This window comes from Pseudoalteromonas sp. MMG010 (genome assembly GCF_018100905.1).
In the GTDB taxonomy this organism is placed as follows: Bacteria; Pseudomonadota; Gammaproteobacteria; order Enterobacterales; family Alteromonadaceae; genus Pseudoalteromonas.
On record NZ_JAGJEG010000009.1, the window covers coordinates 1 to 57,671 of the forward strand.

A 57,671-nucleotide genomic window follows, 5' to 3' on the forward strand; every position below is an offset into this window, starting at 1 on the left:
AATAAAAGCCTAGTACTTAGTTTGCTAAACTACAAAATTTAGGGTGGGTGTCTGATTAACTTTTTAAAGTACATTGAACAATTAAGTTTTTGATTGCTAGAATGCCAACCTATTTTTCTATCAAGAGATACAATGGCAAATTTCAATACTCATCTTAATACTGCCGTCATCGTCACCGGTTTAGGTTCGGCCACTTTATTATCTGCAGGTCATATTGATTTAAGCGGTGCACTTTGGTTATGGTTTTTAGGTTCTATTGGCGGCTTATTACCCGACATAGATTCAGATAACTCTACATCACTCGATGCTATTTTTAACTTATTTGCACTCAGCGCTGTATTACTGGTGCTGCATTACATAACAACCGAGCTATTTATTACAATTAGCTTTGTTGAATTAATAGTAGTGCCGTTATTAGTTTACGGATTTATAAAATACATTATTAGACCCATTTTTGAATGGATCACAGTGCACAGAGGTAGTTGCCACTCTTTACTATTTTTACTGCTATGCGCATTATTAACAACGCAAGTAACATGGAAGCTTAATGACCAATCAACAGCTCAGGCAGCCACTTTTGCCTGGTTAGCGGGCGGGTTTATTTTATTTGGCGGGTTAATTCATTTATTACTGGATGAACTTTACAGTGTCGATTTAAATAATGTCACCATTAAGCGCTCTTTTGGCACGGCGCTAAAAATAGCCGACTTCGATAATAAATTAATTACGTTGGCATCAATAGTTGCCATTGCAGGTTTAATTTATATTGCGCCCCCTACCAAGCAAACAATCATTGCGTTAAGTGACTGGTCTAATTTTAGGTTTTTATCTTAACAAAGTGAGTAATAAGCCATTTCACTACATGCTCAAAATTAATACCCGTTTAGAGGCATACATGGCTTATGCAAAGCGGCTTTGAAAATTTAGAGTGGGTGTCTAGTTAATTTTCTAGTTAATTTGTAATTTTATGAGTTAATTTGGTGTAGTTAATTTATAGCTTGAGCCTGTTTGTTATTAATTAATTATTTTATAGGTTTAAGTGAAATAATTAACTCGCTTTACCTGTCTTATACCTACAACAATAAACGCTATTTAAATACAAAAACTAAGCAGTTTGATACATTTAAATCCGCAACAACTGTTGAAAGCGTCAATTATAAAATCAAAAGAGGTCATAATGGAATTTACACATAAACGCACCACCCTAATTACAGCATCATTATTGTTGCTATTAGCAATATCACAAGGTATTTATTCAGCTCTTTACAGTGCTGAAATTAGCTTTTCAAGGCAGGTTTCTTGGGGGCTAGAAGCACTAATATTTACTTTACTTGTTGCCTTTGCAGGCACCGCTATGGTGCAAGCAAAAAACGCTCAACTAGGTTGGTCGGCTATCGCGTTTAGCGCAGTCCTTAATATAGTGCAGGTAAGTATTGGTCTTACTTTATTTTCAACATTTGGAAAAGTTGCAGGCACAGTAGAAGGCGCACAACCTTTAATTGGTGGTGTGGTTTCGTTGTCATTCATGATTTACTACGCAGCTAAATTATTATTAGGATTAGCAGCCGTTGTTTTTGGCCTGTCTTTTATCGCTAAAGGCGGCAAAGCAATTGGCGGACTTACTGCTCTAGCAGGCGGAGTTGCAGTGTTAGCCACTGGTATTTTAATTACCTTTGGACGTGATGGATTTCTTCCATCAGGAGTTGCTGGCGCTTCAGGCATGATTGCAACGTTACTTTTAGCAATCTGCTTATTTAGTATTAACCGTAAAGCAGACTAATGCTTAATACCTTATTAGTAAGGTAATAAAACTAAAAATATAAACATCGGCGTGCAATACAAATGCTTATTCGCCGATGTTTTACGTTTAAAATTATAGAATTTAATGTGCCAACAACCTTAATTTTCTCAAAGCGGATATGAGGCGCTGCGCTTTTAGGATTTTTTCAAGTTAGAGGTTACATCAAAAATTTTTAACCAATTACTTCTGCTGATGTATGAACTCAAGATGTGACCCGCTTTACCGACCCCACTTACCTCTGATAAAAGCCTACTACTTAGTTTGCTAAACTACAAAATTTAGGGTGGGTGTCTAGTTAATTCCTAGTTAATTCTCTGTAGTACAACTAAAAATGAAACTATAAATTTAATCACAATTCTTCCTTGAGCATATAACGCTTGCAGCAGCGGAGAGCGAAGCGAATCCACTGACTGCGCTTGTTAGTGTTTAATTTTGTCCAATAGTTCTATTATCTCTCGAACAACCATATCTGGTTCGTCGTTCTGTGGGAAATGGTAACTCTTGTTTGTTAATACAGTCTTTCCTTTTGGAAACTCGTTTGCCCATTCAGTATGCAACTCTCCCCACATTTCCCGAGCTTCATCTGTGAAAAAGAGTAATAGAGGGTTTTCATATTTTTTTATTGATGCAATGACTGTTACAGGGATATTCGGTATCTCAGGATAATCGGGAAGTGGTTGTTTAGACCAAAAATCTAGGTATTGGTTAGACATTCCGTTTGTCATGTCGTCCAGTTTCACTTGAGCAATTTCTTTTTCTGCTTTAGCAAGATCAATTCTTCTCATAATATCAACATCATGTTCCGATGCAGGCTCAATTAGCATTAACCCAGAAACCCATTCAGGATAGGTCGCAGCAAAGCGTCTAGCGATGTAAGCGCCATATGAATGGGCCACATAAACCACTGGAGTTTTAATGTTTAAAGCCTCAAGAACTAAACGAGCCTCTTCAGCATACTCTTCAGAGCTATAGTTTTTCATAATTTGCTCTGAGCCACCGTTTCCAATTCGTGAGTAACGAATAACACGAGTCTTCTTGGTAAGACTTTCAAAAATAGGGTTCCAATCAGATAAACCTGCTGAACCTCCAGCTTCCAAGAATACAGTATGTTTGCCATTACCTGTCATCTCGTATTCGACATCATAGCCATTTACCGTAACGTAACTAGACTTGGCAAAAACAACCACTGGAACAAAAAGACTAAAAAGCAACCACGCAGATTTCATTTATTCTCCTTAAAAACTAACGCCGCATTAAGCGGCTGATAATAGTTTGCTTAAATGTGTAGCAAAGCTGAACCGAGCAAACTGTTATCAGTGATCTTCACCGAACTTCTTTTTGGTATTTTCAAAAATGATAAAACCTATCACTGTGCCTATTGGGAATAGAGGCATCATTAGAATACCTGTAATCCGAGAAACTACTCGGGCTAATTCTGACTTGATTTTACAACCATAAGCAATTGAAAAGTGTAGTAGAGGAAAAAACAAAGTTACGATCGGTAAATAGAATTTACCAGCCTCAGTTAAGCTATCCGATGCTCAAAATGTTGGAATGCCAAATAAGATGAAACTAAGAAGTCCCAAAAATATATGCATTTTCATCAAGGCTTTGAAATTTGCCACCTACTTTCCTTGTATACCTAACGCCCCTAATAAACGGCGCAAACTTGCTGGCTATAATGGCGAAGAATGAGCCCAAGCCAGCGAGTTTGCGTCCGGTTGATTGGATTGTTATGCGCCAACTTCGACATAGTGCAGGTGTCCAATCATTTTTGACTTAAGCCTTGGGTTATCTTTTAGTGCTCTTTCCATTTGTGTTTGGCTGAATAGGTTACTACTAAATACTTTTTTATAACCGCCCTGCTCAAACTCTTGGATCCATTGCTCACCTTCTTGAGAGATATGAATTGAAAAGCCACCGAAAAAGCCTTTTGTAATCTTGTGTTCTGTAACGGTGAACTTATTTGGGTCAATATCAATTTGATAACCACTGCTTACAGGAAAACATGTATTAAAAAGGGTTGCAATATTGACTAAAGAATCTTCGAAAATTTGCGAATTAAACCATATTATAAGTTCGCTAAATGAACCAGATTCATTGCTATCAGAAAAGCTAGCCTCAAATCCCAATCTCAATTCTGTATCTCCAGAAAGAGCGTAGTACTTTTCATGGCCTTTTGAATTAAGTTTATTCCTAAAAGCTTTGATGCCTACACTTTGACCTTTTGAAATACCGTATGGACCATGTATCACAAATTCTTTTGGAAGCTCGCCAAACTGATTTTTAAAATACTCTAAAACTAAATCAACTAAATTACTGCGATCGATCTCATACTGATCTTCAGCTATTGAATAGAGTTTTAGAGCCGTCAGATTGAACTTTAGTCTAGAAAACATCTTCAAATTCCATTTGGCGTATAACGCCCGGCACAACGGACAATTTGTAGCGACGAAGGAGCGAAGAATTGTTCCGACTGCTGCCGCTTGTTAGGCATTGATAAAAATTTCATACCACTAAATAGAAGAGACTAGCCATTGCTTTAGAGATGATTCTGCTTCACTGCACTCAGAAAGTTTCAATGGGCGTTTAACCCAAGGTCCTGCCTTTTGAGTCTCTGAATCTACGACCACACAAAATTTTTGATCTTTGTCGAGTCTGATTGTTTTATCTGTCTTGTTGTAAACAAATTTTTGATGAGGGTGATCACTACAATCAAGTAAAGCAAATTCCGACTTTCCTGTTGCGATTAGAACTTGCATGCACTGACCTTCAAAGGCATAAGAACTAATTTTTTTTGTTTCTGCGTTGTATTCAAAACGAACATCATGGCCAGGGTCATTTCTAGGAGTGCCTTTATCCGTTTTTGGCTTACAGGAATGAGTTTGCATTAACTCTGATTGACCCGGGCCATAAGTATCAAGACAAAAACCATACCCATTAGGCTCATCCAGATTTTCATTAAGCGCTATATAGGGAGCCTCTGTCGGTACATTTGGCTCCGCTGCTGACACAAGGCCAACAAAAAGCGTCAATATAGACAAAACTGAAATTTTGAAAGTTGAATAGATCATATATTTTCCTTTAAATAGTAAATGTGATGGTTTAAATATGCCTAACGTCGCGTTAACCGGCGTAGTAATTATGGCGGCTGTTTTGCGTGTTTTTGCAAAACAGGTGACAGCTTTACGGAGTCCGTGTTGAACGCCTTGTTACACGAGCTACATAGTGGGCCAAAATATTTCCTCACATTCCTCACCGCTCTCATTTTCCCATGTTAGCTTAGCTTGATACTTTCTGGGGCTTCCCATATGTATTGCTGCTAAAAGCTTAACTCTTGAATTTGGTTTTATCTCTTGATGAGGAAATTTATCTTGTAAGTCGTGGGACGACAATGGGCTATCTTCGCAATCGATTAGTTCAAAATTGACATTGTAGGCACTACCTTGACCTGTATTGGAAATATAAAAGCTATAATGCTTACCTAGCTTCGTGAGATTTACATTAAATTTTGGTTTTGTTTTATTCGATTTTTCTTCTGCGATGCTTTCAATTTGAAGCCTAGATAGTTCAGCCGTAACCCTTTCTAGCTCTAGTTGCTCTTTAGCTAACTTCCTTGTGCGCATTAACGACACTGTTGAAATTACCGCTGCCAAAGCAGAAATAAGTAAGCTCAAAATTTCAAACTTACTCATTTAAAGCTACCCTTAAATGCTTTTTTAAGCATTTTTTCAATTTCAGCCTTTGCTTCAGGAATGACAACTTCTTTAGCTTGCTCAATGCCTACTTCTTTCAGGTCTGCCAACATAATCTCAAAATTACAGCTATTACACTTCACAAAGTCGTCATCCTTTGGATTGTCTGGCTGCTCAAATTCAGTATGCCCACATTGAGGACACTGAATTGATATATGGTCAGTTTTAATCACGTTATCTCCTTGTATGTGTAACGCCTTGCTAAGCGGAAAATAATGGTTGGCTATAATCGCGAAGCGATGGCCAACTGTTATTTTCCGCTTAGCAACTTGTTATGAGGCTTTATAATAATTTATCTACAACTAAATCAATGGCTTCTAAAGATTGATCTCTATACTCTGGTTTAACTTGAACACGCTGACCACTAATTGTCAGCTTTCCTGTTGGCATAGTGGAAAATGCACAACCTCTTGCAAACGAAACTACGCCAGTAGTTCCGAAATCACGAACACCAACAGTTCCATCATCGGCATTATTAAAAGTAAAGTATTGTGGGTACTGCGCTAATAACCCCCTAACATCATTATCTATGCCAGTCAGTACAGCATGGTAAGCAGAAGCAGCCCCCATATACTGTGTTAACCTATTTTTCATAATAAGATGAATTTTAGGTAAATCACGACCTGCATCATTCAGTTTTTTAGCAAATGTATATTTTGAATACACCTCTGATGGCAATTTCAAACCATAAATTAAAGAAAATGCATTTTGAATTGCTCTTCTTGATGAGTCATCAGCCATAACAGGTAAAGCAACACGGTCAGATGCAGCTAATGCAATTTGTGTATACATAGAAAAACTAGGGTTAGTATCAATAAATACATAGTCGTAATCAACCTGTGATAGAAAGTTTTGCAACCAATCAATAACACCTAACCATGCATTAACGCCAGGAAGGTCAGCATTAGCAAGAGTATTCATAGCAATTGCTTGAAGTTCCAATAGAGGATCACCACAAACAAGATCTATATTTTTAGGTATTTCTGAATTATAAGTTGAAGGCTTAGTAATAAAGTCCCTTGCGTTAAAAACAGGAGGAGTAAAAGGAGAAGGTAAACGAAGATCGAAATATCCACCTATACTACATCTTGGTATTTTTGCTTGACATAACAATAAGTTATCACTGCCACCAGACTCTTGCCCACCTAAAAAGATCTCTGAAAGATTCGCTTGTGGGCACATATCAATTACCAAGACACGTTTTTCAGGGTGAACCTCCGCAAAACGATTTAAAGCCTGAAAAGATAAGCTAGTCTTACCTGTGCCACCTTTGTTATTCCAAATAGAATAAATAATCATAAGTATTTCCTCAAATATTAAAAAACCAACTATACGCGTCCATAAATGACTCGTAAAGGTCTTTTTTAGACGTGAGAATGTCGATTTAGGACTTTTGGCTTGAATGGCAAGCTTAACTCTAATTTAGAACACCAGCCTCATAACGCTTTGCTAAGCGGCTAAAAATGGCTGGCTACAATAGCGAGGAACGAGCACAGCCAGCTGTTTGTGTCCGTTTAAGCAACTTGTTATATATTCAATATCTCAATCACTGGAGGATTATCACTAACTACATTCATACAACCATTTGAAGTGGCTATGAAGTACTCTTTATTTCGGCAAGCGTCGGTAAAAACCATAACACCTTTATGTCTAGGCTCGCCATTCGACCAGCCACCGTTTAATATTCGATAAACATGGTAGCGTGAAGAAAATAATCTTGTTTCCCAGTAATATGAAAGATCAGCTTCATCAAGATATCTATAAGCCATAGACAACTCAAAACTAAGCTTAAGCCTCATATCCTTGCCTAATTCATTTTTTGATTCAATGATTATAAAAAGTCCATTAGCTGAATCGTTTATTGATTCGATATCGCTTTCAAATCTCTCATCAAAATATAGAGGACCTAACTCTTCGACTTCCACAAAACTTTCCTGAATATATAACGCCCGCATAATGGGCGGATTAGCTTGGCTATAATTAGCGAAGAATGAGCGTCAGCCAAGAATGAGCGTCAGCCAAGAATGAGCGTCAGCCAAGCGTAAGACGTCCATTATTAATGCGTTTGTTAGGCATTTTTAACTGATAGGTATTCTTGGTATTGTTCTTCCATCTCTTTTTGTATCCATTCTTCTGTTACACCAAATGTTTCCCATACTTTTAAGTAAATAGTGTCAATTAATCGGTCTGTAACTTGAAATAAATAAATCATATCTTGAAGCTCCTTAAGCATAACGACAATGCCATCACTTGTAGGGTCATAAAAGTGAGTAGCATAATCATAGAAGAAATCATGAGCTAGCCAATTACGTTTTTTCAGTGATAGGTTGAGCCTTTCTTCTATTTTAATGGGGATTTCAATTTTAGATTTAATTTGATTTAATAGCCTACCAAAGGTTTGCTTGTTTAAGTGATCATATATATCTGACCATTCTTGTTCTGTTAATGCCGATTCATCAAGTAATCGGTATGCCATAGCAAAGTTGACCATACCTTTTTCTAAGCATTGACCTGTATAGGAAGCTAAGCCATAAAATGCAAATACCTCTTTTTGATCTTTATCTTCAATGGGAGGTATTGGGTTTATATCTTCTATTTCGATATTTTCAACGAGCATAATTGACTCACTAAATGCCTAACGCCCCAATAAGGGGCTAAAAATTGTTTGCTAAAATGTGAAGCGAAGCGAAACCGAGCAAACTGTTTTTAGTCCCGCTTGATTGGCTTGTTATACGTTTATTTTGCCAATCTTTGTTCTGTTAGGTTTAATCGTTTATGAGAACTATACACGTGCTGTTTCTCAATACCGTTGATTAGGAATGCATCCATTTCAACAGACATTAGAGCTGACATAGGAAAAATTTCTAAAATACCATACTCTCCTAGATTTGCAGAGAGTAGCGCACTTTTGCCACTAGCCAAAAAAGTTGAATCTTGATCACGACATTCACCATCGATATACAATTTTGCTCCACGAGACCATGAATTAACTATTTTTACTTTATGATCTTTAACTGTGAATTCAAAATCTTTTCTCATTTTTAAACTCCATTTTAGAAAAACGTATAACATCTTATTGAACACCATTTTGGTGGTTTATAACACCCCAAAACGGCGTATATTACATTGCTCAATAATTCCACTAAATAACTTCAATGTAAACAATCAATTGCGTCTATTGTAAAATTATTGTCGTTAAAGTACACCAAAACGACTTTTAATAATGTTATTGGACAAAGTTAAAAATACTGTCTATATATACAGCATTCTTATTAAAATTGAATATCATTTATGAAATCTCTCTTTCTGAGCATGATTAAAGACTATATGTATAGTAAGCGGTATGCAAAGCGCACTATTGAAGCTTATCTCTTTTGGATAGCTGGCTATATCCGCTTTAATAATATGCAACACCCAAGCTCTATGGGCGACACTCAAGTAGAATTATATTTAAATCATTTAGTAAACTCAAAAAATGCAGCACAAGGCACACAAGCCCAGGCATTGAATGCGCTAAGTTTCCTATATAAAGAAATAATAAAGAAGCCTCTCTCTTTATCATTAAACTTTGTAAAAAGTGAACGCCCAAGAAAACTACCCGTTGTGCTTACTCAAACAGAGGTGTCAACACTATTTAAACACTGTGTAGCAAAGCATTATTTAGCGTGTGCACTGCTATATGGCAGCGGTATGCGACTAATGGAGGTACTGCGTTTACGGGTACAGGATATAGACTTTGACTACAGCTGCATTCGAATTTGGGATGGCAAAGGCGGTAAAAACCGTGTTGTGACATTAGCTGAAGAGTTGACCCCGCAATTACGAACTCAAATACAATTAGTAAATGGTTATTTACAGCTAGATCTTAAAAACCCTTTATACTGCGGTGTTTATATGCCGCATTTGTTACGTAAAAAGTACCCAAATCATAACAAACAACTCGGTTGGCAATATTTATTTCCATCTTACAAGCTCAGCATTGACCCACAGAGTAAACAGTTACGGCGTCATCATATTGATGAAAAGCAATTACAACGCGCTGTAAAAAAAGCCGCTTTTGATGCACACATTAATAAACACGTTACTCCACATACTTTGCGCCACTCTTTCGCTACGCACTTACTGCAAAGCGGTGCTGATATTCGCACAGTACAAGCACAATTAGGTCATAGCGACGTACGTACAACGCAAATAATACCCGCTGTATTGAATTAGTGAGCAATTATAGCGATAGATAAATAGCTCAATAACAAGGCAAAAACTTGGTTATATAGTTTATCTATATGAGAAGTTTTTAACGCAGTTAATGAGTTATTTAGAACGCTAAAATGTTCAACGTTTTAATTCAGTGGGTATCCTACTCATGTCTTGCAACAAGGTGCTAATGGGGTGGTTAGCCCTTTTTCAAGATTATAACTATCCTTTATTAACCCTTACACATACCTATTTTCATAGATCCCTATCGCCATTTTTTTGCTTTTAAAATACATAAAAAAAGCCCAACTCGTGTTACCACAAGCTGGGCTTTTTCATTCATTTATTTGCCGCAATACGGCACTATAAAGCTTTACTGGTTAACTACATTTTTCAGTGGGTTAACCGGTTGTGCATTATCGTCTAAAATATTCATATCAAAATCAAACTCATCTACGCGAATCGCTTTTTCACGTTTTTTGTTGTAATCAATTAACTGAATATATTCGTCTTGTGTGATCACACTTGCAGCAAGTGCATTATCAAGTGTTAACGCAAAGCGTACGCCCGGCTTAATTACTTTAGCGCGCAATGCTTTTTTAACTTTAGCCAGCTCGCTAAGTGATGCCATTTTAGCTTTATACGCTTGCTCATTAATATGATGCCCATCACCTTCAATGGGTTTAACTAAATGCGTAATTTGTGCTTTAAATGCGGTATCTAGCTGTGCTTGTTTAGCAAGTTCTCGCACTAAATTATCACTAATTTTTGGCATTTTAGTTGAGTAGTTCATTGTTACAAAACGAATAAACTTACGAGTACCGCTAGCAGGGAAGTTATCTAAAAACTTATGCAGCGCTTGTTCAGCACTTTGCAGTGCAAAACGGGTGGCATAGTGAAAATACGGTGCCGCTTGCTCGCGCTCACTACTTGCTACTTTTTGCTCATAGTATTTAATTGATGCCATGGCTGCGTATAAAAAGCTCATTACATCACCTAAACGGGCTGATAGCATTTCGGCCTGCTTAAGTTTTCCGCCCAATACTAATAACGAAAAGTCAGCATATACCGCTAATTTAGCTGATAATTTATGAACCGCTTTTTCATATTCTCGTACTTCAGGCAGCTCAGAGCTAGCACTGGCTGTAAATGGTAAAACACCTAAACGAAATGCGCGTAAGCTGTTTGCAGTGCTGTAACCGATGGTTTTACGTAAAATACCGTTAAACTCTTTATCTGCGCCTTTATCTTCACTATGAATCGATTCAACCATAGATTGTAAATACGGGTGACAACGCATAACACCTTGACCAAAGATCATCAGGTTACGTGTAAGAATATTTGCGCCTTCTACTGTAATCGCAATAGGTTGTGCAACATAACCACTGGCTAGCGTATTTTGTGGACCATTTTGAATGGCTTTACCCGCTTGAATATCCATTGCAGAATCTAGCACGTCACGACCCAGTTCAGTCATATGGTATTTAGCAATGGCTGTAACTACCGACGGTTTTAAGCCCATGCCTAAGCCTTCAGTGGTTAATACACGCATTGCTTCTTGCAAGTAGGTTTTACCCGCAATATCTGCCAGCTTTTCTTGAATACCTTCAAATTGGCCAATAGCTAAACCAAACTGCTCGCGTACTGCGGCATATTCAGACGCCGACTTTAATGCCACTTGCGAAGTACTTACACCTAAAGCAGGTAATGAAATACCGCGACCAGCACCTAAACAGCTCACTAGCATTTGCCAACCACGACCTATATTTTTCTGGCCACCAATAATAAAGTCCATTGGTACAAATACTTTTTCTCCACGTGTTGTTCCGTTGTAAAAACGAATACCCATAGGGTCATGACGATTGCCTAATTGTACACCTGGGTGCTCTTTAGGGATCAGCGCACAGGTAATACCTAAGTTTTCTTTACCACCGAGTAAACCATCAGGGTCAACCACTTTAAACGCTAAACCAAGTACTGTGGCAATAGGTGCAAGCGTAATGTAGCGTTTGTCCCAAGTGATCTCTAAACCTAGCACTTCTTCGCCGTTATACATGCCTTTTGTAACAGTACCAATATCTGGAATACCGCCTGCATCAGAACCCGCTTCAGGACTTGTTAAAGCAAAACATGGAATGTCTCTACCATTGGCTAAACGCGGTAAATAATGCGCTTGTTGTTCTTGTGTACCAAAGTGCAGTAGTAACTCTCCTGGGCCTAATGAGTTAGGTACCATTACCGTCACTGCAACAGCCGAACTCTTGGTTGCTATTGTCGCTACAATGGTTGAATTAGCGTAAGGGCTAAACTCTAAACCACCAAATGATTTAGGGATTATAAGTGAGAAAAAACGTTCTTTTTTCAAAAATTCTAATATGTCATCGGGTAGATGAATGCCGTTTTGAATAACAGAATCATCAATCATCCCTAGCAGCTGCTGTACCGGGCCATCTAAAAATGCTTGCTCATCAGCGCTTAACGTTGCAGCAGGTACATCACGCAATGCGTTAAAGTCGGGCTTACCTTGATAAATTGACCCTTCAAGCCATACATCACCGGCATCCAGTGCTTCTTGTTCAGTAATTGAAATACTCGGTAATACTTTTTTTAATTTTGTGCGTAAACTCATGTTGAACTCATCCGACCAGATAATAATAGCTCTATTACGTCATAAAAAACGCATTAGATCAATTACCCTAACCAATATATTTATACTTTTTTAAAAACTTGCCACCTTACCTGTACGTAAACTGTTGAAAACAAATAGTTTACACTTGTACGCTGAAATTATATTTTTTGTACTTTATTTGCCTTCATTTATAAAAATGTCTTATTAACCCACAAAGTTAACTAAAAAATACATTGATGCGGTTTAAAATATTTTTCGTAAATCAAAAATAAAAGCTAAAAACACACCGAAAATTCAACATAAGTTTACTTAAAATTATATTAAAACAGCTGTTTATAAAAATTGAGAGTTGAATACTGAAAATAAGAACTATTTTCATTTAAGTATTGACATCAAATTAAATCTAATTGACAATCAATATCAACAAGGCGATAAGTTTACTTGTTAAGTTATAAATTTGTTCTTGCCCTGGAGCAACGTGTAGCGCACGAAAACAGCTACAGAAATAATACATCTATATGGTGAGTATTATTTCTACCCTACTCATTTACTTGCTACATTGCTCATATCGGTGACGGTTGATATGACACAAAAAGCCCTTACGGGCTTTTTTTATGCGTAAAATTTATAAATGCCGCGCACTATAAGGCGCTTTATTTAAGGGGTTGTTTTATAAACTAAAAAATATCGGCTTATCTTTTAGTTTTTTCTACCAGTCATCCGCCTCTGTACTGAGTTTAATCGTGTTAAAATACGACTCTATAACCAGATCTAACTTACGTTTAATCTTCTTTTTTAAATAGCTAGGATCGGAAACACCGTTTAAACCGCTATGAGGCGCTAAATTACTCAGCTTTATTCTTGCTTTATCTTCTTTTACATCTATTTGAATAGTATAAGAGTAATAATCTATCCTCATCCCTAAATTACTCGAAATTTGTACAATACCTCTACCTATTATTCTACCTCTTTGGGGGTCTTTGACTTCAATTACCGATTTTGAATCATTATAATGCTTAGCGGCCCAATCTAAAGACTTGTTGAACAAAACACTTTTTGAGCCAGTTTGCACTCGTTTTACTTCGGTATTAAATATAGATGTATCAGAGGTTGATGAACAACCAAGTAAAAAAGATAACAGTACTATTGCATAAAAATTTTTCATATTTATCCCTAAATTTAAATTTCCGTACATAAGAGTAACAAGCCCTTTCGGTAATATAAAGATATCAAGTTAAAATATTTTATTAACCATAATTTACTAACCAATCATCTAAACTGGTTATAAATGTACTTTTTTAGTGTTTAATTAAAGTTTATTTAACGGTTTAAGGAGCTATTTTAACCACGTGTTTGCCGGTAATACTGCCTGTTAATTGTGCTGTTAAGGCATCAGATACGGCGCGTGCATTAAATGCAACTTCAACAATTTTAGGGTGTTTAATATCACCGGTTACCGCACCTTCAAGGAGTAAATTTCCCATAAAGCTTAGTCGTTGTTGCGCACACAAACTATTTGCAAGCCAAGCACCGCCAAGCGATACAATACAAATAGTGGGAGATTTTCTAAACATCAGTTCAGAGTCTAAATGTGGCAATGTATTTAAGCAGGCAATTCGGCCACAAAAACGCATTAGCTCTATATTTCGTGTGGTAGATTCGCCGCCCACCGTATCAATAACCGCATCAAACCCTTGCGGGCCTAGCTGGCGTTTAATTTTTTCGATTAACTGTTTATCGTTATAATCGAATACCGCGTCGGCGCCTAAGTTTTTCACTAATTTGTGATTATGTTTTGATGCTGTCGTAAATACATCTACACCACGTTGTTTAGCATATTGAATGGCAAACTGCCCTACTGCACCGCTGCCTCCATCAATAAAAATGGTATCGCCTTCGCTTACTTCAAGCTTATCTAACGATACTAATGCCGCCATGCCTGAACAAGGTAACGTCGCTGCAATCGACGAGCACAGCTCATCGGGCACTACCGATACGGCAAAATTAGGAACACAGCTGTATTCGCTTAACGTCCCTTCGCCACCTAAGTTTGCATGCCACATAACCCGCGTACCAACCCCTGGAAACACACCTTTATTGGCTTTAACAACAACGCCTACGGCATCAAGCCCTAAAATATGTGGGTATTGCCATTTACAAAAGCCTGATTGTGCAAAATGCGCATCGTTAGGATTTAAACCTACATATTCAACTTTCACCAATAGCTCATTATCATTACAAGTTGGAATGGGTAATATGCTATCGGTTGTGGCTAATTGTGTATTAGGTTCGTTTAATACAACTGCACGCATAGTGTTAGGAATATTAAAATGTGTTTTTTCAGTACTTGGCATTAAAAACTCTACTTAGTTGTTTCGCTTAGTGCGTAACTCCATTGCCCATTAAATGCTTGATATGCATTTACTTTAGCAAGCAATGACGAAATAGTGGTGTCGACTGCATTTTCTTGTGCTATTAAAACATCCTGTCGCGCATCTAACAACTCTAAGTAAGGTATTTGTCCTTCTTCGTACATTGCTTGTGCTTGTAAAAATGCTTTATTTGCAAAGTTAAAACGCTGCTCGGCAAATTGCTTTTGTTGCTGCTGATTGACTAACATTTGTAATGATAATTCACTGTCGTTTACTGCACTTAACACAACATTTTGATAATCACTATATGCCGCCTCACTCAACAACTGTTGAGCATCGCGCTGTTTTAATAACGCAGGATAGCTTAATAACGACCAAGAAATTTGGGGCGCTAACTGCCACTGCTTTTGCGTATTGTTTAATCCCGTACTGTCAATACTCACAACACCGGCAAAGGCCGATAAACTTACATCAGGTAGTAATGCTTTGCTTGCTGCAACACTTAGGCTATTTGCTTGGCTAAAGTTATATAACGCACGGCTAATATCGGGGCGAAGTGCTATGGCATTGTTCGCATTTTTTAACGCAACAGTAAACGGCTGTTTCAGTACACCTTGTTCATTTTCAATACTAATTTGTTGCGTTAGTTTGCCACTAAGTACCGCTAAAGCTGACAAATCACGGTATTTTGCATATTCAATAGCTGGCATTAATGCTTGCTGTTGCTTAAGTTGCGCCATTGTTCGATTTAAGTCGAGCTCGTTTGCGACCCCCTCGTCAACGCGCGCTTGCAGCACATCAATACTTTGCTCTAATGCTTGGATTTGCATGGCTACAATGTGTTGTTTTTCAACATTACCTTGATAGCTCACAAACCCTTTTACTACCGCAGAAACCACGTTGATTTGTAATAAACGTACCTGTTCGGCTTGGCTCATGGCTGATGCGTGCGCAGCATCAACCAAGGCCGTAATACGACCAAATAAATCAAGCTGCCAATCAAAACCAATATTAGCACTTGATTGACTGTCATAAACACTGGGCACATCACTACGTTTTGCACTAACAGCAATGTTTCCTTGCGGTAGGTACTGTGCTTTTTGCTCACCTAAACGTGCCAATGCACTTTTAAGTGTTAGCTGGCTTGTTTGCAAATCGTAGTTGTTAGCTAATGCATTATTTACTAATTCATTTAGCTGTGTAGATTGAAGTTGCTGCCACCAATTAACCTCGTCAGCTAACGCCACCTGAGCAGTAATATTGGCATTTTCAACAAACCGCTGTATTGATGCTTGTTCGTTATTAATATCTATTTTGCTAGCACAACCCGATAACACCGAGGCCACTAATACTGCGCTTAAACTTAAACGCGTTTTAATACTATAAGATATAAACTTACGCATTAGTTTGCTCCTGTGTTTTGGCTTTTTTATTTGCCACTATAATATAAAAAACGGGGGTAAATAATAAACCAAATACGGTTACGCCTATCATACCTGAGAACACGGCATTCCCCATTGCGTGGCGCATTTCTGAGCCAGCACCAGTGGCAAGAACTAACGGTATAACACCAGCAGTAAATGCTATCGAGGTCATGAGTATTGGGCGTAAACGCATTCTACAGGCAGCTAATATGGCATCGAAATGGGATAATCCGGTTTCGTTTTGATCTTTAGCAAATTCAACCATTAATATGGCGTTTTTAGACGCTAATGCCACCAGCACAATTAACGCTATTTGCGTAAATATGTTGTTATCTGACCCAACAAACCACACACCTAGTAATGCCGAAAATATAGTCATAGGTACGATTAATATTATTGCCAGTGGTAACCGTAAGCTTTCGTATTGCGCTGCAAGTACCATAAATACTAGCAATACAACTAATGGGAAAACATAAACCATGGTATTCCCTGCTAAAACTTGCTGATAGGTTACCTCGGTCCATTCGTACTCAATACCTGTTGGTAAGGTGTTAGCGAGCACTTTTTCTATTGCAGCTTGTGCCTGATCAGAGCTAAACCCAGGCGCTGGGCTGCCATTAAGTTCAGCGCTAGGGTAACCGTTATAATGCATTACTCTATCGGGGCCAATGGTAGGTGTTACTGTAAGCACAGACCCTAATGGCACCATGTTACCCATACGATTGCGTACTTTTAAATTAAGGATTTGATCAGGGTCAACGCGATAATCAGCATCGGCTTGGGCATTTACTTGGTAAGTACGACCGAACATATTAAAGTCGTTTACATATACTGACCCTAAATATATTTGTAGGGCATCAAATACTTCATTCAGCGGTATGCCTTGTACCAGTGCTTGTTCGCGGTCAATATCAATATCCATTTGCGGTACTTGAATACGAAAACTTGAGTAAAGTCCCATTAAGGCAGGATCTTTACGAGCTTCGCCTATCACCGCTTGTAAGCTATTAAACAGCGCTTCAAAGCCTTTATTTGCTCTATCTTCAATTTGTAATTTAAATCCGCCAGTTGTCCCTAACCCCTGTATTGGTGGTGGCGGGAATACGGCAACAAATGCTTCATCAATTGCAGCAAAACGTTTGTTTAGCTGTGCAGCAATGGCCATAGCCGATTGGCTTGCATCAGTACGCTCATCAAAGCTTTTTAATGGGGTAAATAAAATACCGCTATTAGGGCTATTGGTAAAACCATTTACCGACAGTCCTGGGAATGCCACGGTATGCGCAACACCCGGCACTTCTAATGCAATTTTTTGCATTTGCGTTAATACATCTTCGGTTCTTTCTAGGCTGGCAGCATCGGGTAATTGGGCAATAGAAATTAAGTATTGCTTATCTTGCGACGGAATAAACCCACCAGGTACTGAGTCAAATAATTTAATTGTGCCACCTAACAACGCGACATAAACAACCATTACAATGACACCCATACGCATTAGTTTTTGTACAAACTTTTCGTAACCTTTCGCACCACGGTCAAATACACGGTTAAATGGAGTGAATAACCAACGTCCAAATAATTTATTTAATAAACGTGTAAAGGCATCGGGTTTTGCATCGTGCGATTTAAGTAAAATTGCTGATAATGCAGGCGATAAGGTGAGTGAATTAAACGCAGAAATAACGGTAGAAATTGTAATTGTTAACGCAAACTGCTTATAAAACTGCCCCGATAAACCCGTAATAAAGGCTGTGGGTATAAATACCGCACACAATACTAAGGCAATCGCAATGATCGGGCCGGTTACTTCACTCATTGCAACGCGGGTTGCTTCAAGCGGAGATAAACCTTGCTCTATATTTCGCTCAACGTTTTCAACCACAACAATGGCATCATCTACAACAATACCGATGGCCAATACTAAACCAAATAACGAAAGTGTATTAATTGACACACCAAGCCACTGCATAACAGCAAAGGTACCAATTAACGAAATAGGTACAGCAATTAATGGGATGATAGACGCACGCCATGTTTGTAAAAATACAATAACAACAATAACAACTAACACAATGGCTTCAAGCAAGGTGGCAATTACTGCATCAATCGAACCACGTACAAACACGGTTGGGTCGTACACAATGTCGTACTCTACCCCACTTGGAAAATCTTTTGATAAACGCGCCATGGTTTCGCGTACTTGATCAGATAACTCAATCGCATTTGAGCCTGGGCGCTGAAATATAGGCATAGCCAATGCAGGTTGATTATCGAGCTCTGCACGTAAAGAGTAGCTATCTTGACCTAAATCGACCCGAGCGATATCTGATAAGCGAGTTAATTGCCCTTGCTCACCGACTTTAATAATGACTTGTTCAAATTCTTCGACACTGTTTAAGCGCCCTTTTACATTTAATAGGATTTGAAATTGGCTGTCGTTTGAAACCGGCTGCGCCCCTAAACTACCCGCAGCCACTTGTTGATTTTGTGCACGCAGTGCTGCAATTACATCAGTGGCAGTCAGCTCTCGTGCTGCAAGTGCATCGGGGTTTAACCACACACGCATAGCGTATTTACCGCCACCAAATAAGCGGATATCACCTACACCAGGTAAACGGGCAATTTCATCTTTAATATTAATATCGGCATAGTTAGATAAGTACGCCGTATCATGGGTTTTTTCTGGAGAATATATGTGTACAACCATGGTTAAATCGGGTGACGACTTTTCGGCCACAACCCCTAAACGTTGTACTTCTTCTGGTAAACGTGGCAAAGCACTGTTAACACGGTTTTGTACTTGTACTTGGGCGCGATCTAAATCGGTACCCAATGCAAATGTTACCGTTAGTGTCATACGGCCATCACTGGTTGCTTGAGAAAACATATATAACATGTTTTCTGTGCCATTAATTTCTTGCTCTAATGGCGTTGCAACGGTTTGTGCTATAACGGTTGGGTTAGCGCCTGGGTAACTTGCCGTTACCACCACCGTAGGTGGAACAACTTCAGGGTATTCACTTACCGGTAATTGAAATAGCGAAATACCACCAGCAATTAAAATAACCAATGACAGCATGGCTGCAAAAATCGGTCGCTGAATAAAAAAGTGTGAAAATTTCATCAATAAAACCTTATTGTTTAGCCATTAATTGTGTGCGGTCGTTATCTAGTGTAAAAACAACATCGGTACTATCAATCGTGACTGTATTGGGTTTTATTGGCATACCTGGGCCTACTCGTGCCGGACCATTAACAGCAATCACATCATTTTGCGATAAACCATGTGTAATAGCACGTAACGACCCATAACGCTCACCAACCTCAACTAAGGTGTATTGCAATACGTTGTTTTCGCCCACAGTTAATACAAAACGATTTTTTAAATCAGTGCCTATTGCTCTGTCTGGGATAATAATTTGTTCATTTGCAGCATTGGCAGCAAGTTTAATACGAGCAAATGAGCCCGCACGCAGTTGGTCGCTGTCTTGATCAAATATCGCACGCACACGTAACGTCCCCGTGGCCGTATTAATTTGGTTATCGATAAAGTTAATGTAGCCTGAGTAAGCAAATTCTTTTTGCCCCACTTTTTGCATCACTACGGGTTGTTTAGTGCTGGCTGTTACATCGTTAAATGCACTATTCCACGTGCGTTCATCTACATCAAAGTATGCGTACATAGCTTGGTTTGAAACAATCGACGTTAAAACACTTTGTCCTGCTAAAACATTATTACCTTTTGTAATGTTTGCACGAGAAATAACCCCATCAATGGGTGATACAATAGCAGTAAACTCTAAATCAAGCTTAGCTGACACTAATTGTGCTTGAAGCGCTGCTAACTGGGCTTCACGCTGACGTAATACCGAGGTACGAGCTTGTGCTTGTTCGGTTGAAATCGCTTTACGTTCGGTTAATCTTTTTGCTCTTTGGGCTTCACTTTGTGCTTGCTCTAATGCCGCTTGTGCACTTTCAATTTGTGCATTTAGACTGGCTACTACAGCAGCAAAGGGACGGTCATCTAATTTAAAAAGTAAATCGCCTTTTTTTACTGCGTCGCCCTCTTTAAACGCAATGCTCTCTACAACACCCGAAACACGTGGCATTAAAGATACTTCTTCAGGCGCTTCTAAACGGGTAGTATAAGTATGCCAACTTTGTACTGGCTTAACTAATACTTTAGCAACATCAATAGGTTGTAATTGTTGGGCGGGGGCTGTTTGAGCACTACTTTGCTCATCGCAACCAACTAAAGATAACGATACAGCAGCAAATGCTACCGCTATTAAATGTTTTTTCATGACGACGCTCCTAATTTATATGCGCCTTATACTACGGTGTTAACATGTTGACAAAAAGCATAGATTTTTAATTTCATTAATGCCAAAATAGCACCAATATTGTAGGTAAATTGATACACAGTGCATGCCACGTTTGTTTAAAAACATTCTCCATCACATCCTACAACCTCTTTTTAAGGTGTAATAATGGATACAACCAGCCGTCTTTTAATGTTACTTGAAGTTGTTGAGCAAGGCTCTTTTGCCAAAGCTGCTGAAATTAGAAATATTGATCGTTCTGTTATTTCTAAACAAATTAGTAGATTAGAAGATGAACTCGGCGTGAGATTACTTAATAGAACCACTCGTTCTTTTTCGCTTACCGCCGCGGGGGCTGAAATGATAAAAAAGGCAGCCGAACTAAGAACCTTATTAAACGATACTGTAAGAATGGCCGAAAATTATCATTTAGAGCCAAGAGGTGTATTAAAAATTACTTCATCGACGATTATCGGTCGTCGTTACCTGCAACCTGTGCTTAATGATTTTCAAAAACGCTTTCCTCAAGTAGAAGTCGAGCTGCGCTTAGATGATAAGCTGGTTGATATTGTCTCAGAAGGGTTTGATTTAGCATTTAGGGTGGGAGAACCTAAAGACTCCTCTTTAATCGCTCGTAAAATAGCACGTACACGCCTTTTAATACTCGCAGCCCCTGAATTTATCGCCACTTACGGTATGCCTAAAACGATGAATGATTTAGCACAGCTACCTGGGGCTAGCTATGCCAGTAGCGCATTTAGAATAGAGGGAATAAACTACCTCGATCAAAACGGTAAACAACAAGAACAAAAAATTAATAGTGTTTATCGTGCAAACGACGCCGAAGTGTTATTAATGAAAACACTCTCAGGTACCACTTATTTCTTAGCCCCTGCATTTATTATACAAAACGAAATTACAGAGGGTTTATTAGTACCCTTACTCCCAGAGGTAAAATTAGTAGAGCACAGCGCTATGTATGCCGTATACCCTCACAGAGATTTACCAGTAAGAACGCGTTTATTTTTAGATGCTGTTAGAGAATACATTGGCAAAGACAAGCCTATATGGGAACACGGCATTCCCAACTTTGACGGTATGTATATTTAACAAGCAAGTTGACTTATATCCGTATTTTGCTCTGTGCTATCGTAATACACTTGATTGCGACCGAAGTGCTTTGCTTTATATAACTGCTCGTCTGCGGCGTTCATAAATTCTTTTAAATCAAATTTACTCTGATATTGAGCAACGCCTAAACTCACCGTAATATTGATATTTTTATCATCAATACTAATAGGGGTTAATTCAATTTTTTCACGTAATTTTTCTACGGCTTTAATCGCAATGTCAAAACTGTCAAACTGAGATAATATTGCAAACTCTTCCCCACCAACTCTAAATACAAAACCTTTAGGCATCGCCACTTTAAACATGGTCGCAATTTCAATAAGTACCTGATCGCCCACATCATGGCCATACTTATCATTCACTTGTTTAAAATAATCAAGGTCGATGAGAATCATATATAAATTCGATTTTTCAGTTAATTCAACTTCAAAATGATGATTCATCGATAGTCGGTTACCTGCAGCCGTTAAGGGATCTAACATGGCAAGTTTACGAAGGCGTTTAGAGAACTGAGCACGGCTGGTTTCAAATACATGGGAGACCGCCCAAATACTAATATAAGCAAACAGTAAATTTAATCTTAAGTTCACACTTGATAATAATGAGGTATCTATTTTTTGAGACAAAACAATTAACTGAGAACAAAGTAAAAATGCTGACAATATAACGCCATAATGCTTACCTAAAATTAGATAAAAAATAACAGGCATTACGATAACCCAAACAAATAAACCATTATTGGGATGTGTAATATAAGTACCAAAAATAACAATCATTGTGAGTAAGGTACACACTATTATGGCTTGGATTGGTTTTACGCTACCCCGTTTTACACATAAATAAGTGTATAAACAATAACTACTAAAAACGGCTTCTACAAAACCTAATACATAAAATTGGTTAAAGAAAAAGTTAAGTAAAGCAAAAATAGTAGACAGCACACCAAAGCATAGGCTCATCCATTTAAGAACCCCTAACCTTAGTGATTTAGTACTACTTAATGCGGCAATATCCATTACAAACTCTTTAAAAAATACACATAAGTAGTTTAACTTGAAATACACAGATCTCAAGCACGATATAGACTAATTAATTAGTAAATGTAATAAAAGAAAAACAAAAACCATCCTTTATAACTAATTAAACACCCAAAAATATATTCCCCCTCATTTTTTAAAATAAATGATAAGAAAAAAAACGCCTCTCACATGCTAAGCATTATTGTATTAATAAGGATAAATTGTCTGATATATTCATTTTATTAAAATCCATTCATACCCATTCACTTTAACTAATTTGCACTTTAATTAATGAGTTTTTCAGGTAATTACATTAAACTGATGAAATATACGTGAAGTTTGTTTTGTTATGTGTATTTTGCACTGTATCCATCACGGTATTAATCAATAAAACTGATATATCCAACAAATCCTTGGAGGCATCTATGTCACACATCAATATAAAAACAGTTATCCTTTGTTGTTCACTATTAGCTAGCCCATTTGCTTTTGCTGGTCTTGAAGAAGGGCAAATAGCCGCAAATGAGGGGCGATTTGAAGAAGCATTAGTCGAGTTTAATTACTTAGCAGACAAAGGCTTTGCACCGGGTATTTATGAGCTAGCAAAAATGTATGAAGAAGGTCACGGTGTGACCCGCAATTATGCTAAAGCAGCACAACTTTACCAAGATGCGATTAAAAAACACCATGTAGACTCGATGTTTGCATTGGCTGTTTTATACGACGAAGGTAAAGGCGTAAAACTTGATAAGCAAAAAGCAATCACCTTATTTGAAAAAGCAGCCAAAAAGAACATGCCTGCAGCACAATTTAATTTAGGTGTAATGTATGCCAACGGCGACGGCGTAACCCAAGATTACAAACAAGCGCGCTTTTGGTATGAAAAAGCAGCTGCAAACAATTACTCTTTGGCGCAATTTAATTTGGCACTGTTATATTTTGAAGGTTTAGGTACGCCAAAGGATGTTGAAAAGTCATATATTTGGAATTCAATTGCTGAATACAACGGTAACATGAAAGCAAGCCATAGCCGTAAACTAGATGAGCGGACTATGCTGCCAGCCGAAGCTGAAGCAGCAAAAGAAAAAGCAGATGCAATTTATGCAAAAATTCTGGCGGGTACTTACGCCGGTGAAGGCCGATTATTTTAATCAAAATTAATATTTTTATTGATATAAATCGGCCAATTAAGCTGTATATAAAAAGCACTTAGGTGCTATTTTATATACAGCTTTTTTAATAATGTAATTAAAAATTTACTTTGTTTAAGTAACATATTAATACGTGGATTGAATTGGCTTGATACCAACGTATTTTTAGCATGGCTAAACGTTAAAAAACCTTCTTTACCATGGTAATGCCCCAAACCAGAGTCCCCAACTCCACCAAACGGTGCATCATCGGCTGTCACTTGGACCAATGCATCATTGATTGCCAAAGTCCCACTAATCGTTCGTTGCATTATGTTTGCCTGAGCATGTTTATCATCACCGATAATATAAAGCGCGAGTGGGTGTGGGTGTTCATTTACATAAGCGATGGTTTCATCTAGGTGCTGGTACGTTTTAATGGGTAATATTGGGCCAAATAGCTCTTCTTGCATTAATGCCATATCATCATTTACATTGGTGACTAAATGTAAACCGAGACGATGCTTTTGCTCATCTTGCTGATTTTGCTCTAATGGTTTTATTACATTTGCACCTTGTGCTTGTGCTTGCGATAAGTAATTTACTAAACGTTGATAATGTGACTGATTTACAATAGAAGTTAAATTTTTACCTTCAACGCCTAACTTGTAATGTTTTTTATAAAGCTCACATAAAGCTTTTATTAATGCACTTTCTTGCTGTTTAGCAACAAATATATAATCGGGTGCAACACATATTTGACCTGCGTTTGCCATTTTTCCAAATAGAATTATTTTTGCTGCTTTTATAATATCAGCATCTTTAGTAATAATAACCGGCGACTTACCACCTAGCTCTAACGTTACAGGGGTTAGGTTTTTACTTGCCGCAGCCATAACTAACTTACCGACACCGGTTGACCCCGTAAATAATAAGTGAGCAAAAGGTAATGACGAAAATGTGCTGGCCACCTCACTCCCCCCTTCAACCACGCAACAATGCTCGGCTAACTCTTGTGAGAATAATTGTTTAATAACCTGATTCGTATTAGGTGTAAACTCACTGAGTTTAAGCATCACTCGATTACCCGCGGCAATTGCGGTAATAACAGGCACTAACGCAAGCTGTATAGGGTAATTCCAAGGTGCAATCACACCGACAACGCCTTTAGGTTGGTATTGCACCATAACCTTAGAAGGCCATAAGCTTAAACCTACTTTACGGTGGCTTGGTTTTGCCCATTTATTTAATGAGTGGGTGATATGAGTTAAGCTTTGTATGGTTGGCAGAATATCACCTAATGTCGTATCAAATGCACTACGGTAACCAAAGTCTTTTGATACTGCATTTATAAACGCTTGCTCTAAGGGGATGAGTTGTTTACGCAACAATTTAAGTAACGCAATACGTTTATTTATAGATAAATAAGGTGTTGATGCAAACGCGATAGATAGTTGTTCAAATTGAACCGATAAAGAACTACTACTTGATTGGAGATGCTCGTTCAAGGCCACACTCATAGACTTATTAAGTTAATTTGTACCGACTATAACCTTGTTGTATTAAACGAGCAATTTTTTCTAGGCAGCTTTGCACTGCCTAATTTGTAAAACGATACGTGTTTAACCTCAATTAAGTCAATACCGTTAACTTACTGCGGGCTTTGTATTGTGCTTAAAATACTTATATAAACCAATTAATGATGCGGCGATCCAAAAAATTTCAATCACAAAGCTTGCTAAATTAAAGTTATAACAAAGGCTAATTAATAACAAAATAGCGCCTGTTAAATTCATCATGTTATATAACAAACTGGTTGGCAACGCTTTGCCTAGTTGCAGTAAAAAAAATGAACCAACAACTAAAAATGTACCCGCCATACCTATTACATCAAACAATAGTGCAATCACACAACTATCCTTTTTCCACTTAAAATACCCACACGACTGGCCCAATCCATGGGAAGGGTTACTTTCATTCATTGAAACAGCAAAACCGGGGGATTTTAACAATGTTATGGGTTAATCACAGGCCAAATGTCCTACTTTGAAAGCTAATAATAAATAAACTATTTAACCGTTAGTTTACCACCAATTATTTTATACGCCGGTGTTCCTTTTATCATCGCAAAGCGAGAAAAAACCTGTTGGCAGTGCGGGCATTCGTGGGGTGTTGTTGTGTGATCATCAACGATGCGCTCTTTAAAGCATTTTACCAGTGCGCCCGTCCCGCCTTTTCTATATTTTAAAAGTAGCGTTTTGCAACGAGAGCAAAATATATTCACGGTTTTGCTGGGGCCTTTTTTATTGGGTTTAGCCATTATCTCCTCATTTTATTAAAATTATTGTATTTATGGTGATATATCACTAAAGAAAAAACGACTTAACTGAGAGTTTAATACATTCATATTAAAAGGTTTTACAATAAAGCCCGAGACTTTTGCTTTAATAATTTTTTTTATAGCACTGGCCTGATCTTCGCAAGTAACCATAATGACCGGAGTGCTGCTAAGACGTTGATCTTTTCTAATATTATTAAGTAAATCAATCCCATTCATTTTAGGCATATAAAGATCGGTGATCACTAAATCAACATGTTGGGTACGCAATAAACTCAGCGCTTGTAAACCATCCGTCGCTTCAATGACATCTTTGTAGCCTAGTGATCGCAACATATTAATTAAAACATGCCGCATAAGAGGCATATCATCAACAACTAATATTTTCGACAATGTTGCCTACTCTCCTATGTTATGGCCAAATCCCAATGATCAAACCCATTAATGTATATTGTAAAATATAAAAACCACTATTAACTAAAAATAACTTAAGCGGGCGCTGCTCAAAAATATAGCTTACACCACACGAGGTGCTCACCCAACATAAGCCAATAATAAACCCTGCAAAACTAGATTGACCAATAGACATGTCGGGGGTAATAAATAATGACAAAACAATAGCTATAATTTGCACTAAAAAGAAACTACCACCAAATATCCATCGGGCTTTACTCGATTTAAGATCAAGCTCAGTTAAGCCACTACTTTCCATCCATACCCGACGAAATAGCCAAGGCGAATACCATATCCAACCAACAGTAAAAGAAGACAACGCGGCGATAAATGCGGCAAAAAAATCAACTTCAGCTAAATTCATATTACAGCCTAAAGTTTGAGAAGATACCCTCAGGTTAGTTAAAAATCCCCGAATCAGCAACACTCAAACAACAGTTATAGGTAACCTTTAAACAAAGTCATAATAAAAGCTGCACTTATTGATCACAGTGAATTAAAATTCACCACAGCTTGCATGTGTTAAAGTGATTAAATCGTGAGGACTTAATGCTATTTCTAACCCTCTCCTGCCGGCACTGACATAAATAGTATCAAAATTATGTGCGCTGTTGTGAATATAGGTTTTTAGTGTGCGTTTTTGCCCAAGTGGGCTCACTCCCCCTAAAATGTACCCTGTGCTGGCTTGTACTTTTTTTACATCAGCCATCATTACTTTTTTACAACCGCACAACTTGGCTAACTGTTTAACGTTAACCTGCTGGCTTACCGGCGTTAATGCAGCAATTAAAGTCTTATCATTACACTCTAAAACCAAGGTTTTAAATACCTGCGGAGCATTGAGCTTAAGCTTATCAACCGCCTCTAACCCAAACTGAGTATTATTACTGTCGTGTTCATAACTGAGTACGTTATACGTAACCTTGCTTTTGATTAATGCATTGATAGCGGGTGTCATAATTTATCCCTGGCCATTGTCTTGGTAGGCTTAATTTGATGAGTTATTATTAACAAAAAAAACGGCGCTATAAAAGCGCCGTTTTTTATTTTTAACTAATTTTATTTAGTTAAATCATCAAAAAACTTTTTAACACCATCAAAGAAGCCTTGCTCTTTTGGACGGTTTTTCGAACTGTCTTTACCCATACTTTCGTCAAGCTCTTTTAATAATTCACGTTGACGTTCGTTAAGGTTAACTGGCGTTTCAATCACGACTTTACAAATCAAGTCGCCTTGTGCACCACTGCGTACCGATTTAACACCTTTGCCACGCATACGGAACATTTTTCCAGTTTGTGTTTCTGAAGGTATTTTTAATTTGGCACGACCATCGAGTGTCGGTACTTCTATTTCGCCACCTAAACCTGCTGTGGTGAAGCTAATTGGTACCTCACAGTATAAGTTGTTCGCTTCTCGCACAAAAATATCATGCTCGCGTACAGATACTTGTACGTATAAATCACCCGCTGGTGCACCGTGTGCGCCCGCTTCACCTTCACCAGTTAAACGAATACGATCACCGGTATCAACGCCTGCTGGAATTTTAACTGATAATGTTTTCGTTTTTTCAACACGGCCTTGACCATGACACTTATTACACGGATCAGAAATAATTTGCCCTTGCCCCTGACACGTTGGACACGTTTGCTGTACAGCAAAAAAACCTTGACGCATTTGTACTTGGCCTGCGCCATGACAGGTTGTACAGGTTTTTGGTTTAGAGCCGGCTTTAGCACCCGAACCGTCACAAGGTTTACAACTTACCCATGTTGGTACTTTAATTTCAACTTCTTTACCACGTACCGCTTCTTCTAAGCTTAGGTCCATGTTGTAGCGTAAGTCAGAGCCACGTTGCTGACGAGATTGACGACGACCGCCGCCTCCGCCACCAAAAATGTCACCGAATACGTCACCAAAAATATCACCAAAATCGCCTTGACCGCCACCAAAGCCGCCATGACCACCGCCACCGCCTTGTTCAAAAGCAGCATGGCCGTATTGGTCATACATTTGACGTTTTTGATCGTCTGTTAAAATTTCGTAAGCTTCTTTTACTTCTTTAAACTTAGCTTCTAAGTCTTTATCACCTGCGGTACGATCTGGATGATATTTCATCGCTAAGCGTTTATACGCTTTTTTTATGTCTCTTTCGCTGGCATCTTTGCTTACGCCGAGAACTTCGTAATAATCGCGTTTTGACATATCTATCACACTACTCTTTATTTCTTGCAGCATTGCTGCGGGATAAACCGATAAATCGTATCGATTTACCATCTAATTTACATGCAAAAGGCGCGACAAGCTGTAGCCTGCGCGCCTCAATAGTCCATCCTAACCTAAACATTTAATTAAATCATATTGTTTTTGGTTAGTAAGAAGTAAATTCAACAATTACTTATCGTCTTTTACTTCTTCAAACTCAGCATCAACTACGTCGTCATCTTGCTTAGCTGACTGTTGTTGTGCTTGCTCGCCAGCTTCTGCGCCGCCTTGTTGAGCTTTAGCTTGTGCAATTTCCATAAGCTTTTGAGACTTTTCAGCAAGTGCTTGCGTTTTAGCTTCAATTTCAGCTTTATCATCGCTCTTAATCGCCGCTTCTAAATCAACAACTGCCGCTTCGATTGCTTCTTTGTCTTCGCTTGGTAATGCATCGCCCGCTTCTTCAACTTGCTTGCGAGTACCATGTACCATTGCATCAGCTTGGTTACGAACAGCAACTAGCTCTTCAAACTTTTTATCTTCTTCAGCATTTGCTTCTGCGTCACGTACCATTTTTTCTACTTCTTCGTCACTTAGACCTGAAGAAGCTTGGATAGTGATTTTTTGCTCTTTACCTGTATCTTTATCTTTTGCTGATACATGTAAGATACCATCAGCATCTACATCAAATGTTACTTCGATTTGTGGTGTACCACGTTGCGCTGGACGAATACCTTCTAGGTTAAATTGGCCTAGAGATTTGTTGTCGCTTGAACGCTTACGCTCACCTTGTAATACGTGAATAGTTACCGCAGATTGATTATCTTCTGCTGTTGAGAAAGTTTGCGATTTCTTAGTTGGAATCGTTGTGTTTTTCTCAATAAGTGCTGTCATTACAGAACCCATTGTCTCAATACCTAGCGATAATGGAGAAACGTCTAGTAATAATACATCTTTAACATCACCTGCTAGTACACCACCTTGAATCGCTGCGCCAACGGCAACCGCTTCATCAGGGTTTACATCTTTACGAGGCTCTTTACCAAAAAACTCTGTTACTGTTTTTTGTACTAAAGGCATACGTGTTTGGCCACCAACAAGGATAATGTCGTTGATGTCGCTTACTGATAAATCAGCATCAGCAAGTGCACGTTTTAAAGGCTCAATTGATTTAATCACTAAATCTTCAACTAATGACTCAAGCTTCGCACGAGTAAGCTTAACGTTCATGTGCTTAGGACCTGTTGCATCAGCAGTTACATACGGAAGGTTTACTTCTGTAGATTGTGCAGATGATAATTCAATCTTCGCTTTTTCAGCCGCTTCTTTAACACGCTGCATAGCAAGTGGATCGTTTTGTAGGTCAATGCCTTGGTCTTTCTTAAATTCAGCGACTAGGTAGTTGATTACACGGTTATCGAAATCTTCACCACCTAAGTGCGTGTCGCCGTTTGTAGCTAATACTTCAAATGTGTGCTCGCCTTCAACTTCATCAATTTCAATGATTGATAAATCGAAAGTACCACCACCTAAGTCGTATACTGCAACGATGTTTTCGCCTTTGTTTTTGTCCATACCGTAAGCAAGTGCTGCTGCAGTAGGCTCATTAATAATACGTTTAACTTCAAGACCTGCGATACGACCCGCATCTTTTGTTGCTTGACGTTGTGAATCGTTAAAGTAAGCCGGTACTGTAATTACAGCTTCAGTTACTTCTTCACCTAAGAAGTCTTCTGCTGTTTTTTTCATTTTTTTCAGTACTTCAGCAGAAATTTGAGGAGCTGCGCGTTTTTCACCGCCTGCTTCAACCCATGCATCGCCGTTATCAGCTTTAATGATATTAAATGGCATAATACCAATATCACGTTGTACTTCTTCGTCTTCAAAACGACGACCAATTAAACGCTTAATTGCAAATAAAGTGTTTGTTGGGTTAGTAACCGCTTGACGTTTAGCAGGCTGACCTACTAAAGTTTCACCGTCTTGCGTGTAAGCAATAATAGACGGGGTTGTGCGATCGCCTTCCGCATTTTCAATAACACGTGCTTTGTCACCATCAAGTACTGCAACACAAGAGTTTGTAGTACCTAAATCGATTCCTATAATTTTACCCATGAATCTTCTCCAACTTCTAAATTCGTTAATACGTTCGTTGACTTAGTTAATAGGGATGCAACAAACTTAATTCAACTGTAAAAACAAAAAAAATTTCACTTTTTTGCATTTTTTTTTGAAATACCCTTATAAAAAGTAAGGAAAGGCTTTTTTTTGTTCATTTTCTCTCTTTTAAACAACTGGTCTGACAAGATGGCCTGTGTTATAAATTACCAAACTATTTATAACCTCATTCAGGTTAAATAAGGATTTTAACTATGCATTTTGATCAATTGCTTCAAAAAGCGCATAACATTGCGACTTTATCAGACTCGGTATCTAACAAAAAAACCATGACCTTTCCGAATAATTGGTGCCAAGGTCGCACAGCCTTTGGTGGGCTTTCGGCCGCATTACTTTTTCAAGCAATGCGAAAATTTATTACCGATGAACGACGCTTATTATCTATTAGCACCAATTTTGTTGGTCCACTTATCGCTGAAATTGAGTTCTCGTTATCTGTAGAAATTTTAAGAGAAGGTAAAAGCGCCACTCAGCTAGTTGCAAAAGCGATACAAAATGATCAAGTGTGTGTCATTGTCCAAGCTTGTTTTGCAAAAGACAGGGAGTCATCAATATCTGTTGACGTTTCAAAGACCATGGGCTTATCGAAGATTAATGAAAATCACACACTCCCTTTTGACAAAGCAACCATGCCCGCATTCTTTCAGCATATCGATTTATGCCCTCAACAAGGGGGGTTGCCTTTTACGGGGGCATTAACTTCGCATTTAGGGGGGTGGATGCGTTTAAAAGAATCCCCAGCACATATCACTGAAGCACACATAATCGCGTTAACCGATGCGTGGCCGCCCACATTATTACAAATGTTTAAACAAAGCGCCCCTGCAAGTAGTATGTCGTGGTATGTTGAGTTTGTACAAATGCCTAAGCTAACGCCTGGAGAATGGTTGGGGTTTGAAGCGATTACCCATCAAGCAAAACAGGGATATGGCTTAGAAGATGGATGTATATGGTCACAATCGGGCGAGTTAATTGCTTTAACAAGACAAACCGTAGCGCTTTTTGCTTAATAACCCTTTTTATTAGGCTGTAACTAAATTGTATACAGTCTAATGAATCCCCTCTTCCTTAATTTTCAGCCCTGACAAATTTGTATTTACTGTCTTTTTATAGCAATATTCTTAAATCTTTTATTTGGTAGGTAATTATATTGCAAACTGTTTGCCCTAGTTGCGACTTAGTGATCGACATTCCTCGTATTGTCGCAAAGCAAATTGCAGTATGCCCTCATTGTCAGCATACGCTTTGCCATGCAAATATAAACTTTGACCGCCGTGTTATCGCATTGAGCTTAAGCGCAATTATTATGCTTTTAAGCAGTATGTTTTACCCCTTTATTTCGTTTAGTAGTAATGGCATTACTCAAACAATTACCCTACCCGATGCAGCACGTATTTTATTTAATTACGATAGCCAATTGCTTGGTCTGTTTATTGATTTAAGCATTTTAGCACTGCCCCTATATTTATTAGTGGCTTTGATACCATTACATTTAGGTATTTTAAATATATTACCCAAACCCATTGCTAGACGTTTTTTAAAAAGTACTTTAGCACTCGAACCGTGGATCATGTCTGAAATATTTTTAATCGGTGTGTTGGTCAGTATGGTTAAAATTATGTCGTTAGCCGAGATAGAGTTTGGTATTAGTTTCTTTGCTTATGTCTTTTTTGTGATTTTATATATTACTGCTTTAGCACATTTAAATCGAGAGCGGTTATGGTCGCAAATAAAGCCAAACCAACGTGTTGTAACGATTAACAAAGCGATACGCGCGATTGACGAAAATATTAGGTCGTGTCGCGTGTGTCATCAATTATGCAGTGGAGATACCTGCACGCGGTGCTTAAGTAAAACATTTGTCCGCCATCCCAATAGCGTACAAAAAGCCGCTGCGTGGTTAATTACATCGTTACTTTGTTATATTCCGGCAAATTTATTACCTATTATGCATACAACTACTTTGGGCGATGAAACTCCCTCAACCCTTATTGGTGGTGTTTTATTGCTTTATAAAGCAGGCTCGTATCCTATTGCTGGCATTATATTTTTAGCCAGTGTGGTGGTCCCTTTAGCAAAAGCCTTAGTCCTTAGCTTTTTATGTATAATGGTGGCAAAGCCTGCAAATAGACATACCAAACGCTATACAAAAATTTATCAACTCACTGAATTTATTGGTAAATGGTCTATGATAGATGTGTTTGTAGTGGCTATTTTGGTGGCTTTAGTACAGTTGGGTAATTTAATGTCGGTGACCCCCGGCCTTGGCATCGTTTTTTTTACTATTATGGTTATATGTCAAATGATGGCAGCACATGCATTCGACCCACGCCTATTGTGGGATAAACCAAAACAAAAAGAGAAAATAAATAATGACTGAAACAGCAAACGTAGCAAAGCAGCCTAAAATCTCTGCTATTTGGATTATTCCTGCCATTGCGTTGTTAGTGGGTTGCTGGATGCTCTATCAGTATCAAGCTAATAAAGGGCCTACCATTTTTATTAAAATGCCGCATGCTGATGGTATTGTCGCGGGTAAAACAGAAATTAAAGTACGTAGTGTAAAAATAGGTCAAATAGATCTAATTCGTCTTTCTGATAACCAAGACAGTGTTATAGCCCGTGCGCAAATAGATAAAAACTATGCAAACCTGTTAACTACAGATTCTAAAATTTGGGTGGTGAAGCCGCGTATTGATGAAACCGGAATTAGCGGCATGAGCACTTTGTTATCGGGTGTATATTTAGAGTTTTCACCTGGGACAGTTAATACCACTAAAACCCGTTTTGAGTTACAAAATGAGCCCGCATTAATTGGTAAAGATGTCCAAGGGGGACGTTTTAAATTAGTGAGTTATAATGCCGAAGTGCTAGAAGTGAGTACCGGAATTTATTACAAAAACTACAAAATAGGGCAAATCGAAACGGCCGCCTTTGATTGGAAAAACCAAGCCATGAAGTACGGTGTATTTATAAATGATCCCTATCAAAATTTAATCACCGAAAACGCAATTTTTTGGGTGAATGCCGGTGTTGAAATCGACTTATCTGCCGATGGTATAAATATTAATACCGGCTCTTTAAGTAAGTTATTAAAAGGCGGAATTTCTGTTGGATTACCAGATCAAGAAGCCCCGGGCACGATAGTTAAAAATGGCCATAGCTTTTCTTTAAGCCAAAGTTATAAACAGGCACTAGAAGAGCGGTTCTACGATTTTACATATTATGTCATCGAATTTGAACAATCGATAAGGGGACTACGAAAAGGGGCTCCTGTTGAATATCGAGGGATGCGCATTGGTACTGTTGATGCGGTGCCTGCAAACGTTATTATTGATGGCAAACCGTCTCAATTTAGAAACAACAACACCGCCGTACCTGTTTTAATTAAAGTCGAATACGGCCGTATGCATCATGATATAGAAGCCTCTCGTAATTTTTGGCAAGGTAGCTTAGGTGATTGGATAGATAATGGGATGCGCGCATCTTTAAAACCAGGTAACTTATTAACCGGTGCTGTGTATGTTGATTTTGATATTTACCCTGATGCCCAACCTGCAACATTGAGCAAACTAGCTAATTATGACGTTTTTCCTAGTGTTTCAAGTGGTATCGCAGTACTTGCAGATCAAGTGTCTGATGTATTAAATAAGGTAAACAACCTTAAAATAGAAGAAAGCTTAAGCGCTATACAATCTACGTTTAATGATTATCAAGCCTTGGCAAATGAAATGCGCGATTTACTGAGCCAACAAGACACCCAAAACCTACCCGGTGATATAAACCGTAACTTTGCAAAAATGACCAAAAGCATGGAACAATTTGAAGTCACCATGCGTCAATTCGATAAAACAATGGCAAGCTACCAAGCGGGCTCTGCTTTTGATCAACAATTACAAAAAACACTGCAAGAGTTTAAACGTTTAGGTGAACAATTACAGCCATTAATGCGTGGCATGAATGAGCAGCCTAATATGCTAATTTTTGATAAGAGCTTGCCTAAAGATCCAACTCCGAGGAAACAATAATGAAGTCGATGATTACCGGTATTTTTAGTATTTTTTTACTTTGTAGTTGTAGTGCAAGTTTGCAAACACAAACAGATTATTATCAGTTTGAGCAACCAATAACATCGGCATCACGACATGTTGATACGACCGTTGCTCAGCTAAGAGTACAAAATGTGGTAATGCGCGGTGCTTTAAATAATCGCGGTATTGCAATGAAAATACAAAGTAACCAAGTGCATAATGCAAATTATAATATGTGGAGTGAAGCGCCTGACGTTATGTTGGCAGCCAGTGCCCAACAAACATTATTCTCGGCACTGCCACAATGGATGGTCGTAAAAGGCTTGCCGGTGATCACCGAGCTTGATCAGCAAACTTTTTATGAAATAGAGTATGAACTCCATCACTTTAATGGCGATTTACAAGGAAATGCCGATATTGCTGGACTATGGCGACTATACTTCACTGATCCGCAAACCGGACGTCGATTAGTCAGCATTCATAATTTTACGAAATTAATTAAGATAACGGACGATGGTTACGAGGCGTTAGTGTCGGGGCTTGAAAAAGCATGGGTTGAGGTAAACAATGATGTGGCGGCCGTGATTAAAAAACAAAATATACACATTAAAAATTAAACATGAGTACGATACAGTCTTCTTAGAAATAAAAAACCCGGTAATGTATACCGGGTTTTTTATTACTTACACTATGTCTTAGTTTTGTACTTTAATGCCTTGATAGTAAGCCTCTAATGTATTTACTTTCGTTTGGTTCGGTAAGTCTGCAAACTCAGTCTCTACAAACTTTGTACCTCTCAACTGCACATTTAAACGTGCTGCCTGTGGGTTTAATAATGTTTGTTTATAATAGCCTTTAATATCAGCTAACGTGACTTTTTCAACTTCTGCGATCAATTTATCCTTAGAGTCAAAGCTGAAATTTTCACGATACCAATCTGTTAATAATGGGCTCATTTCATCATTTAAGTTTTTCGGCTGCTCTTTAAGCGATACAAGCGTTGCATTTTTCAATTGATTAAACGTGTCTTCATTCATGTTTTCAAGTTCAATTGCATATTGCGCTTTAAATTTATCAAAGCGAGTTTGTATTTCTTTCGGTCCTTTTACTGGTGTTTGAATATACAAACCAAAAGCTGAATACGCTTCTATTGAAGTAGCAAATCCACCGACAGCATATGCAAGTTGCTCTTCTGTTCTTAATTTATCAAACGCAACGGTTCTAAAGTGACTTTGAAGTATTGCCCCTTGTGCTCTTTGCTTATAGCCGGCAATGGGATGCACAGCAATATCAACAACGGCAACATCGGCAACATCGATATCTTTTTGTAGTACGATGTTTTCACCTGGCTGTGGCAACCATGCTTTACTGCGATAAAATTCAGTTTGTTTATGATTACTAGGCAAAATAGCCGTGATCTCATTCGCTAAAGAATTAATGTCTTGCTCAGAGTAGTTACCAAAACTAAAAACTCGCAAATTATTATTAGCAAACGTCGCTGTTTGTAATTTTGCTAGGTCAGTCAGCGTTAACTTTTGCGCAACCGAAATTAAAGCATCGGTATCGAAGCTGCCGTTTCGCGTTAATTTTGAAAATTGAGAAAATGCTTGGGCATAAGGGAATTGCTTTTGCTGATTACGTAAATCACGGACATATCTATCTATCGCTTGATCAAACGCTTGCTCGCTAGCAGTTAACTTAAGTGCAGCCAATCCCTGTTTTAACAATACATCTTGCTTATCGGTAAAGCCATTCATTGATAAAATTAAGCCATTACTTGGCGTAAGATTAATACCCATACCGGCTATAGCAGCTTCGGTGCTTAATTGACTTTGTTGAATGTTATATAAATCAGCCCATATCGTATAAAGTACGTGTGCCTTTATGTCGGTTAAACCCGCCTGTGTATTGATGTAAACTTCGGTTGAACCTTTTGGTTGCTGAGCAAATTGCTGACTTGCTTGATGCCAAATTTTAATGCCGTTTTTATCATAAGCAAGTTTAGGGTAAGATTGTTTTTCGAGCGATAACGTTTTGATCTCAAAGCTCTCTGGCAATAAATTATTAACACTCGGTAATGCTAATTCAAATTGACTCGGTTGTTTCCAAGAGGCAATTTCTTGCTCACTAATATCTTCAATTTTGTATTTACCATCGTAAAAGTGAAGTGTTGAATCGGTTTCTTCTTGCTTAGAGACATACCACACACGCAGTGTTTTTTCGTTTAATTGCTCAAGTACATTATTGATAGCATCTGCATCAAATTTTGCATAATAATAAGGTGCATTAATAGCATGATTAACGGGATAGTTTTGCATACTTTCAGTTAACGCACTGACGTAACTAAACTCATCACCCTTTTCTAAAAATTGAAATTGGTTATTTAACGATGTTCTAATTTCGTTAAAGTATTTACTATCAACACCCTTCTCTTTAATTAAATCAATATATTGCATAATAACTGCAACAATTTGTTCGCGATTTTTCATCCCTTCATCGGTAAGCTCTATGCTTACATTTAGTTCGCCGTAATTACCATATTGATTGGGCGACGCGTTTGCCGTTAATTGTGCTACCCAGCCTTTATCACGTAAAATTTGTGCTGGGCTACCTGGCATTTCATTACTAAGCAAGTAAGCGACAAAACGATTTGGTTTTACAGCAAAGTCTTCAATATTATTTTTAATAGAAAAATCAAGTTGTAATTGTTTTACATCTTCGTTTGGTGCGTAATGAACTCGCTTCCCACCAACCTGTGAAAGGTCTAACTCGGCTGTTACTTGTGGTTTTTCGATATGTTTATTTTCTATATCGGCAAAGTACGTTTTAGCTTTTTTCTCCATTTCGGCCAAGGGTAAGTTAGAAATTAATGCGACTTTCATTATATTTGCAGAGTAATATTTATTATAAAAATCAACTGTTTCTTTGTGTAGCGAGCTACCTTCTTTATCACCAAGGGTTTCTAGGTTACCAATTAAAAAACGATTAGCAGGATGTTCACCCATCATTTGACGTGCTAACTTAAACTGACCGAAAAAGTCCATTTCGCGTCGCATTGACCATTCGGCATTAACGGCATTTTTTTCTTTATCTGTATATTCTGGGTACAATTTTGGCGATTTAAAGAAATCCGAAAAACGGTCTAACCCTTCGTCAAATGCATCATTGTTTATCTTAAACATGTATTTGGTTATACCTAACCATGTAGAAGCATTGTGAGCCCCCCCATTTTTAGTCATAAAATCAGAGTAACCTTTTGTATCAGGGTAACGCTCTGTGCCTAAAAACAACATGTGTTCTAAATAATGTGCCATACCTTGTTGCGACATTGGGTCGTTTAATAAACCAACACCGACACTGAGCGCTGCCGCAGACTTTTCTACACTGGGGTCCGAAACCAAAATCACGTCAATGTCGTTGGCCAACTTTAAAGTTTTGTATTCACGCGTATCGTTTGGGCTAACGACTAATGAATCAGCCAATAAAGGAGTGTGTGAGGTCATTTGAGATGTGGTTGAACAACCACTTAAAACGGCTAACGCAACAGCGCTAATACTAATTATTTTTTTCATATGTATATCCATTGATATGATAATTAAACTAAATAAGCTTAAAGCTAAACTAACATTTTTAAATCATTGCTAGCCAGTAGTAATCATATTTTATGTAACACATTGTAAACTTGATAATTAGTAATCGAGTGCTGATGTACTAACACTTTATCGTTTGGTTAAAGTAATAAATCAATAGAGAGGTACATTATTAAGTGATAATAACGTGGCAGTCGCACTTGGTAATTAAAGTGTATAAGCTCTATTTTTTCTATAAACACCGTTTATGCCATTTATAAAAGATAAATAAGAGCTTAACAATTAAAGCAATAAATTAAGCACGTTTACGTCGTAAATGCACAAGTATAAAAGCTGGTAGCAACCATATAAAAGCACCACCTGAACTCTCGCTAGTAGATGGTGTTAATGTTGTTACTGTTTCTTGTTCAATTAATGTATTAGAGACTGGAGATAAATTTACCGATGAATTTGGGTCATCATCTAGCACACTCACATTATATATAGTCACTAAGTTGGCGCTGGTTACCACCGATGAAAACTCACTACACTGATCTTCATTAATATTTACCACAGGTATTGAGTCGCAATGTACTAATGATTCAATACTATCAAGGGTTGCTTGGCTACTTTGCTCAATTTGACCAAACACCGTAAAACCGCCATTTTGTAAGTCTAAGTTAGCGCTGTTATCGGCTAAATTAAAAAACCATTGATTGGTTGCACTATTTTCATCTCCCGATAACTTTGCCATTGCAATAGTCCCAGCGACATTTGATAAAACCGGCTCGTTTTGAATCGGAGCATTACTCATAACAGCATCAAAATCATCAGAGTAGGTAAAACCACCGCCTTGGATAATAAAACCATTTACAGAGCGGTGAATAACAGTGTCATTATAAGTGTCTGATTCAATATAATTTAAAAAGTTAGCAACGGTGATAGGCGTTTGCTCATCAAATAAATTAACTTTTATTATTCCGTGACTGGTATTCATCTCAACAACTGTTGCTAGCGAACTAAAACTTAATAAGAATAACACTGCACATACCAATATTTTTTTCATTTTTTTACTCTTTGTTATATTTCTTATTATTATTTAGGATAACAGACAAATGTACAATCACTAAAACCACTCCTTTAAACATAGAAACACATACACCTAGTTTACATTGCATTTACAATGTATTTTTATTCCTCAAAAAATGTGTATTAAATGACTTAAAATAGGTAAAAAGCTATTTTTTAAGTTTGAAAGTGGTTTAATATAACTCCCTTATAGGTTTTGTTAACGTTTAATTTAGGTAACTGTATGCGAATAATTTTTTTAGTCTTCATTTTAGTCAATGTATTGGGCTGTACTTCTCCTACATCAACCACAGCCAAGGTTCAATATTTAACGGTATTACATACAAACGATAATCATGGTCGATTTTGGCATAATGACGAAGGTGAGTATGGTATGGCGGCTCGAAAAACGCTTATTGATCGATTAAGAGCACAAGCAAAAGAGCAAGGTCATAGTGTTTTACTTCTTTCTGGTGGCGATATAAACACGGGGATTCCTGAGTCTGATTTACAACAAGCAGAACCCGACTTTAAAGGTATGTCATTAATAGGATACGATGCAATGGCATTAGGAAACCATGAATTTGACAACCCTATCAGTGTTTTAAAAAAGCAGCAGCAATGGGCTAATTTCCCGCTGTTATCGGCAAATATTTTTGATAAAGAAACCGGTGAACATGCTTTTGAAAGTTACAAAATTTTCAATAAAAACGGGTTAAAAATAGCCGTTATCGGTTTAACCACAACAGACACCGCAAAAATTGGTAACCCACAATACATCGGGCATTTAGAGTTTAGAGATCCGGTTACAGTAACAGCTAAATTAGCAAATGAAATAAAAACGAAATACAACCCTGATATCACAATTGCGGTTACTCACATGGGGCATTATGTAGACGCAAAACCAGGTATTAATGCGCCGGGTGATGTCACGCTTGCTCGTTCTCTTAAAGCAAATACACTTGATATGATTATTGGTGGACATTCTCAAGAGCCAGTATGTATGGCAGGAAAGAATATCAATGATGATAATTTCAAACCAGGCCTTGCATGTAAACCAGATCAACAAAATGGTACCTGGATCATGCAAGCGCATGAGTGGGGAAAATATGTTGGTAAAGCCGAATTTAAATTAGAAAATGGCACACTGACATTACTTGATTATAAATTAATGCCTGTAAACTTATATGTAGATAAACTACAAGCTGATGGCTCTACAAAGCGAGAACTTGCTAACGAGTACATAACACCAGATGAAAAAGTACAAACCTTCTTAAAAGTGTACCAAGATAAAGGCGCTAAACAAATCGCAGGATCTATTGGTATCCTCAAAGGAGATTTGCAAGGTGACAGAAATAAAGTTAGGTACCAGCAAACAAACTTAGCACGCGTTATTATCCAAGCACAAATGGATGCAGTAAATGCCGATTTTGGTATTATTAGTGGCGGCGGTATTCGTAGTTCAATCAAAGCAGGTGAAGTAAGCTATAAAGATATTTTAAAGGTACACCCATTTAAAAATCGCATTACTTACATCGATTGGAGTGGTTCGGATTTATGGGATTACTTAAATATAGTTACACGTTTCCCTGCAGATGCAGGCGCGTATTTACAGTATCACAAACTTTCATTCGACCTAGAAAATAATACACTGTCGAACGTTAAAATAAATGGCCAACCATTTGATAAAAATAAAACATACCGTATGAGTATTAACAGCTACAATGCATCGGGTGGTGATGGTTACCCTGCGTTAACTGATAAACCACATTTTGTAAGTACAAATCATACCGATGTTGAAGCGCTTAAAGCATTCTTTATAAAGCATAACCCTGTTTATGCTAATGATTATGCTCCAAAATAAAATAACAGATCGGCTAATAAATTTTTAATAGCCGTTCACTTTTAGGAAAGTAAGTAAATCGCTTACTTTCCTTTTACCCTAATTTGTCCTTGTATCAGATTATTTAAAGCGTAACTATGTACCCGCGAACGAGAACCTTCTCCAGCTGCTTTAGGTGGGTAATAAATTTCTTTATATTCAGGTGTTGCAGCAAGTACTTCATCAAGCGCTGCTCGGATTTCGCTTAACGTTTTATCAAGACTGTTATTGAAGTTAGGACGTTTTCTAATCGTATGCCCAAGTTCTGTTAAACGGTAAAAGTATTTGTTTGCTAATTTAATTAGATCCTCTGGTACATCTTTATTTTGATTGAGTATAACGTCATTATTCATTATACAATAATCAGCCAATGCTAAATAAAAACACAACGGTTTGTTTGCTAAGCCAACGTGTAAATTATCAACATAATTACTACTTAGCGTTTTAGTCTGTAAATCGATACATAATTTGAAATCAGCTAGTTCGTTATTTTTGGCTACATTGATTTTATATTTTTTTGATTGTTCGATAATTTTTTTTCGCCAATAACTCATTATTAATGCAACAAAAGCAAATAAAATCATAAAGGCAATATCTACCTTCCTTACAAAAGGTATATTTTTAGACAACGTAATATAAGTCACTTGGTTAGGCGAATTTAATTGTCTAATAAGCTGATTTGTTTCATCCGTGTTTGCAATGGTTGGTTTTGAAGAAATGTTTACAACAGAAATATATTGCTGGGATAAATGCTGATTTAATTTTTCTATGTACAAACTAACTGCAGCCTGATCGCCTGAATAATGCAAAAATTCATTAGGGAGTTCTAATAATGGTAAATCTAATGCAATTTGCTTTTCTAATTCGGTGATTTTTATCCCTATATCATGGCGTAAAGATAGCTGCGATGAAGTAAAATAAATGAGAGTTAATACAACAAATATTAATAGTGCATTTAATGTAATAAAATGCTTAGTCATTGTGTACTTCCCCTAAAAATTCAGCACCCTGCTCGTTACATTGCCAGTACGTTTGAACGTTTTGATAATAATGTAAAGGTTGCTCTTTTGACATGGCCTGTATATTTTTTTGCACTGCACACAGTAAATCAATGTTGTTTTGTTGCATCTTCAAATACCACCGAGTCCCTGTAACTTGCCTATTAATTGGAGTTATATAATTTTTAGAAAACAGCGCATTGTCGCTATCTTTCCAATATGACGAAATTATATCTACCTCTCCATTTGCAAGTAACGTGCGCAGCTCATCATGCGAGCTAGCATAAGTGATATTGAGTTCATCAGCCGAAAAGCCCAATTTTTTAAACGTTTGTTTAGGAAGTATATGGCCTGAGCGACTTGTAGGGTAATCAAGTAAGCCTATTTTTTTACCCAATAAGTATTGTTTGTTAATTTGTGGCTTTTCTTTTGCCGATATAAAAAAAGCTGTGTAATCGGCAAAGCCCGCCACTGGTTGATAGTTATAAGTAAACTCAGCAGTAAAAGCATCCATAATGTTGTTTTTTGCCATAATTAAATCTGCTATTCCTTTGCCAATAAACTCAACACTATCAGCAGGTTTATATCCCCAATAGCCCACCACTTTGCCAAACTGACGAGCAACAGTTGCATCTTCACATAACTTAAGGCTTAAAGAATTAGCATCTTGTTTTGATGGGGTAAATATAATCAGTTGGTCTTTATTCCCTTTGGCCGAGGTTAAACATTGCATCGAAGTGTTTATAAGAACAGGAAACGCTAAAGGCTTTTGCTCTGTACTAACTCCCCCCAAAATCCAGGTGACTATTAACAGTATGCAAAAGCAAATAACATAGCTTATATTTCGATTTATATAATTTTTAAGATTCAAGAAACTATCACCTAGTAAAACACCCACCTATTTCAACAACTTTAATTACTTATTGCAATAAGTAATTTTACCCATAACAACTAAGAGACTGATATTACTGAACTTTAAATAATACACAGTGAATTTTAATAAATCCTTCCTATTTGTTTAATATATGAGGACAATTGACCTATAGATTTTATAAAATTAATGTCAGCTTAAGGATTAACCTTGATGCGCAATATGATTTACATTGCACTAACAGTATGTTTAATTTCATGTACCTTCGTATCACTAAAAGTGAGCGCATGGGGTCAAAATGGTCATCGTATTGTGGGAGAAATTGCACAATCACATTTAACAGACACAACCAAGGCTGCTTTAGTTCCTTATTTAAATGGTGCTAGTTTAGCGCAAATATCCACATGGCCTGATGAAATGCGCTCTGCCCCGGGGCAATTTTGGCAAAAAGAATCTTCTCGCTGGCACTATATAAATACCTTACCGAATACCCCTTTTAAGTTAGATCACTCCCATACCGAATCTAAAGAATCTGTTACCAATATTTTAGAAGGTATCTATTTCACTTCTAATACTTTAAGTGATTCAAAAACAACAGTAGATGAAAAACAATTTAGCTTACGATTTTTAGTCCATCTAGTCGGTGATAGCCATCAGCCTTTTCATGCAGGGCGAAGCGCTGATAGAGGCGGTAATAGTATAAAAGTAAACTTTTTCAAAGAGTCGACAAATTTACATCGATTATGGGATACAACCTTAATTGAAAATCAAAATCTATCTTTTACTGAGTTTGCAGCTTTTATAAACACAACAGATGCACAAGAAATTGCTAATTATTTAAATAGTAAACCTGAAACGTGGTTAGAAGAATCTCGTGATTTATCGAGTGCATTATATAAGTCGACCTCTGAAGATATTAGTTATGAATATATTTATGAAAATACTCCAATAGTAAAAAAGCGACTAAAACAAGCTGGGGTTAGACTTGCAGGAATATTAAACGCTATTTTTGATCCACAATCAGTGCCGCTTAAAGATGCATTAGCTTTAAAATAATATTGCTATTTATCTGTGTATTAAAAAACACACCGGCATTGTAATAATTAATTAAATAATGACGAGAACTGTGAATTTTTCACATTACTGTCATATAAAAAAAGTAAAATTAAAATTAATTAAAAGAAACTGTATATAAATATAAATTAATGAATGATTTTTAAACACAATCGTTTATTATAAATATATTGCAATTGTATTTTATTTGTAACAAATGAATGGGTACAATAGTAATCAAGGGTTAGCCACAATAAATATCTATCTGTTTATTGCGATTAATTCTTAAATATAAAAATATAAAAATTTAATATTAACTACACGGGAAATATAGATGAAAACTCAACTTCGCAAAACAGCCCTATCACTTGCTATCGCAGCATGTGTTGGTGTAAGTGGTGCAGCCCTAGCAAATGAAACAACATCTGCTATTAAAGGTCAAATTAAAGGACCAAATGGCAATGCAGCAGCGGGTACAAAAATTACAATTTTACACGTACCATCTGGTTCAGTTAAAACAACTGAAACTAACGACGCGGGTTACTTTACTGCTAAAAACCTTCGTGTTGGTGGTCCATATAAAGTAATTGTTGATTCAGATGTATATGCTGATCAAGAATTCAATAACATTATCCTTAACATCGGTAACGATTACCCTGTTAATACAACACTTGAGCCAATTTCAAACATTGAACAAATTGTTGTTACGGGTGCACCTATCAGTTCAATGTCTGGTGGTACGGGTCCTGCGTCAACGTTTACGCTGACTGACCTTGAAAACCAACCAGCTATCAACCGTGATTTAAAAGACGTTATCCGTATTGACCCGCGTATCTCAATTGATAGCAGCAATGCAATCAACTGTGGTGGTGGTAACCCTCGTTATAACAGCTTAACGCTTGATGGCGTTCGTATGAACGATAACTTCGGCCTTAGTTCAAATGGTTACCCAACAATTAATGCACCTTTTTCTTTCGATTCGATCGAACAAGTTTCAGCTGAATTAGCACCATTTGATGTTCAATACGGTGGTTTCACTTCGTGTAATATCAACGCAGTTACAAAAACTGGTGGTAACGAAATTCACGGTGGTGTTTTCTACGATTACACAAATGATTCAATGGTTGGTGATTCAGTTGAAGGTAACGATTACGATGCTGGCGACTTCAGTGAAAAACGTTACGGTTTTAACGTAGGTCTACCACTAATTAAAGACAAATTATTCTTGTTTACTTCATATGAGAAAGTTGAAGGTGTTGTACAGTATGATTACAGTGGTTTAACAGGCGGTAGTGTAACAGCTGAAGATATTTCAAATGTACAATCGATTGCCCAGTCTGTATACGGTTACGATGCTGGCGATATGCCATCAAGTGCACCTGTTGAAGATGAAAAAATCTTAATTAAATTAGATTGGAACATCAACGAAGATCACCGTGCAAACATCATTTATAACTACAATGATGCGTTTACTATTTCTCAATCAGATGCCTACAGCAATACTGTTTCTTTAAGTAATCACTTTTATAAAACAGGTGCTGAGTTCACTTCTGTAATTGCTTCACTTTACTCAGATTGGTCTGATGATTTTTCTACTGAAGTACGTATTGGTAAATCAAAAATAGACCAAACAGTGCAATCATTAGATGCAGCTAGTAGCTTTGGTGAAATGCAAATTAGAACCGAAAGTGGCGGTACTATTTACATTGGTCCAGATGATTCTCGTCAATCAAATGATTTAGACTACGATACTACAACAGCTAAATTTGCTGGTACTTACTACCTAGATCAACATACTATCACTGCAGGTTACGAGTTTGAAGAACTAGAAATCTTCAACCAATTCGTACAGCACACTGAAGGTGAGTGGCGCTTTAATTCAGTTGAAGACTTCGAAAACGGTATTGCTTCAGCTATTTACTACAACAATGCGGCAGGTACAAACGATCCAACTGATGCAGCGGCAAGCTTCTCTTACGCTCAGCATACTTTTTATGTTCAGGATGAGTACTCTTTCACTGATTTAGACGCAAATATTACATTTGGTCTACGTTACGACAGATACACAAGCGATGATACGCCTAACCTAAACCAAAACTTCACTAATCGTTATGGCTTTAGCAACCAAAGTACGTTTGATGGCATAGACTTACTTCAACCACGTATTGGTTTCCAATGGTATGCTAATGACGAATTAGAAGTACGTGCTGGTCTTGGTTTATTCTCTGGTGGTAACCCAAATGTTTGGCTATCTAACTCATACTCTAACGACGGTATTACAAACATTTCTGCAAACCAATTCGGTTCTATCGACTTATTTGCTCTTGAAAATGTAAATGGCGGTACTCCAGGTTATGAGGTTCCTCAATCACAATACGATGCAGTTGCAAACACTGTAATTGGTTCAGGTGATTCAACAGTAAATGCGGTAGACCCAGACTTTGAAATTCCTTCAGAGTGGAAATACTCTATTGGTGCTACATACACAACTGAAGATGAGTACGTAATTTCATTAGATTACTTATACTCTAAAAAGAAAAACGCTGCTGTAATGCAAGATCTTGCTTTACAAGATACGGGTGAAACTACATTTGATGGACGTCCAATCTACGAATCAATCGAAGGTCGTGCAAATGAGTATTTACTTACTAACGTATCTGGAGACAGTGGCCAATCATCAGTACTATCTGCTGCAGTAAGCAAGCAATGGGATAATGGTGTTAGTGTAAGTTTTGCTTATGCATATACTGATTCTGATGATGTTAGCCCAATGACTAGCTCTGTTGCTGGTTCTAACTACGGTAACCTAGCAGTAACTGATCCAGGTAACCCAGGTGTTGCTTCATCTGATTACGAAATCCCACATCGTTTAACATTAACGCTTGGTTACTCTAATGAGTTTGTTGATGGTTACGCAACTCGCTTTAACTTATTCAGTGAAGCATACAAAGGCTTACCGTACAGCTACACGTTTGACGGAAGCGATGATGTATGGGGCGATAACAACTGGAACGGTGATCGCCAATTACTTTACGTACCACTAGAAAACGATCCTAACGTTGTTTACGACATGACAGCTGATGAATTAAACGCATTTAATGAGTTTATTGCTGAAAATGGTTTAGAACGTGGCGAGATCACGGGCCGTAATGAAGAAAACGCTGACTGGGTTGTTAAAGTTGACTTTAAAGTAACTCAAGAACTTCCTGGCTTTATGGATGGACATAAAGGTGAAGCATTCTTCGTTATCGAAAACCTAACTAACATGCTAAATGATGATTGGGGCGTAGTTAAAGAAGGTAGCTTTGTTGGTAACCCTATGGTTAGCACAAGCCTTGATGACCAAGGTCGTTATGTTTACTCTGGTTTTAACGCAAGCAATGCGGGTACTGCTACAGTAAATAGCGCGTCTGTATGGACAATGCGCGTTGGTGTTAAATACACTTTCTAATTTAATTAACTAAATTAGTTTATAAAAGCCCATGTATTACATGGGCTTTTTTTATGTACAAACTACTTATTAAATTGTTTGTTGATACTTTCATTCATAACAAACTCACCCCATAGCTCAATAACGACTTTTACGTTATAATGCACGTAGTCTAACTAAGTAGCTATATCATGGATAATCAACCTAAAAACCCACTTCATGGGGTCACATTAGAACAAATATTGGTAGAATTAGAACAGCGTTTAGGCTTTAAAGCCATGGCTGAGCAAGTTAATATTAAATGCTTTAAAGATTCACCGAGTATTAAATCTAGTTTAAAGTTTTTACGTAAAACGCCGTGGGCGCGTGATAAAGTAGAAGCACTCTATTTACATACCCTCGCGAATAAGCCATTGCGTAAAGCAAAAACCCAGCCCTCTCGTAACCAATCAGCAGAAGCAGCTAACGCAGGGTTTGTTTGGCCATCGATTAAAAAATAAAGACAATTAAAGGAGCTAATTTAGCTCCTTTTTTATGCTAATAAACGTAATTTATTGCTCTTTACAAATTACATTTAATGAGGCTGGCTCAATACGAATTGTGAGTTTATCAGCTGATTTTATTTCTCCATCGATCACATAGCTAAATGTTTCTAAAGCACTAACTTCAATATACTTAGCATTTGTGTGATGTGAGTTTATTGCCAATTGAGTTTGTGTTGTACTACTTAATATAAGTTCTGCAATACTTAACATATTGGTTGATGTTTGTTGATTTGGATTTAACCAATTTATATCAAGTAATCCATCCTGATGGTTGGGTTGTCCACCTCCTTGAGCAAACAAAGTCGTAAAAGGGGCTGCATTTGCGATTACAAAACTATTTGTATTGATAACTTGGGGGGCATTATCATCTATTTTTACAGTTAATGAATGCACTTTATTTTCTGCTAACGCATTAAAAAATCCACTGAGGTAGGCCAATTGGCCAAATTGGTTTTTTGCTTCTCTACTGGCTTTTTCAATCATTGATTGCTCAAACCCTATTCCAGTTAATAGCAACATCAAATCATCATTACAATAAGCAGTATCAATTGTTCGAGATTGGCCATCAATAATAAGATCACAGGCTATATCAACTGGAATTAACTTCGATGATACCCCCATTAATACATGTGCAAGTGCATTGGCAGTACCAAAAGGAATAATCCCTAACTTACATGGGCTTTTTATAACAACACTTGCAACTTCTGCTACAGTGCCATCACCACCGCAGGCAATGATAATATCAGGTGATTTTAATTTTGCTTTTTTCGCTAATAATGTCGCGTTTATTTTATCTGTCGTAGTTAATATATCTAATTCATAATATGCAGATAAGCGTGCAATAATTCGCTGCTTATTGTCGTCCCACATTTTCGTTCCCGATACAGGATTCACTATCAAAACGGCTTTGTTTTTAATCCGTAGCTTACCTTCATCATAATACTTTTTTAATTTACGTAATTGGTGTTTATTTAAATTAGCGGTTTCGCGTGTTTCTTTAATTTTAGCCAATACCTGATACACATCAGTATTACTTTGTTTACTTAGCAGATAAGCTGCCATAATAAACACCGATCTACCCCGCCCTAGCGCACAATGAACAACCACTTTTCTATTTTTTTTTAAATGATTATCTATCCAATTAATTGCTTGGTTAAGTTGTGAATTTGTCGGTACGCGGTGATCTAATACGGGTATGTTTAAATAATCGATATTTTGTTGCGCCGATGTCCACTCAAGTCCATCAAACTCACAGGTAACGTCTAAAACAGCGGTCACATTATTTTCTTTAAGCTCATCAATATCAGAAGGAAAAAGCCGACAAGCCAAAAATAGTTTTTCATCTATTTGTTGTATTGCAGGCACTTTGTCATTTTTTCTAGCCCATGCATTATAAAGCTGTGCTCCCAATAAAAAGGGGATAAACAACCAACGTATGTAAAATGGAATAACGCCGTTTTCCCGCTTTCTAAAAATTTTAGAAAGGTTAAATATATACGCTGCACTGACCAATAATAACGATGCTGCACTCCAATAAAAAACCAAAGAAAAATGAAGTGCGTTAACATTTAAGCCAATAATGATAAATAAAATTGCTAATATTGAATAACTGATCGCTGCGTACATATTTCTTCCTTTCATATATATTTTTTAATTTGTAAAATTAAAAAATAAACAAACCCACATCTATTATTGTCAGTACAATAATAATTATTACTTATCAACTGCAAATATCGCACCGAAAAACCACCGTGGAAATAAATGTAATCTATTGATATTTAATAAAATTAAAATTTACGGTTTTGTAACTGGGTAATAATTACAATTAAATAAGTGAATTATTCACAAACAGTACTTACTTATTTGGAAGTAGGCTTAGCTATAAAAAATAACTAAGCTTTGTTTAAATTAAAAAGGAGACAATAAGGTTTTTATAGCAGGTCGAAGTGCAATCAAGACTGTTTCTTCTGTTAGCTCTGGGTAGAGCACCTTACGTAGTAATAGTCCTCCCATAACAGAAAAAATAACATTTATTCGGCTTTCTATTTCTTGCTCATCATGAAATTTAACCAGGCTGCTTTCGCTAGTTAATAATCGGTGCATGCGTTGTCGCGCCTGCGTGTCTTTTTCTCGCAATAATGTGGCGACTTTTTTATTACGTCCAGCTTCTGCCATCATGTCTAAGTCAACAACACAATTACCGGTATCCATATGTCTTTGCACACCAATATTTAAACCATCAAGGAGTACAGATAATATATCGCCCGGCTGTTGTTCAAACTGTTCAAAAATAGAGAACATTTCGGCCATATCTTTTTCTATAATACTTTCTATAATGGCTTCTTTGCTATTGAAATAATTATAAATATGGCCTGCACTCATCCCAGCTGTTTTAGATATTTCTGCCATTCCGGCGCCATGGTAGCCTTTACGGCGAAAGCACTGTGCTGCAGCATTTAAAATTTGCTCTCTTCGCGCTTTAGCAATGTTAGGATCGCTTTGCCTTTTTGGTTTAACGCTCATGCAATCCCCCTATTTAAACTCATGTCAGTATTAAAATTACCGGGCTGCATTATAAACCTGATTGCTCTGATTTATCATGCCAACCACCACCGAGAACTTTGTATAAACTAATTTTACTTGCTAATAATGCTTTTTGACCATTAATAAGTTGCTGCTGCGCTGACACCCAATTTCTTTGTGCATCAAGGACTTCTAAGTAACTATCGGCCCCTAATTTATAGCGTTCGTTGGCTATATCAAAGGTTATTTTACGGCTATTTACAAGGCGTTGTAATGCCTTTAACTGTTCTTGATAGCCTTGATTATCTGCAAGTGAATCGGCAACTTCACGAAAAGCTTGCTGAATTTTTTGCTCATAGGTCGTTAAAGCAATCTGTTGATCTGTTTTAGCAACATCTAGATTAGCTCTGTTTTTACCCATCGTAAAAATAGGTAAAGTTATATTAGGTGTAAAGCTCCATGTACCAGAGCCTCCACTAAATAAATCCCCCAATTCACTTGATGTTGTACCTGCACGAGCTGTTAGGCTAATATTTGGATAGAAAGCGGCGCGGGCAATACCTATATTGGCATTGGCAGCTAAAAGCTGATGTTCAGCGGCTTTTATATCGGGTCGCTGAGTTAACAAATCAGAAGGAAGACCAACAGGTATTACAGGTAAATCTAATAAAGTATTAAGTGATTTTTCTGGTAATAACGAAACATCAAAATGACGCCCTACTAAAAGCGCTAATGCATTTTTATCACGCTGTAATAATCGCTTGTAGGTTGCAATGTCAACTTCAGCATTCGCCACTGTACTTTTAAGTTGCTCAAGTGTAATTTTTGATGTGGCACCTAAATTAAAGCTTTTTTGAGTTAAATCTAAAGACGCTTGTTGAGAAACTAATGTTTCTTGAGCAAACCCCAATAATTGTAAATCTGCAGCGTAATTTAACCAGGCATTCGCTATTTCTGACACCAAAGAAACTTGTGTACTGTATTGAGTTAATTCAGTAGAGAATAGGGTTTGTAAAGCTTGTTCTGTTTGATTGCTTACTTTTCCCCAAATATCAAGTTCGTATGATGTTATACCTACCGTTGCAGTATATTGTGAACTGATCCCTGCCTCACCGGTTGATGTTAAATCACTAGGTAGTCGTGTGCGAGAGCCGTTACCGTTAAAATCAAGTGAGGGATACAACGCTGATTTTTCAATCTGGTATAACCCTCTTACTCGTTGGACATTTAACTGAGATATTTTCATATCTTTGTTATTTTCAAGCGCAATACTAATCAGTTGTTGCAAGTTTTGATCTTGAAAAAACTGCTGCCACTTCAAACTTTCAACATTACCTTGCGAGGTGCTTTGTCCATAACTATCTGGCACAGGAAGTGCAATATTTTGCTGTTCGGGTGCAAGTTGACAGCCACTAAGCACGGCTGAAGTAATTGCGCTGAGTGCTAACTTTTTAAATAACATTATGCTTGCTCCTGGTTTGTTGTTTTTGCTTTACCTGGGAATATTTTACGTATCAAGACAAAAAATACTGGCACAAATACCACGACCAAAATTGACGACGCTAACGTGCCGCCAATAATTGAAATACCTAACGCATTTTGTGCTCCTGAACCTGCACTACTTGCAATTGCCAATGGTAATACACCACAAATAAAAGCAAGTGATGTCATTAAAATAGGTCGTAAACGTAACCTAACAGCAGCCACTGCGGCATCCACTAAACTAAGTCCTTCATCCATTTTATGAATTGCAAACTCAACGATTAATATCGCATTTTTAGACGCGAGGCCAATTGTTGTCAGTAATCCTACTTGCAAGTATATGTCGTTCGATAACCCTCCAAATAGCGCCGCCACAGAAGCACCAAATATACCCAGTGGTACAATCATCATAACCGCCACAGGCACCGACCAACTCTCATAAAGTGCCGCTAAACATAAAAATACAAATAATAAAGACAAACCATACAGTAATGGAGCCTGACCACTGCTTGAGCGCTCTTGGTAAGAAATAGCCGTCCATTCAGAGCTAATACCTGTTGGCAGTTGTTTTACTAAACGCTCTATTTCATCCATTGCTTCACCGGTGCTATATCCTGGCGCCGCACTACCTTGTATTTCCATTGCAGAAAAACCGTTATAGCGCTCTAATCTAGGAGAACCGTAAGTCCAATATGAACTCGCAAATGCAGAAAAAGGCACCATGTTTCCTTGATCATTACGCACATACCATTTATTTAAATCTTCAGGAACCATACGCGATTTAGCAATACCTTGAAGGTATACTTTTTTCACTCGCCCACGGTCAATAAAGTCATTGACATAACTACTCCCCCAAGCGGTGGCTAGCGTGCTATTGATACTACTTTGCGACACACCTAACGCGGCGGCTTTGGCTAAATCAACATCGAGTTGCAGCTCAGGTTTGTCTTCTTGACCATTTGGACGTACGCCATTTAATATTGGGCTTTGACTTGCCATGCCAAGCAACATATTGCGGGCTTGCAATAAAGCATCGTGGCCCAAGCCAACACGGTCTTGTAAAAACAAAGTAAAACCATTAGCAGTGCCTAACTCGATAATCGCTGGCGGTGGGAATGCAAAAACAAATGCTTCTTTAATAGTTGAGAAATACCCCATCGCTTTTCCTGCTACTGCACCGACAGATAAATCTGCACGTTCACGCTCATCCCAGTGTTTTAATCCAACAAACCCAATTGCAGTGTTTTGTCCCGAACCCGCAAAACTAAACCCTGATACAGCAAACACAGATCTAACGGCTTCTGATTGTTCATTTAGATAATGGTTTTCCATTTTTTTCACTACGTTTAGCGTATCTTCAGCTGTTGAACCGGCAGGAAGTTGTACCATATTAAATAAAATGCCCTGGTCTTCGTCAGGTAAAAACGCAGTTGGTAAATTTGAGAAAATATACACCATGCCACCGACAATTAAGCCATAACATAATAAGTAACGTTTCGCTTTTGAGATCATACGGCTAACAAAGGTTTGTGCCCCGGCATTCGTTTTATCGAATCCACGGTTAAAGCCTGAGAAAAACTTACCTAATAACGACCCACTTTTGTGCTCATGACTCGGTTTTAGCAAAGTAGCACATAAAGCAGGGGTTAAAATTAAGGCAACTAACACCGATAACCCCATCGCTGATACTAACGTAATTGAAAATTGACGATAAATAACCCCCGTAGAGCCGCTAAAAAACGCCATAGGAATAAATACTGCCGAAAGCACCATTGCAATACCAACAAGGGCTCCTTTAATTTCATCCATAGATTTACGCGTTGCTTCGAGTGCGGATACACCTTCTTCAGTCATTACCCGTTCAACATTTTCTACAACAACAATCGCATCATCAACTAATAAACCGATTGCCAATACCATAGCAAACATCGTCAAAGTGTTAATTGAGTAACCAAAGGAATATAAAATGGCAAAGGTACCGAGTAAAACAACCGGTACAGCAATTGTCGGTATAATGGTTGCTCTAAAGTTCTGTAAAAATAAGTACATAACAACAAATACTAAAACAATCGCTTCAATTAACGTATGCACTACTTTTTCAATAGAAATAGAAACAAAAGGAGTTGTATCGTATGGTATTGCCGTCGTTAGGCCTTCAGGGAAGTAAGGTTTTAGCTCTTCAAGTGCGGCCTTTACACCTTGTGCTGTATCGAGTGCATTTGCGCCACTGGCCAGTTTTATCCCCACACCTGATGCCGGTTTACCATTGTATCGCGCTGATACACGATAACTTTCACCGCCTAAATCAACGCTGGCTACATCTTTTAATCGTACGACAGAACCATCAACATTTGTTTTAACTAATATATTTTCAAACTGCTCTGGCGTTTGTAATCGGCTTTGTGCGGTTACTGTTGCATTTAATTGTTGCCCCTCTACGGCTGGCATACCACCTAATTGCCCCGCCGACACTTGTGCATTTTGAGCACTAATTGCAGTACTAATATCACTGGGGGTTAATTTATAGTTTAATAATTTTGCAGGATCGAGCCAAATACGCATGGCATATTGCGAACCAAAAAGTTGTACCTCACCGACCCCATCTACACGAGCAATAATATCTTGTACATTTGATGAAACATAATCACCGATATCGATATTGCTCATACTGTCGTTTTCAGATAAAAATGCGACAACCATTAAAAAGTTACGAGCCGATTTAGCAACAACAACCCCTTGTCGCTGAACTTGCTCTGGTAATAATGGGGTGGCTGTTGCTAACTTATTTTGTACTTGTACCTGCGCAATATCAGGGTCAGTACCTGCGCTAAAAGTCAATGTTAGCGTTGCTGAACCTGTGGACTCTGAAGTAGATGACATATATAACAAGCCATCAAGTCCTTTCATTTTTTGCTCTATTACTTGGGTGACGGTATCTTCAAGTGTACGCGCTGAGGCACCTGGATAAGTAGCCGTTATACTCACCGCTGGCGGTGCGATTGATGGGTATTGAGCAACCGGTAACTTTTGAATAGCAAGTACACCCGCTAACATCACTACTATGGCTAACACCCATGCAAAGATAGGTCTATCGATAAAAAATCGTGACATTAAAACTCTCCGTTATTGTGCATCAGTTGTAGAGGCGGTAGCAATAGGTGAAGGATTAACCAAGGCGCCAGGTCTTATTTTTTGTAACCCCTCAACAATTAATTTATCGCCTTCATTTAAACCTTCAGATACGAGCCAATTAGAACCAATAGTACGGTCAACTTTTAATACCTTACTTTGAACAGTATTATCTTTTGTTACTACCATCGCGGTGGCTTGTCCTTTATTGTTTCGGCTAATGCCGCGTTGAGGCGCTAAAATAGCATCATTTTTTACACCTTCAACAACTTCTGCTCTAACATACATACCCGGTAGTAGTAATTGCTCAGGGTTAGGAAATTTAGCTCTGAGCGTTACTGAGCCCGTTCCCGGATTAACACTCACCTCTGAAAACTGTAGCGTCCCTGTATGTGCATACTCAGAACCACCTTCTAATTTTAATTTAACTTGAGTTTGTTTTACTTCATCAATAGACAAGCTACCAGATGCTAACGCCTGTTTTAATTTTGTGAGCTCACTGCTCGCTTGTGTTAAATCAACATAGATGGGGTCTAATTGAGTTACGGTTGCAAGTACAGATGCTTGATTTGCACTCACTAAAGCCCCCACCGTTACATCAGATTTACTAATTTGTCCGCTTATAGGTGAAGATACCAAGCTATAATCTAAATTAATCTTGGCTGTTTGTAATTGTGCTTTTGCTGTGAGTAATTCGGCATTTGCTTGTTTGTAAGCGCCATCCGCTTCATCATAATCTTGTTGGCTCACTGCTTTTATTTTTAGCAGCTCTTTGTAACGCTCTGCTTTTGACTTATTAATTGCAATGCTTGCCTGTGCGCGTGCAACAGCAGCTTCGCTCACTGCAACTTGCGCTTCAAATGTGGCTGGATCAATTTGATATAGCGCTTGGCCTTTTGACACAACACTCCCTTCGGTAAACAAACGCGACTGAATAATGCCTGTTACTTGAGGTCTTATTTGCGCAATTTGAAATGCACTTACTCGTCCAGGTAATTCTGTTGTTAATGTTGTTGTTTGCGATTTAAGGTTAATGACACCAACGGGCACAGCTTGAGGTGTTGCACTTTGCTGCGCTGTATTTTCATCACACCCTGACAAAGTGGTCGTTCCTATAAGTGTTGCTACTAACAATAAAGTAATACGAGAACGCTGCATAAAAATACCTTTTAAATTAATTTAACTTGTTTCGTTTTTTACGTTAATACAGTGATAAATTTATCACTGTATTGCTTGCAAAATTTTGTCTATAAATAATCGCTTTATTTTGTATGCTTTTATTTAGAGTGAACGATCATTCTAAATAAAATAATGAAAATTTGAAATCTAAAAACAGTTTAAATAACATTCTTATACGTTTAATGACAAAACTCACGATAGGAAGTAAAAAATAGAGAATGAAATGATCTTTATGGTGAAAAGCGCTGCACAAATAGCGGTTAATCGCAAAACTGCGGCAGCATTATTAATGCTATTCATTAAATTTATAGAGGGTTTTTATATAATTCATTTAACCCCACATTCATTAAGCAATAATAATCATGGGGTTAAAAACCATTAGGGTTATTTATTCATTTCATTTATTAAAAATGCTGAAATTTTAGCCCCTTCTTTTAATGTCGTTTGTGAGCTACTTTCTCCTACCAATGAACTATCAGTAAATGGCGCTATTTCCATCATATCAGCACCTGTTATTGCAAACTCCTTAGCAATTGCTTTTAAAATGTCTAATGCATGCTCTGGTGTTAATCCATTTTCTTCTGGTGTGCCTGTAGCAGAGGCAAATTGAGCATCTAACGCATCTATATCAAAACTGACATATACTTCGTCAACATTATCAGCTTTTAACTGAGCAATCGTTTGCTCTGCAATAGCCTGAGCACCTTGTTCAATGATTTCATGTGCCCAATGTTGTTTAACTCCAAATGTTTGCTCCCAATGTTGCTTAGGCTGTCCACTTGAACGTATGCCAAATTGAATTAAGTGATGTGGCGCGGGTAAAAACTCTAAAATATGGGTGCACCAAGATCCAAAACATAAATCAATACCAAGGCGTTCGACTAATAAATCGGTATGAGCATCAAAATGAATAATAGCGGTTCGCTTTCCTTGTGCACGCTTTGCTTTTAAATAAGCTTTTGTTAA

At 37.7% G+C, this 57,671-nt stretch carries 47 protein-coding genes (1 of these 47 running past the window's edge); 13 read left to right on the forward strand and 34 right to left on the reverse strand.

Translation table 11 applies throughout. From position 1 onward, the window contains the following. The first annotated feature begins 132 nt into the window (after positions 1–132). Positions 133–834 (forward strand): metal-dependent hydrolase, encoded by a 702-nt coding sequence (locus J8L70_RS10530; RefSeq protein WP_211055543.1) that lies wholly within the window; start codon positions 133–135, stop codon positions 832–834. Between the two features lie 343 nt (positions 835–1,177). Then, positions 1,178–1,780 carry a thiamine biosynthesis protein ThiC gene (locus J8L70_RS10535; protein ID WP_211055544.1) on the forward strand — a complete coding sequence of 201 codons (603 nt, stop codon included), beginning with the start codon at positions 1,178–1,180 and terminating at the stop codon, positions 1,778–1,780. A 440-nt stretch (positions 1,781–2,220) separates the two neighbouring features. Here the strand turns inward: J8L70_RS10535 and J8L70_RS10540 are convergent, their stop codons facing one another. From J8L70_RS10540 to J8L70_RS10580, 9 genes are all read right to left on the reverse strand, one after another. Beyond that, positions 2,221–3,027: an alpha/beta hydrolase gene (locus tag J8L70_RS10540; RefSeq protein WP_211055545.1), complete on the reverse strand. Its 807-nt coding sequence runs from the start codon at positions 3,025–3,027 to the stop codon at positions 2,221–2,223. Positions 3,028–3,534: 507 nt separating this feature from the next. Then, a complete protein-coding gene (locus tag J8L70_RS10545; RefSeq protein WP_211055546.1) occupies positions 3,535–4,200 on the reverse strand; it encodes a hypothetical protein in 666 nt (221 codons plus the stop codon). Between the two features lie 117 nt (positions 4,201–4,317). Further along, complete coding sequence (locus J8L70_RS10550) at positions 4,318–4,815, reverse strand: hypothetical protein (protein ID WP_211055547.1); 498 nt, start codon at positions 4,813–4,815, stop codon at positions 4,318–4,320. 207 nt (positions 4,816–5,022) lie between these two features. Continuing rightward, positions 5,023–5,496, reverse strand: a complete 474-nt coding sequence (locus J8L70_RS10555; RefSeq protein ID WP_211055548.1) for a hypothetical protein — start codon at positions 5,494–5,496, stop codon at positions 5,023–5,025. Next, positions 5,493–5,729 carry a hypothetical protein gene (locus J8L70_RS10560; protein WP_211055549.1) on the reverse strand — a complete coding sequence of 79 codons (237 nt, stop codon included), beginning with the start codon at positions 5,727–5,729 and terminating at the stop codon, positions 5,493–5,495. The genes J8L70_RS10555 and J8L70_RS10560 overlap by 4 nt, the downstream gene beginning before the upstream one ends. Before the next feature lie 109 nt (positions 5,730–5,838). After that, the gene (locus J8L70_RS10565; protein WP_211055550.1) at positions 5,839–6,855 is read right to left on the reverse strand and encodes a ParA family protein; all 1,017 of its coding nucleotides are present in this window, start codon (positions 6,853–6,855) and stop codon (positions 5,839–5,841) included. Between the two features lie 227 nt (positions 6,856–7,082). Then, positions 7,083–7,481, reverse strand: coding sequence for a hypothetical protein (locus tag J8L70_RS10570; RefSeq protein WP_211055551.1), 399 nt, complete (start codon positions 7,479–7,481; stop codon positions 7,083–7,085). A 143-nt stretch (positions 7,482–7,624) separates the two neighbouring features. After that, positions 7,625–8,173, reverse strand: a complete 549-nt coding sequence (locus J8L70_RS10575) for a hypothetical protein (protein ID WP_211055552.1) — start codon at positions 8,171–8,173, stop codon at positions 7,625–7,627. A gap of 119 nt (positions 8,174–8,292) precedes the next feature. Beyond that, positions 8,293–8,595: a hypothetical protein gene (locus J8L70_RS10580; protein WP_211055553.1), complete on the reverse strand. Its 303-nt coding sequence runs from the start codon at positions 8,593–8,595 to the stop codon at positions 8,293–8,295. Positions 8,596–8,847: 252 nt separating this feature from the next. Here J8L70_RS10580 and J8L70_RS10585 point away from each other — a divergent pair, with 252 nt between their 5' ends. Then, positions 8,848–9,771 carry an integron integrase gene (locus J8L70_RS10585; protein ID WP_211055554.1) on the forward strand — a complete coding sequence of 308 codons (924 nt, stop codon included), beginning with the start codon at positions 8,848–8,850 and terminating at the stop codon, positions 9,769–9,771. A gap of 352 nt (positions 9,772–10,123) precedes the next feature. On the opposite strand, the gene J8L70_RS10590 is transcribed toward J8L70_RS10585, so the two are convergent. The 6 genes from J8L70_RS10590 to J8L70_RS10615 form a co-directional block, all read right to left on the reverse strand. Continuing rightward, positions 10,124–12,379, reverse strand: a complete 2,256-nt coding sequence (locus J8L70_RS10590; protein ID WP_211055555.1) for an acyl-CoA dehydrogenase — start codon at positions 12,377–12,379, stop codon at positions 10,124–10,126. A gap of 709 nt (positions 12,380–13,088) precedes the next feature. After that, positions 13,089–13,544: a DUF4468 domain-containing protein gene (locus J8L70_RS10595; RefSeq protein ID WP_211055556.1), complete on the reverse strand. Its 456-nt coding sequence runs from the start codon at positions 13,542–13,544 to the stop codon at positions 13,089–13,091. Between the two features lie 163 nt (positions 13,545–13,707). Further along, positions 13,708–14,733 carry a zinc-binding dehydrogenase gene (locus J8L70_RS10600; protein ID WP_211055557.1) on the reverse strand — a complete coding sequence of 342 codons (1,026 nt, stop codon included), beginning with the start codon at positions 14,731–14,733 and terminating at the stop codon, positions 13,708–13,710. Between the two features lie 8 nt (positions 14,734–14,741). After that, positions 14,742–16,154: a TolC family protein gene (locus J8L70_RS10605; protein WP_211055558.1), complete on the reverse strand. Its 1,413-nt coding sequence runs from the start codon at positions 16,152–16,154 to the stop codon at positions 14,742–14,744. Beyond that, positions 16,147–19,299 (reverse strand): multidrug efflux RND transporter permease subunit, encoded by a 3,153-nt coding sequence (locus J8L70_RS10610; protein WP_211055559.1) that lies wholly within the window; start codon positions 19,297–19,299, stop codon positions 16,147–16,149. Before J8L70_RS10610 ends, J8L70_RS10605 begins: the two co-directional genes overlap by 8 nt. A gap of 10 nt (positions 19,300–19,309) precedes the next feature. Continuing rightward, on the reverse strand, positions 19,310–20,479 hold the full coding sequence (locus J8L70_RS10615) for an efflux RND transporter periplasmic adaptor subunit (RefSeq protein WP_211055560.1): 1,170 nt from the start codon (positions 20,477–20,479) through the stop codon (positions 19,310–19,312). A gap of 186 nt (positions 20,480–20,665) precedes the next feature. Here J8L70_RS10615 and J8L70_RS10620 point away from each other — a divergent pair, with 186 nt between their 5' ends. Beyond that, positions 20,666–21,607, forward strand: coding sequence for a LysR family transcriptional regulator (locus J8L70_RS10620; protein ID WP_211055561.1), 942 nt, complete (start codon positions 20,666–20,668; stop codon positions 21,605–21,607). Here J8L70_RS10620 and J8L70_RS10625 read toward each other — a convergent pair. Continuing rightward, positions 21,604–22,644 carry a GGDEF domain-containing protein gene (locus J8L70_RS10625; RefSeq protein WP_211055562.1) on the reverse strand — a complete coding sequence of 347 codons (1,041 nt, stop codon included), beginning with the start codon at positions 22,642–22,644 and terminating at the stop codon, positions 21,604–21,606. The genes J8L70_RS10620 and J8L70_RS10625 overlap by 4 nt on opposite strands. A 428-nt stretch (positions 22,645–23,072) precedes the next feature. Between J8L70_RS10625 and J8L70_RS10630 the strand changes: the two genes are divergently transcribed. Further along, on the forward strand, positions 23,073–23,798 hold the full coding sequence (locus J8L70_RS10630; protein ID WP_211055563.1) for a tetratricopeptide repeat protein: 726 nt from the start codon (positions 23,073–23,075) through the stop codon (positions 23,796–23,798). Positions 23,799–23,863: 65 nt separating this feature from the next. On the opposite strand, the gene J8L70_RS10635 is transcribed toward J8L70_RS10630, so the two are convergent. From J8L70_RS10635 to dnaK, 8 genes are all read right to left on the reverse strand, one after another. Beyond that, the gene (locus J8L70_RS10635; RefSeq protein WP_247664782.1) at positions 23,864–25,285 is read right to left on the reverse strand and encodes a coniferyl aldehyde dehydrogenase; all 1,422 of its coding nucleotides are present in this window, start codon (positions 25,283–25,285) and stop codon (positions 23,864–23,866) included. Positions 25,286–25,423: 138 nt separating this feature from the next. Beyond that, positions 25,424–25,687, reverse strand: coding sequence for a hypothetical protein (locus J8L70_RS10640; protein ID WP_211055565.1), 264 nt, complete (start codon positions 25,685–25,687; stop codon positions 25,424–25,426). A gap of 158 nt (positions 25,688–25,845) precedes the next feature. Beyond that, on the reverse strand, positions 25,846–26,097 hold the full coding sequence (locus J8L70_RS10645; RefSeq protein ID WP_211055566.1) for a hypothetical protein: 252 nt from the start codon (positions 26,095–26,097) through the stop codon (positions 25,846–25,848). Positions 26,098–26,127: 30 nt separating this feature from the next. Further along, positions 26,128–26,508 carry a response regulator gene (locus J8L70_RS10650; protein WP_282098175.1) on the reverse strand — a complete coding sequence of 127 codons (381 nt, stop codon included), beginning with the start codon at positions 26,506–26,508 and terminating at the stop codon, positions 26,128–26,130. Positions 26,509–26,527: 19 nt separating this feature from the next. Further along, a complete protein-coding gene (locus tag J8L70_RS10655; RefSeq protein WP_211055567.1) occupies positions 26,528–26,932 on the reverse strand; it encodes a DUF1761 domain-containing protein in 405 nt (134 codons plus the stop codon). A 132-nt stretch (positions 26,933–27,064) separates the two neighbouring features. After that, positions 27,065–27,526 carry a Cys-tRNA(Pro) deacylase gene (gene ybaK / locus J8L70_RS10660; protein ID WP_211055568.1) on the reverse strand — a complete coding sequence of 154 codons (462 nt, stop codon included), beginning with the start codon at positions 27,524–27,526 and terminating at the stop codon, positions 27,065–27,067. A gap of 101 nt (positions 27,527–27,627) precedes the next feature. Then, positions 27,628–28,770 carry a molecular chaperone DnaJ gene (gene dnaJ / locus J8L70_RS10665; RefSeq protein WP_211055694.1) on the reverse strand — a complete coding sequence of 381 codons (1,143 nt, stop codon included), beginning with the start codon at positions 28,768–28,770 and terminating at the stop codon, positions 27,628–27,630. A 189-nt stretch (positions 28,771–28,959) separates the two neighbouring features. Beyond that, a complete protein-coding gene (gene dnaK / locus J8L70_RS10670) occupies positions 28,960–30,882 on the reverse strand; it encodes a molecular chaperone DnaK (protein ID WP_211055569.1) in 1,923 nt (640 codons plus the stop codon). A 257-nt stretch (positions 30,883–31,139) separates the two neighbouring features. Here dnaK and J8L70_RS10675 point away from each other — a divergent pair, with 257 nt between their 5' ends. From J8L70_RS10675 to J8L70_RS10690, 4 genes are all read left to right on the forward strand, one after another. Next, the gene (locus tag J8L70_RS10675; protein WP_211055570.1) at positions 31,140–31,955 is read left to right on the forward strand and encodes a thioesterase family protein; all 816 of its coding nucleotides are present in this window, start codon (positions 31,140–31,142) and stop codon (positions 31,953–31,955) included. 140 nt (positions 31,956–32,095) lie between these two features. Further along, on the forward strand, positions 32,096–33,325 hold the full coding sequence (locus J8L70_RS10680; RefSeq protein WP_211055571.1) for a paraquat-inducible protein A: 1,230 nt from the start codon (positions 32,096–32,098) through the stop codon (positions 33,323–33,325). Further along, the gene (gene pqiB / locus J8L70_RS10685) at positions 33,318–34,973 is read left to right on the forward strand and encodes an intermembrane transport protein PqiB (protein WP_211055572.1); all 1,656 of its coding nucleotides are present in this window, start codon (positions 33,318–33,320) and stop codon (positions 34,971–34,973) included. Before J8L70_RS10680 ends, pqiB begins: the two co-directional genes overlap by 8 nt. After that, positions 34,973–35,593 carry a PqiC family protein gene (locus J8L70_RS10690; RefSeq protein WP_211055573.1) on the forward strand — a complete coding sequence of 207 codons (621 nt, stop codon included), beginning with the start codon at positions 34,973–34,975 and terminating at the stop codon, positions 35,591–35,593. Before pqiB ends, J8L70_RS10690 begins: the two co-directional genes overlap by 1 nt. A 78-nt stretch (positions 35,594–35,671) precedes the next feature. On the opposite strand, the gene J8L70_RS10695 is transcribed toward J8L70_RS10690, so the two are convergent. Next, the gene (locus tag J8L70_RS10695; protein WP_211055574.1) at positions 35,672–38,548 is read right to left on the reverse strand and encodes an insulinase family protein; all 2,877 of its coding nucleotides are present in this window, start codon (positions 38,546–38,548) and stop codon (positions 35,672–35,674) included. Positions 38,549–38,861: 313 nt separating this feature from the next. Further along, positions 38,862–39,611 (reverse strand): peptidylprolyl isomerase, encoded by a 750-nt coding sequence (locus J8L70_RS10700; RefSeq protein WP_211055575.1) that lies wholly within the window; start codon positions 39,609–39,611, stop codon positions 38,862–38,864. A 246-nt stretch (positions 39,612–39,857) separates the two neighbouring features. Between J8L70_RS10700 and ushA the strand changes: the two genes are divergently transcribed. Next, the gene (gene ushA / locus J8L70_RS10705) at positions 39,858–41,477 is read left to right on the forward strand and encodes a bifunctional UDP-sugar hydrolase/5'-nucleotidase UshA (RefSeq protein WP_211055576.1); all 1,620 of its coding nucleotides are present in this window, start codon (positions 39,858–39,860) and stop codon (positions 41,475–41,477) included. 62 nt (positions 41,478–41,539) lie between these two features. On the opposite strand, the gene J8L70_RS10710 is transcribed toward ushA, so the two are convergent. Together J8L70_RS10710 and J8L70_RS10715 are read right to left on the reverse strand one after the other, a co-directional pair. Continuing rightward, positions 41,540–42,475: a hypothetical protein gene (locus J8L70_RS10710; protein ID WP_211055577.1), complete on the reverse strand. Its 936-nt coding sequence runs from the start codon at positions 42,473–42,475 to the stop codon at positions 41,540–41,542. After that, positions 42,468–43,310: a hypothetical protein gene (locus tag J8L70_RS10715; protein ID WP_348772156.1), complete on the reverse strand. Its 843-nt coding sequence runs from the start codon at positions 43,308–43,310 to the stop codon at positions 42,468–42,470. The genes J8L70_RS10710 and J8L70_RS10715 overlap by 8 nt, the downstream gene beginning before the upstream one ends. Before the next feature lie 276 nt (positions 43,311–43,586). Here J8L70_RS10715 and J8L70_RS10720 point away from each other — a divergent pair, with 276 nt between their 5' ends. From J8L70_RS10720 to J8L70_RS10730, 3 genes are all read left to right on the forward strand, one after another. Next, positions 43,587–44,420 carry a S1/P1 nuclease gene (locus J8L70_RS10720; RefSeq protein ID WP_247664789.1) on the forward strand — a complete coding sequence of 278 codons (834 nt, stop codon included), beginning with the start codon at positions 43,587–43,589 and terminating at the stop codon, positions 44,418–44,420. Positions 44,421–44,751: 331 nt separating this feature from the next. Then, entirely contained in the window at positions 44,752–47,868 is a 3,117-nt protein-coding gene (locus J8L70_RS10725; RefSeq protein WP_211055579.1) for a TonB-dependent receptor, read from the forward strand. A 170-nt stretch (positions 47,869–48,038) separates the two neighbouring features. After that, positions 48,039–48,347: a VF530 family protein gene (locus J8L70_RS10730; RefSeq protein ID WP_211055580.1), complete on the forward strand. Its 309-nt coding sequence runs from the start codon at positions 48,039–48,041 to the stop codon at positions 48,345–48,347. A 51-nt stretch (positions 48,348–48,398) separates the two neighbouring features. Here the strand turns inward: J8L70_RS10730 and J8L70_RS10735 are convergent, their stop codons facing one another. From J8L70_RS10735 to J8L70_RS10760, 6 genes are all read right to left on the reverse strand, one after another. Continuing rightward, positions 48,399–50,018: a diacylglycerol kinase family protein gene (locus J8L70_RS10735; RefSeq protein WP_211055581.1), complete on the reverse strand. Its 1,620-nt coding sequence runs from the start codon at positions 50,016–50,018 to the stop codon at positions 48,399–48,401. 282 nt (positions 50,019–50,300) lie between these two features. Then, positions 50,301–50,915, reverse strand: a complete 615-nt coding sequence (locus tag J8L70_RS10740) for a TetR/AcrR family transcriptional regulator (protein ID WP_211055582.1) — start codon at positions 50,913–50,915, stop codon at positions 50,301–50,303. A gap of 49 nt (positions 50,916–50,964) precedes the next feature. Beyond that, entirely contained in the window at positions 50,965–52,377 is a 1,413-nt protein-coding gene (locus J8L70_RS10745; protein ID WP_211055583.1) for an efflux transporter outer membrane subunit, read from the reverse strand. Then, a complete protein-coding gene (locus tag J8L70_RS10750) occupies positions 52,377–55,508 on the reverse strand; it encodes an efflux RND transporter permease subunit (protein ID WP_211055584.1) in 3,132 nt (1,043 codons plus the stop codon). The genes J8L70_RS10745 and J8L70_RS10750 overlap by 1 nt, the downstream gene beginning before the upstream one ends. A gap of 12 nt (positions 55,509–55,520) precedes the next feature. Beyond that, positions 55,521–56,684, reverse strand: a complete 1,164-nt coding sequence (locus tag J8L70_RS10755) for an efflux RND transporter periplasmic adaptor subunit (protein WP_211055585.1) — start codon at positions 56,682–56,684, stop codon at positions 55,521–55,523. Positions 56,685–57,089: 405 nt separating this feature from the next. Beyond that, a protein-coding gene (locus tag J8L70_RS10760; protein WP_211055586.1) for an arginase family protein crosses the window boundary here: on the reverse strand, positions 57,090–57,671 show its 3' portion. The gene runs 528 nt beyond the window's last position; the window shows 582 of its 1,110 coding nt (coding positions 529–1,110); the start codon falls outside the window, past its right edge — the gene reads right to left on this strand; its stop codon occupies positions 57,090–57,092.

Coding starts and splice junctions, on each gene's coding strand:
- J8L70_RS10595 (WP_211055556.1), bottom strand. CDS start 13,544: ATGAAAAATTTTTATGCAATAGTACTGTTATCTTTTTTACTTGGTTGT.
- ybaK (WP_211055568.1), bottom strand. CDS start 27,526: ATGACACCCGCTATCAATGCATTAATCAAAAGCAAGGTTACGTATAAC.
- J8L70_RS10690 (WP_211055573.1), top strand. CDS start 34,973: ATGAAGTCGATGATTACCGGTATTTTTAGTATTTTTTTACTTTGTAGT.
- J8L70_RS10530 (WP_211055543.1), top strand. CDS start 133: ATGGCAAATTTCAATACTCATCTTAATACTGCCGTCATCGTCACCGGT.
- J8L70_RS10540 (WP_211055545.1), bottom strand. CDS start 3,027: ATGAAATCTGCGTGGTTGCTTTTTAGTCTTTTTGTTCCAGTGGTTGTT.
- J8L70_RS10585 (WP_211055554.1), top strand. CDS start 8,848: ATGAAATCTCTCTTTCTGAGCATGATTAAAGACTATATGTATAGTAAG.
- J8L70_RS10735 (WP_211055581.1), bottom strand. CDS start 50,018: ATGTACGCAGCGATCAGTTATTCAATATTAGCAATTTTATTTATCATT.
- J8L70_RS10750 (WP_211055584.1), bottom strand. CDS start 55,508: ATGTCACGATTTTTTATCGATAGACCTATCTTTGCATGGGTGTTAGCC.
- J8L70_RS10745 (WP_211055583.1), bottom strand. CDS start 52,377: ATGTTATTTAAAAAGTTAGCACTCAGCGCAATTACTTCAGCCGTGCTT.
- J8L70_RS10610 (WP_211055559.1), bottom strand. CDS start 19,299: ATGAAATTTTCACACTTTTTTATTCAGCGACCGATTTTTGCAGCCATG.
- J8L70_RS10545 (WP_211055546.1), bottom strand. CDS start 4,200: ATGTTTTCTAGACTAAAGTTCAATCTGACGGCTCTAAAACTCTATTCA.
- J8L70_RS10555 (WP_211055548.1), bottom strand. CDS start 5,496: ATGAGTAAGTTTGAAATTTTGAGCTTACTTATTTCTGCTTTGGCAGCG.
- J8L70_RS10725 (WP_211055579.1), top strand. CDS start 44,752: ATGAAAACTCAACTTCGCAAAACAGCCCTATCACTTGCTATCGCAGCA.
- J8L70_RS10535 (WP_211055544.1), top strand. CDS start 1,178: ATGGAATTTACACATAAACGCACCACCCTAATTACAGCATCATTATTG.
- dnaJ (WP_211055694.1), bottom strand. CDS start 28,770: ATGTCAAAACGCGATTATTACGAAGTTCTCGGCGTAAGCAAAGATGCC.
- J8L70_RS10730 (WP_211055580.1), top strand. CDS start 48,039: ATGGATAATCAACCTAAAAACCCACTTCATGGGGTCACATTAGAACAA.
- dnaK (WP_211055569.1), bottom strand. CDS start 30,882: ATGGGTAAAATTATAGGAATCGATTTAGGTACTACAAACTCTTGTGTT.
- J8L70_RS10580 (WP_211055553.1), bottom strand. CDS start 8,595: ATGAGAAAAGATTTTGAATTCACAGTTAAAGATCATAAAGTAAAAATA.
- J8L70_RS10710 (WP_211055577.1), bottom strand. CDS start 42,475: ATGACTAAGCATTTTATTACATTAAATGCACTATTAATATTTGTTGTA.
- J8L70_RS10655 (WP_211055567.1), bottom strand. CDS start 26,932: ATGAATTTAGCTGAAGTTGATTTTTTTGCCGCATTTATCGCCGCGTTG.
- J8L70_RS10630 (WP_211055563.1), top strand. CDS start 23,073: ATGTCACACATCAATATAAAAACAGTTATCCTTTGTTGTTCACTATTA.
- J8L70_RS10625 (WP_211055562.1), bottom strand. CDS start 22,644: ATGGATATTGCCGCATTAAGTAGTACTAAATCACTAAGGTTAGGGGTT.
- J8L70_RS10600 (WP_211055557.1), bottom strand. CDS start 14,733: ATGCCAAGTACTGAAAAAACACATTTTAATATTCCTAACACTATGCGT.
- J8L70_RS10700 (WP_211055575.1), bottom strand. CDS start 39,611: ATGAAAAAAATATTGGTATGTGCAGTGTTATTCTTATTAAGTTTTAGT.
- J8L70_RS10645 (WP_211055566.1), bottom strand. CDS start 26,097: ATGGCTAAACCCAATAAAAAAGGCCCCAGCAAAACCGTGAATATATTT.
- ushA (WP_211055576.1), top strand. CDS start 39,858: ATGCGAATAATTTTTTTAGTCTTCATTTTAGTCAATGTATTGGGCTGT.
- J8L70_RS10615 (WP_211055560.1), bottom strand. CDS start 20,479: ATGAAAAAACATTTAATAGCGGTAGCATTTGCTGCTGTATCGTTATCT.
- J8L70_RS10695 (WP_211055574.1), bottom strand. CDS start 38,548: ATGAAAAAAATAATTAGTATTAGCGCTGTTGCGTTAGCCGTTTTAAGT.
- J8L70_RS10565 (WP_211055550.1), bottom strand. CDS start 6,855: ATGATTATTTATTCTATTTGGAATAACAAAGGTGGCACAGGTAAGACT.
- J8L70_RS10740 (WP_211055582.1), bottom strand. CDS start 50,915: ATGAGCGTTAAACCAAAAAGGCAAAGCGATCCTAACATTGCTAAAGCG.
- pqiB (WP_211055572.1), top strand. CDS start 33,318: ATGACTGAAACAGCAAACGTAGCAAAGCAGCCTAAAATCTCTGCTATT.
- J8L70_RS10605 (WP_211055558.1), bottom strand. CDS start 16,154: ATGCGTAAGTTTATATCTTATAGTATTAAAACGCGTTTAAGTTTAAGC.
- J8L70_RS10590 (WP_211055555.1), bottom strand. CDS start 12,379: ATGAGTTTACGCACAAAATTAAAAAAAGTATTACCGAGTATTTCAATT.
- J8L70_RS10620 (WP_211055561.1), top strand. CDS start 20,666: ATGGATACAACCAGCCGTCTTTTAATGTTACTTGAAGTTGTTGAGCAA.
- J8L70_RS10755 (WP_211055585.1), bottom strand. CDS start 56,684: ATGCAGCGTTCTCGTATTACTTTATTGTTAGTAGCAACACTTATAGGA.
- J8L70_RS10675 (WP_211055570.1), top strand. CDS start 31,140: ATGCATTTTGATCAATTGCTTCAAAAAGCGCATAACATTGCGACTTTA.
- J8L70_RS10575 (WP_211055552.1), bottom strand. CDS start 8,173: ATGCTCGTTGAAAATATCGAAATAGAAGATATAAACCCAATACCTCCC.
- J8L70_RS10720 (WP_247664789.1), top strand. CDS start 43,587: ATGATTTACATTGCACTAACAGTATGTTTAATTTCATGTACCTTCGTA.